We start from the raw sequence: 57,671 nt of genomic DNA, 5'->3' as shown, positions 1-57,671 counted from the left end.
ACACCATTTAAAGCTTGAGTAAATGTGTCTGCCCCCATTTGCCCAACATATACAATTGCATTGCTTGTAGCCACTGCATTTCACCTCCCGATAGTTAGGATACGTATGGGCAATATAAAAGGTGAGGAAAACCTAGGCGTGACCTCAGCGGTAAGAACCCCTTTGTTACCAATTTATTGACTCGTGTTTGACCGTACTTTTGGCCAATGCCTTTTTGGCTCTTCCTTCTATGTACACCAGATCTTCGCTTAACTGGGAATAAGCTCTTATGTACTGACCATTTTGTAACCTCATCCATTCACAACAATTCCATCTTCGTATGCTACCTTCAGCAAAATCGAGACATATAGCCGGAAAGCTGTAACATTAAACCATCATTCATCATTGGAAAATCCTTCGTTAATTTTACCAAGCCGGACATTGAATCAACTCCTATTCGTTTTCTCTCTTTTTATATATGGAACTACTGCATAAAAGGAAAGGGTCATTAAAAAGCTTTTCGACGCAGGTGATCACCCGGACTTTGGATTTAGTTGGGATAAGAAAGGATCACTTCAAAATTTGGTATTTTTTAATGGTTTTGGGCATTTTAAAAGGGAATAGAAAAGAAGAATGAGGTGAAATCGTTTATGGTATCGAAGAGGCATTTTCTGTTTAATCTGTCAATTATTATGATTCCTTGGTTATCGTTAATCTTTATGGGAAAGCGTAGTCTAAAGCGTTATTCTGTTGCAGGCGTTTTTATTGTTGTTTTTGAGATCCTAAATCATCTGTATGGCCATAAGAGAAAGTGGTGGAAATTTTACGATCGGCGAAAATCATTTCTAAAGGATGAGCTCCCCTTTAGTATTGGTCCATATATGCCGGTTTCGATGTGGCTGCTTAAATCTTCTTACGGAAACTTCAAAAAATTTGTCTTGCTCAATGTTATTTCAGATGGGTTCTTTGCCTTTCTTTTGATTGATATTCTTAAAAAATTAAAAATTGTCGCTCTCAATCGGTTAAATCATTTTCAGTTTTTTATCTACCTGCACTACAAAGCGTATTTATTATATGGCGTACAGTATTTATACGAAAAAACAAAAAGAATTAGGGAGCAAACGCTTTGAAATTGTAAAAAATAGTGTAAGGAAGAGCAGGATCAAGTTTTTTTGAAGTGAAAACGTTTTATTCGACCCCATTCAATTCATTCGTTTGTTTTTGCGTTATTTTTATCCTTTACAAGATGGTTTCTTCGGAGTAATATCATGCTCAAAGGAAGCAATTTCATATTCGCCTAATCCTGAAAGGGAACGGAGGAACCACTTTTTTGGGGTTAATTCTACTAATTCGTAGAAGGGATGTAAACTCTTTCGCCATCCTAACCCGTCAGCTAACTTCGTCGGCTAAAAGCGAAGGAGGTCAGAAGACCACCTTTTGAAAGGTGCTTTTTTTGTGTATTTTTTTACAAAAAAAGACATTTTTCATTTTGTGTGGCCTTTTTTTATTGTCAAAATTTTAAAAGGATGTCTGCTAAAGGGAAGGGGTCATTAGTGAATTAACGAAAACAAAAAATGTTGTACTCAGTTAAGATGGATTATTTGGCAAACTTATATTTATTTAATGCCAAGAATATGGGGATACATTAGGAAAGGTGAACGATCATGACATTTAAACGGTTACTATTTGGCCGTCCGTTGAAATCCGAAGAAGCAGAAGGTGAAAAAATGCCGATATGGAAGGCTCTACCGATTCTATCATCGGATGCTCTTTCATCAGTCGCTTATGGAACGGAAATGATTTTGCTTGAACTTGCAACAGTTGGAGCCTTTGCATTCTCTTTTTCCTTGCCGATTGCAGCTGCTATTATTTTGCTAATTACGATTCTCATTATTAGTTATCGGCAAGTGATCGATGCATATCCCCAGGGCGGGGGAGCCTATATGGTTGCAAAAGAAAACTTAGGGGTGATGTGGGGTCGTTTGGCAGGCGTATCGTTGTTGATCGACTACACCTTAACGGTTGCTGTTTCGGTCTCTGCGGGTGTACTTGCGATTACGTCAGCTTTTCCGGCTTTAGCCCAATGGATTGTTCCGATCGGACTTCTTTTTACTTGGTTTATGGTCTGGATGAATCTTCGCGGGACATCGGAATCGGGAAACGTATTTGCCTTGCCTACGTATTTATTTATTTTTTGTATGATTGCTCTGGTTGGAAAAGGCTTATTTGATTGGGCAACGGGTGCAGGATCGGCAGCCTACCGCGTTTCCATTCCTACTGAAATCCCAGCCAGCTTGACGTGGTTTGTTTTGTTAAAGGCCTTCTCATCAGGATGTTCAGCAGTCACCGGGATTGAAGCAATTTCCAATGCTGTACCGCATTTTCGAAATCCGGCTCAGAGAAATGCTAAAAGGACAATGCTCACATTAGGTGCGTTACTGGCAGTAATTTTTGGCGGCGTGACCATTCTTTCGCAAGCTTATTCGATTCAACCGGATCCAACAGGGACGAAGACTGTTTTATCAATGGTTGCAGCGGATGCTTTTGGCAGGGGAGTATTTTTCTATATCATTCAGTTTGCCACTATGCTGATTTTAATATTGGCGGCGAATACAAGTTTTAATGGATTTCCTATTCTGGCATCGATTATGGCACAAGATAAGAATATGCCGAGGATGTTCAGTAATCGAGGGGAAAGGTTGGCTTTTAACTATGGAATCATTACACTCGGTGTATTATCGAGTATCTTATTAATTGTATTTCGTGGCAGAACGGAAGCGTTGATTCCTTTATATGCGATCGGCGTGTTCTTGTCTTTTACGATGGCGCAAATAGGGTTGGTTTTAAAATGGAGCAGAGAAAAGTCTCAAAAATGGAAACGGAAAGCTTTCATTAATGGAGTGGGAGCAGTTGTCACATTCTTCGTTGTCATCATTTTTAGTATAACTAAATTTCAAGAAGGGGCCTGGATCGTCATTATCATCACCCCGCTCTTATTGTTGTTGATCACTCAAATTAACCATCATTATCAAAATGTGGCGAAGCAACTGAAAGTCGATTTAACAGCGCCAATTGAGACAGCGGATACCGTAATCATCATTCCCGTGGCAGGTATTCATAAAGTGGTAGTATCAACCATTGCCTTTGCAAAATCCCTTACTCCGAATGTTGTAGCGTTTTATGTGGCTTTTTCTCCAGAAGATGCGAAAAAAATGGAGGAAAAATGGGAAAAGTGGAATCCAGGAGTGCGCTTGGTAGTCGTCGTTTCGCGTTACCGTACTGTTATTAAGCCGTTAATTGAATTTATCGGACGCGCTGAAAATCGGTATGGTAAAAAAATGAAAATCACTGTGCTCTTACCTGAGTTTATAACACGAAAATGGTGGCATCGCCTTTTACACAATCAATCAGCATTTCGGATCCGTGCGATCCTTTTTGCAAGAAAAGACGTGGTTGTCGCTACCGTTCCATTTCGTTTAAATGATTAAATAAGAAAAGTCCAATGGTGAAGCCATTGGGCTTTTTGTGATGAATAAAAAAGAATAGCCAGGAAAAACTAGTAATATACATTTATTAAGGGGCGCAAAGCATGGAGCAAGTATGTTCGATTTGTGGCAGCGGTAAAGAGAATCATAAAAATGGAGAGTCATTCGTACTGATCATTTGTGACAATTGTTTAAAAAACGAAGACTTGCAGCCTCTATGGGATCACCTTTTTTTTTATTAAAATAAATGGTTTTTTCGATAACTAGAACGGATTTATTGTAGCCAACAGACAACGACCAAGAGCTCCGTTGTCTGTTGGCTATGGAGATATTTTTATAGGATAAATCCAATTTACTTCAATAAATTTTTTCCTTTTTTTACTCTTAAATAGCCATCAATACCCACAGCTTCGAAATATTTTGCCCATTTCATTAAAGCCAAGTTGGTCCAAATGTAGCCGAAGTTGTTAAAGGAGCCGGCGGCAATGAATTGTAAATTCAAGAACATTGCCACTAATGCACCCCAGAAGACTTTAAATCCAAAAATGATTACCAATCCAATTAGGAGTTCAAAAGCTACAACGAGAAAATCAGTAAAGGCAGGCATATTCAAAAAGATATTGTCGGCTATCCAGGCGAACGTCTTGTTTATGCCGAGCGGGTCAAAACGTTGGGCATTCGGACCAATGGCGGCGACCAGCCCTTGGATTTTACCCTGCGCGTTCAGCTTTCCATCACTTAACCACGCTAATTTCTCCCAGCCGGCTTCAAACCATGCCCATCCGTAAATCACCCGTGCAATCGTGAAAACGCCAACGACAATTGCCGATTTCCAATCCTTAAAGACTTTTGATAAGGCATCTGAATAAGTTTGCATAAATGATTCCTCCCAATCATTTTTTGAAGAGAAAATTCTCCCTTCAGCAAAAATATATAAACAGATGCAACAAAAAAGAAATCCAATTGTCGACTAAATTGTGAAATTTAAATGCAAAAGAAAGAAACAGATCCTTGTTTAGGAATGTGAAAAAATAGGAATTCCACCCAATGTATATGGGATAAACTTCGTATTGGATCTTAGTAGTCGTTAGTTTGGTTTGCAAAAAAGCAGAACCCTGTTTGCATGGATTCTGCTTATGAGCAATAGGTTATTTTACTGCAAAATTTCCTGGATTTTTGCCAAGATCAATTGTTCTGGGGCTGCGCCTTCCTGCTCGGCTTTACCATCGTTGATGACGGTTTTCGGCACGCCCATTACATTGTGCTTGTTGGATAAATCCGGAAATTCCATTGCTTCGATCATCTCACCTTTAATGTGAGGATTGATCATTGCCATATGGTGAGCCACGCGAACTGCGCGGGGACAATATGGTCAGGTGGGTGTGATAAAGACGGACAGTGTGACGTCCTCATTAATTTGCTTCAAGGCTTCAATCGTTTCCGGGCTTAAATCTGTATGATTGTTGGCGACGTCAACGATATCTTCAATCAACGTGCTGAATTCATACCCGGAAGGAATCCCGTAAAAATGGACACCCGTATCCTTTTCATCCTCATCGACAAAGACGATGGCAGGGTATTTATCAACCCCAAGCTCGCTTGCCTTAGCGGCATGTGTGTCTTTGTCAAATATTTGCAGATCAATCTTATCCGAGAGCGCTGCCAGTTGTTCCAAAATGTCCTGGGTTTCATCACAATATTGGCAGTTGTCTTTCGAATGAAAGAAGCGAATATGGGCGGTGCCTTCCATTTTTTCGTTGAACATCGTTTGAATCAGCTGTTTATCATTTTCATCAATCTGGGGCACGGTCTCATCTCCTTTTTGAAAAAATTATCTACATAACCGGATGCTTTATCCGATTAGTGTATTCTTTTCGAAAAAATAAACCTACGGGGGTATTTATGTATTACCCTAATTGTACTCGTTTATGCCAAGAAGATCAAATGAGGAAAATTGGCTCAAACTGCTGGAAACCTTTGTAGTTTCTCCATTCTTTTTCTATAGTATTAAATGAAAGGCAAAAATGATTGGGAGAGGTGCTGTACAATGCTGCGAGTTGCGCTGTTAAGCAGATGGCATGTTCATGCCGATGAGTATGCAGGCTATGCAAAGGAAAATTCAAATGTGAAAATTGTGAAGGTATGGGATGAGCAGGAGGAACGAGGCAGAAAATGGGCCAAGGAACTTGGAGTTGTTTTCGAAGGAAAACTGGAAAAGATAATGGCGGATCCTGCCATTGATGCAGTGATGGTTGCTTCGCCGACTTCCATGCACAAAGAGATTATTTTACGTGCTGCAGTGGCTGGCAAACATATTTTTACTGAGAAGATCCTTGCCTTTACTGTGAAGGAGTGCATGGAAATTTATGAAGCAGTTGAACGAAATAAGGTGAAGCTGATGGTCTCTTTGCCAAGGCTGATGGAACCGTATTTTTTATATGCTCACGACGCTATCCAAAATGGGCTAGTTGGCAGGGTCAATACAATCAGATGCAAGGTTGCGCATGATGGGGCGCTGCCTTCCGAAACTCACCCGAATGGCTGGCTGCCGGTATCCTTTTTTGACGAACAACTGTGCGGTGGCGGAGCATTTATCGACTTTGGGGCGCATCCGATTTATCTGACCAATCGGTTAGGCGGAGATGTCAAGCATGTTTCAGCCAATTTGAGTAAATTTGAAAATAAACTAGTGGATGATCATGCTGTTGTGATCGTTGAATATGAATCCGGTGCAATTGGGATTTTGGAAGCATCGTTTGTCACAAGAAAGAGCCCATTCATTCTCGAAGTTTTTGGCACGGAAGGCACGATTTTGGTTGAAGACAGCCATGTGAAAATCAGAAGTACGAAGTTGAATAATGGGCAATGGTTTGAACCGGAGCTGCCTGAAAAAAGGCCAATGGCATTTACTCAGTGGGTAGACTCGATTTTAAATGGAGCAGAAACTGAGATTAAAATGGAAGATGTTGTCCGATTAACGGAGCTGAATGAATTAGCAGCAAAATCGCATCAAGAGGGAAGAAGAATTTTTAGAAATGAAATGGCGGCAGTAGATAATGAGTGTTAGACTTTTGCTAAATGGGTGAGAAGCATTTTTCTAACAAAAAATGGACTATTCCTTTTACAAAAGGAGTAGTCCATCAATATCAATGATTTCAATTTTTTTATTTGGTTTTTGCTTAATATACCCTAGGTCTTCGAATTGCGCGAACTTCCGACTAATGGTTTCCGGGGTTGTTCCTAGGTATGATGCCAAGTCCTTTTTACTCATCGGCAATGTGATTTCGTTTGCCACATGTTCATCCATACACTCTGCTAAAAAGAGCGCAATCCTCGTTTCCACACTTTCAGTGGCAAATCGTGTTGTTTGCTTTTCGGATTCATCGAGCCTATTGGAAAACTCAGTTAGAATTTTTAATGAAATGGCCGGAAATTTATACAAAAGTTTTTGTAAGTCACTTCGTTTGACCATGCAAACTTGGGAATCTTCCATTGTTTGAGCAAATGCTTCATGAACGGTTTCTTTAAATAAAGCAAGTTCTCCCGTATAGGAACCCGGTGTTAAAATTCGAACCAACTGTTCTTTGCCAGATTCCGATAATCGGTAAATCCGTATTTTCCCTTTGTTCACAATATAGAGGGTCTCTGCTGTGTCCCCTGCGTGATAAAGGAATTCCCCTTTTTCGTATGTGGCTGAATAAACCATGTCCATCACTTCTAGTAACTGCTTATTTTCCAAATGATTAAAAATTGGGACGAGTGAAACACAGGATGAAGTGTGGGTATCCGAATGGTTGTGATGGCAGAGTTGACATTCCTTGTTTTCCATTCCATTCACTCCCTAAAATTGGCGCTTACTTTGTTTACCGCATGTTTGAGCAGCAGTGGGTTTGACTCTATTATACTTTTACAACTTGCAATTTGGGGTTAACATTTCGATTTTTTAACTGAAAACGACTTAATCTCATTGCGTTTAAAATAACGATTAAGACACTTGCCTCATGAATAAACATACCAGATGCTAAATGAATCGTATTATTTAATACTCCTATTAGCAGGGTGAACACAATGGCGACGGCGAAGTATGTGTTTTGTTTCATATTGCGAATCGTTGCTTTTGAAAGTGAGAATGCATGTGACAATTGACTAAGCTTATCTGCCATTAAGACGACGTCTGCTGTTTCCATGGAAATGTCTGTGCCGCCTTCACCCATTGCGAGCCCAATATCGGCAATTGCAATGGCCGGGGCATCGTTAATCCCATCACCAGCCATTGCCACGATATGACCAGTTTCTTTTAATTTTTTTACATATTGTACTTTATCCTCTGGCAATAATTCGGCATAAAATTCATCTAAGCCGAGTTTCCTGGCAACTATTTCTGCAGTGTAGCGATTATCCCCGGTGAGCATGATCATTTTTTTGACACCATTTTTCCTCAATTCAGTCAATGAGTCTCGGGCATCTTCACGAATTTGGTCAGCAATTGAAAAAATACCGGCTATTTTTCCATTGACCGCTGCAAAAATAGCCGTGTTTCCGGCCTTTTCACGCATGACTGCATAATCAGACACTTCTTGTGAAATCTCAATCTGTTCCGCTTTCATTAACTTGCGATTTCCTATAATTAATGGAGTGTTTTCCACTATTGCACTGATCCCACTTCCTTTTATAATTTTTCCGTTTTTAATTTCTCCATGAAGGTTAATCCTCCTTGCCTGTGCTTCTTTGACAATGACTTGGCCTAAAGGATGTTCTGAAATCGTTTCGGCTAGCGCAACAAGTCTGAGCAAGGTGTTTGTTTCAAAATTAGTAAAAATTTCTATATCAGTTACTTCCGGTTTTCCTTTCGTTAATGTACCGGTTTTGTCAAATACAAGTGTATCCACCTTGGAGAATCTGTCCATGGTCTCGCCGCCTTTGACAAGAACCCCATTTTTCGCACCATTTCCAATACCTGCCACGGTTGAAACTGGGGCACCGATGACTAAGGCGCCAGGGCAGGCAATAACTAAGAAGGTAATCGCAATGCGAAGATCTTTTGTCAAGAAAAAAACGAGAATCGCTAGGGTGACCACTGCCGGTGTATAAACCTTCGAAAATTGATTGAGAAATTTTTCTGTTTTTGATTTAGCTTGTTGGGCTTCTTCTACTAATTCGATGATTTTAGCAAAAATCGTGTTATCTCCAACTTTTTCTGCAATGATTTCAATATAGCCATTATCAACGAGCGCACCACTGAAAACTTTGTCATGCATTGTTTTGGAAACAGGTGTAGACTCTCCGGTAATAGCTGCTTCATTTATGGTGGCTTGCCCAGAAACAATTTTCCCATCAACGGGAATTTTTCCGCCAGAGCGGATGAGTACTAGGTCGCCTTCAATGACTTTTTCTACTGGAAGAGTGATCGTTTGTGTACCTCGGATCACAATCGCTTCTTGTGGAGCCATTTCGATTAAACTTTTTAACGATGAACGCGTTTTTTCAAGTGTTCGCATTTCTAAATAATCCCCAAACAAGAACAGAAAGGAAACAATAGCAGATTCCGTATATTCTTGAATGTAGATCGCCCCAATAATAGCGATAATGACTAATAAATCAATGCTAAATAGTTTCATTTTGATTGATTGTAAAGCCTTTATCGCAATTGGCATGCCAGCGATAATGGTTGCAAGCATAAGCGCAATTGCGTTCAATTCACTCATTCCAACTCCCTCTAAAAAAAGCCCAATTAGGATAAGAACAAACGAAATAACGATGATGGGCTGTCGAAATCGATTGAAGACAAGGATCATTTTCATTCCTCCTTAGTATCGAAAACTTAGTTTAGATTGAAAAGAAGGCTTACAACCATTCTTCAAACTATTTAAAATAGAGCTGGTTATAAGATAGGGTATCGGGGCGCTCGCTTTCTTTGCTTGCAACTGTTTGCTTGTTGCAAGCAACTATGAAACTTTTGCAGATAGAACTTCGTAGCCTAATTTTTTAATCATATTTTCTAGTTGGTTTGCTTCAATTTGTGATTCATCAAATTCTGTTTTCACCTTACTTAGATTGTATAGAACAACCGCTGTAGTTACACCCTCAGTTTTATTGAGAACTGCCTCAATTTTTTTAATACAAGATGGACATGTTAATGGTTCTAATTGAAATACTGCTTTTGCCATTTGAATAGCCTCCTTTTGGTTTATGGCTTTATTTTAAGCCATCGAATGTCAGAAAAAATTGATGAGGGTCAAGAACCGATTTTTAATCATTTTGATGATTTTTGTGAATTTTAAATTATTGTCAATTGAAAAGAGGATATGAATCAGGAGGGACAAATTACCTGGTGATTTGTCCTGATTTTATGTTATATTAATAAATAACTGTATTTAGATAGAACAAAGGGAGTGAATGAAGTGAAAAAATTTGGAATATTTAGTTTGATTTTACTTTTTACCCTTGTTATCGCTGCTTGTGGTAACAATAATGCGGCAGGCAATAAGGGTGGAACTGAAAAGGTTTATAAAGTGGGTGTTGACACCACTTACCCTCCATTTGAATTTAAAGTCGGTGACGAATACAAAGGAATCGATATTGATTTAATCAATGCCATTGCCAAAAATCAAAAATTTAAAATTCAATTAGTCCCAATGGATTTTGGCGGCATTATTCCGGCCATGCAAGCAAATCAGCTTGACGTTGCCATTGCAGGTATGAGTATTACCGATGAAAGAAAGAAAATCGTGGATTTCTCACAGCCTTATTTTGATGCCGGTTTAACGGTTGTTGTCAAAAAGGACAATACTACCATTAAATCTGTCAACGATTTGAAAGGCAAAAAAGTAGCTGTTAAAAAAGGAACAACTGGTGCCAAATATGCAACAGACAATGCGGCTAAACTAGGGATTAATGTTGTTCAATTTAATGACAGCCCAGCAATGTTCCAGGAAGTAGCCAATGGAAACGCTGATGCCTTGATTGAAGACTATCCTGTTATTTCCTATGCCATTGCCCAAAAAGACCTTGGCTTGAAAATTGTCGGTGACCGCCTAAACGGCGACAAATACGGAATTGCCGTGTTGAAAGGGCAAAATCAGGATTTATTGAAAAAAATCGATAAGGGTCTTGATGAGCTGAAAAAAGACGGAACTTATGACAAAATCATTCAAACGTATTTAGGAAAAAAATAATGGTATCAATTTGTGAAAGGCGCGCATCGTGCGCGCTTTCTTTTTGAAGGAGATGATCGTAATGAATATTATTGCTGCGGCTTTGCCGATGCTGCTTAAAGGATTACAAGTAACGGTTTATATTTTTATTATTGCGATCCTATTGGGTTTTCTAATTGGTTTAATTATGGCACTGTTTCGCTTGTCGCCTATTAAAATTCTAAACTGGATTGCCAAAGTTTACGTTGATGCGATCCGGGGAACGCCCTTTATTGTTCAATTGTTTTTCATTTATTTTGGCGTCAATTCCTTGCATCTTGTTTCTTTAGATAATATGACCGCTGGGATTATCACTGTTGCGATTAATGCCGGTGCCTATTTTGCCGAGATTATCCGCGCAGGGATTCAATCAATTGACAAGGGGCAAACAGAAGCTGCCCGCTCCATCGGTCTGACGAGCTCTCAGGCGATGCGGTATGTGATCTTGCCGCAGGCATTTAGAAGAATGCTGCCAACGATTACAAATCAATCAATTATCAGCTTAAAAGATACGTCACTTTTATCTGTTATCGGGATTGCTGATTTGACTCAGCAAGGACAAATTCAAGCTTCAGCTACGTTTGAGGCCTTCAAAATTTGGCTCGCTGTTGGTGTGATTTATTTCATCGTTATTTATTTACTGTCACTGCTTGCGAATTTTGTAGAAAGGAAGTTTGAACTTCGATGAGCATTATTAAAGTGAGAAACTTAAGAAAGTCGTATGGCGATCATGAAGTGTTAAAAGACATTAATGCTGAAATTCAGGAAAAAGAAGTCATTTGTGTCATCGGGCCTTCCGGTTCGGGTAAAAGTACATTTCTACGCTGTTTGAACCGCCTTGAAGAAATCACAGGCGGCGAAGTCATCATCAATGGCCACCATATTACCGATCCAAAGATCAATATGAATAAAGTTCGGCAAGAGGTCGGGATGGTTTTTCAACAATTCAACCTTTTCCCGCATATGACGGTTTTAGAAAATATCACATTAGGTCCAATCAAGATTCGCGGCCAAGCAAAAGACGAAGCAGAAAAAACGGCGCTTGAACTGCTTGAAAAGGTAGGATTGCGCGAACGGGCAAAAAGCTATCCGGGAGAGCTTTCCGGCGGTCAAAAACAGCGGGTTGCAATCGCAAGGGCGCTCGCCATGCGGCCAAAAATCATGCTGTTTGATGAGCCAACTTCTGCGTTGGATCCCGAAATGGTCGGCGATGTTCTGGAAGTCATGAAGCAGCTGGCAAAAGAAGGCATGACCATGGTCGTTGTCACACATGAAATGGGCTTTGCCCGGGAAGTAGGCGACCGTGTCATCTTCATGGACGGCGGCTACATCGTAGAAGAAAACAAACCAAATGAATTATTCAGCAACCCCCAGCACGAGCGAACCAAATCCTTTTTGAGCAAAGTGCTGTAAATCCAAAAAGGTGCGTTGCAAAGTTCCAAAACTCATGCAAAGTTATCCCTGCATAAAAATTGATCATTTAAAGAAAAAACCGGGTATCGCTTTTGCGATTCCTGGTTTTTTTGATAGTATTTTATTTCCTCTCCACATATTCCCGAACCATTTCAGGTGTTACAAGTTTACGACTGGGAACAATTCCTAGTTTGGCAAGTTCATTTATTTGCTTCGTCACTTCGTTAATTTTCTCGGTTGAAAAAGCTTTGCCCTCCTTGCATCGTTGAACGGCTTCTTCAATATAAAGCTCCCGCTGTTGATCAAGGGCGATAAATTCGTTTATCCGTTTATTTTGCTTATTGACATGGTTTGTGATCGCTTGATGAACACTCATTTCGTTCACTCCGATTTCTGTATCTTTTTTTATCATTGTAACAACTAAAATAGGATAAGTTAAGCCAAAATAAGAATGTACCAAAATCAGTTTGAAAAAAACTGAAAATTTAGGTCTTTGGATTTTATTTTTTCCATTTTTCGTACTATAATGTGTATTAAAGCTGTCACAAAAACGTCAAAAATTAAGAAACGAAAGGGGAACAATGGGATGATTCGTATGGCTTTGTCAGGGGTGCTTGGTTTTATTCTACTGTATATTGAATCGGTGATCGTTATGCAGCTTAAAGGAATGGGAACGATTGAATTTGGTGGAATTGCTCCATTTATTAACGTTTGGGCAATGAATTTCTTTTTTGTATTCGCAATTCTTACACAAGTTGGAAATTGGATTGAAAACAGAGTGGCATTAAAAGGAGAGAAGGATGAATTATTTTAAATAAAAAAGCGCCTCGGCTTCAAGTTCAACTTAGAGCAGAGACGCTTTTTATTTTATTTGATTATAAGCTACGCGCCTTGTTTTATTGATTCATCCTGTTTAAATACAGTTTTGCGGATATAAGGGATCACCCAGCGGTCTAAACCGAATTTTCCAGCATTGTATCCGGCAAATACGATGAACATTCCAATCAAGATGTCCCATGGGTTGGAAGAAACTGTACCAGCCATAACATAAGAGAAGTTCATTACCAGTGCGAAAAACATTGCTGCAGTCGTTAAGCATCCTAAGATAAGGCCTAATCCAACTAAAAATTCTCCCCAAGGCACAAGTACGTTAAAAATACCGGAGTTTGGAAGTGCAAAGCTTTTTAAGAAACCAACATACGTGCTATAAACAATACTGCCATCCGGGCCTTTTACCGGATTGGCAACGGCGCCTTTTAGAAAGCCTGAAGCATCGAATCCACCGGTGATTTTGTGAAATCCTGCTGTCAGCCACTCGTAGCCTAAGTACAGACGTAGAAGTGCTAAAATCCCTGAAGCGATCGTATTTTCTCTCAACCATTTAACCATGAAACTCACTCCTTTTTAAATTTTTTATAATGATATATTAAGTACACTGTCAATATAGCAAATTAATCCAATAAAAAGGGGGATTTATTCAGAGTTTCACTATTTTGTCAAAATGGTTTGAACAAAGTATGAACTGTCCACAGGCTTTCCTGATCCGCTGCGGATAAAATCTTTTTTTGATTAACACGATAAAACTGTTCATTACTATTATAGCAATTAGATTGGCCAAATGATTAAACCTAATAAAATAATTTCGTTCAAATTAGTAGATATCTCCGTATTTAGGGATACTTGTTTTTAAGTATACAGGGGGAAAAGTATGGTTTTGCTGACACACTAGATGGTAGATTTGTCCGAAAAGTGACAAATACGGATAAAAGGTGGAATTCCGCGGATACAAGTCGAAAACCCGCGGATAAAAGTAAAAAATCCGTGGATACCTGGACAAGTTTCGCGGATAAAAGCAGAATTTCCGCGGATACGAGTGGGACAGTTGCCACGCCAGCAGGTAGATTTGTCCGAAAAGTGACAAATACGGATAAAAGGTGGAATTCCGCGGATACAAGGCGAAAACCCGCGGATAAAAGTAAAAAATCCGCGGATACCTGGACAAGTTTCGCGGATAAAAGCAGAATTTCCGCGGATACGAGTGGGGCAGCTGCCACGCCAGCAGGTAGATTTGTCCGAAAAGTGACAAATACGGATAAAAGGTGGGATTCCGCGGATACAAGGCAAAAACCCGCGGATAAAAGTAAAAAGTCCGCGGATACCTGGACAAGTTTCGCGGATAAAAGCAGAATTTCCGCGGATACGAGTGGGGCAGCTGCCACGCCAGCAGGTAGATTTGTCCGAAAAGTGACAAATACGGATAAAAGGTGGGATTTCGCGGATAAAAGTCGAAAACCCGCGGATAAAAGTCGAAAACCCGCGGATAAAAGACCAAAACCCGCGGATAAAAGACCAAAATCCGTGGATATCGGAACAATTCCCGCGAACCACAATTCCCACGGACCACAGATCCACCCTTTTCAAAATCCATCACCCATACAAACAAAATACAAGACAAAAATTTACGATTATTCAAAAATCCAAAATTTAAGATTGATTCCATACAAATCAAACTGGAACGGTATCTATTTTTTTGAAATGAAAAACCTCCTTATCAAGCTTAAAATCCATACAAACCGCGGAAAACCTGTATAGTTTTTGCATATCCAATCAAATCAAATTGAAAACGTTTACACAGTGAATATTAACAACTTTCCACAATAATCGAAAATTGGGTAATAAAATGATTGTATAAATATTGAATAGACAGTATAATAATTCAATAAGAAGGATATGTGGGAGATGAAGAAAGTGAAAGCAGCGATTATTGGCGGAACGGGGTATGGATCCATTGAATTGGTACGGCTACTCCATAAACATCCGATTCTTGAAGTTGGCACAGTTGTTTCAAATTCACAGGCTGGAGAGAGTTTTAAAGATGTCTATCCCCACCTGTCCGAAATAATTGAGCAGCCGCTGGAAGCATTCGACCCGGCAGCCATTGCTGAAAAAAATGAAATCGTCTTTCTGGCGACACCATCGGGGATCAGCAAAAACCTTGTGCCGCAGCTGATTGACAAAGGGTTGAAGTGCATCGATCTTTCCGGCGACTTGAGACTCCATTCGCAAGCGGAATACGAAAAATGGTATAAACATTCACCGGCGGATTCAGCCGTTTTGGAAATGGCCACCTATGGGCTAAGTGAAATTTATCCAGATCAAATTAAGCGAGCATCATTAATTGCCAATCCGGGCTGTTACCCGACAGCTTCATTGCTCGGTTTGATTCCAGTTATAAAAACAAACTTAATTGATAACAAGTCAATCATCATTGATGCAAAATCCGGTGTATCCGGTGCAGGCAGAGGGCTCACCCTAACAAGCCATTATGCCGAAATCAATGAAAATTTGCGGGCATATAAAATGGGTGCCCATCAGCATATACCGGAAATCGAACAAATTTTACAAGACGAGAGCGGCAAGGAAATGACCGTAACGTTTACCACCCACCTTGTCCCGATGACAAGGGGAATCATGGCGACGATTTATGCCAACTTGTCGGAATCAGTATCCACGGCTGAAATGATTGCCCTATACGAAAATTTTTATAAAAATAAACCGTTTGTCCGCATTCGCAAAGAGGGCAATATGCCAGCAACGAAAGAGGTTTGGGGCAGCAATTACTGCGATATCGGCTTACATGTTGATCAAAGAACGAAGCGGCTCACGATCATTTCTGTTATTGATAACTTGGTAAAAGGGGCATCGGGTCAGGCGATTCAAAATGCGAATTTGCTGAATGGCTGGGATGAGGCAACAGGTCTTACCGATATTCCGATGTATCCATAAAAAACGAAGCAAGATTAGTCTTGCCGGTATTCCAATGTATCCATAGAAAAAAGGTTGAAAAACCGGTTCACCAAGATGAAGGAGGAAGACTGTATTGATGCCAGCCATTTCAAATAAAAAAATTGTCATTCTTGAAGATGGGAATGTTACATTGCCAAAAGGTTTTATCGCAGGGGGAATGCACTGTGGTATAAAGCAAAACAAACTTGACTTGGGCTATATTTTATCAGAAGTGCCTGCCGCTGTTGCTGGCGTCTATACGACAAATGTTTTTCAAGCCGCACCGCTTGTTGTTACCCAAGAGAGTCTCGCAAAAGAACATAAGGTACAGGCGATTCTCGTTAATTCCGGAAATGCCAATGCCTGCACAGGCGAACAAGGAATCAATGATGCGAAAACGATGCAAAGCGAATTTGCCAAAAAACTTGGCATACCGGAACATCTTGTTGCCGTCACATCGACTGGAGTGATTGGCGAACCATTACCAATCGAGAAAATCCAAGCTGGAATCGGCGAAATTCTCGAGCTTCAGCATGAGGATGTTAGCAATTTCGAACACGCCATTTTAACAACGGACACGGATGTGAAACATGTTGCCGTACAGCTAACGATTAACGGCAAAACGGTCAGCATCGGTGGGGCGGCTAAAGGTTCCGGAATGATTCATCCAACCATGGCAACAATGCTTGGCTTTGTCACAACAGATGCCCATATTGATCACGAAGACTTATCATTTGTCCTAAAAGAAACGACAAACCAAACATTTAATATGATCACCGTTGATGGGGATACAAGCACGAATGACATGGTGCTTGTGATGGCAAATGGCCTCGCTGGAAACGAAAAATTGACACAGGATCATCCGGATTGGCCGCTGTTTATGGATGGCTTCAAGCTGGTTTGTGAAGCTCTTGCGAAAAAAATCGCCCGCGATGGCGAAGGGGCAACAAAATTAATCGAAGTTCAAGTGAAGGGCGCCGCAAGCATAGAGGATGCAAGAGCACTGGGCAAGGCGATTATTTCTTCTAATCTCGTAAAAACAGCTATTTACGGAACGGATCCGAACTGGGGAAGAATTGTTTGTGCGATCGGTTATAGCGGTGTACCAGTCAATCCGAATGCTATCAGTGTCTCGATTGGTGATTTTCCAGTATTTGAAAAAGGTTTGCCTTGTTCGTTTATCGAAGAAGAGGTCAAAGCTTATTTGGAGCAGGAAGATGTTCACATTACGGTAGAAGTAAACCAAGGGAATAACGATGCCGCAGCGTGGGGCTGCGACCTAACATACGATTACGTCAAAATAAACGCGTCATACCGAACGTGAGGTGAAGAGGAATGAAGTATCTAGTCATTAAATGCGGCGGCAGTGTTTTGGAAAATTTGCCAAAATCCTTCTATCAAAATATTGTTTCGCTACAGCAATCAGGCAAATGGATGCCGATTATCGTTCACGGCGGCGGGCCGCTCATCACTTCATTGTTAAAAAAATTAGACGTCGAAACAACCTTTGTAAATGGACTGCGTGTGACAACCCACGAAGTGCTGGATGTTGTCGAAATGGTTTTAAGCGGATCGGTGAATAAACAAGTCGTTCGAAACCTAAACGAAACAGGCGGCACCGCACTTGGAATCAGCGGTGTTGACGGAGCATTGTTACAAGCAGTGCCGAGCAAAGATCACAAAACGCTTGGGTATGTAGGAGAAGTCGTTAAAGTGAACAAGGAATTGCTTGAAGGGGTCATCTTGCAAGGCTACATTCCCGTCATCTCGCCAGTCGGGGTGGATGAAAAGGGTCAAAGGTATAACATCAATGGCGATGTCGCAGCATCGGCAATTGCCAAGGCGATGGAAGCAAACCTTTGCTTTATCAGCGATATACCGGGAATTTTAATCGAAAAAAACAACAAGAAACAACGGCTTGCAAAGATTACGAAATCGAAACTCGAAGCGATGATTGCGGATCAAACGATTTGGGGTGGCATGATTCCAAAAGCAAAAGCTGCGATTGACGGCCTAGTTCATAACATCCCTGAAGTTGGAATCATCAATGGTTTTCAGGAAAATAGTTTGCTTGACTATGTAGGCGGCAAAGACATTGGGACAAAAATTGTGTTAGAAGAGGTGCTCGTAAAATGACAAATGAATCAAGTGTATCAACGATTTCACCATTGATGGCCACCTACGGCCGCTTTCCGGTAACACTTGTAAAAGGAAAAGGCAGCTATGTGTGGGATGACAAAGGCAAGCAATATTTAGATTTTACATCCGGAATCGCTACCTGCAATTTAGGCCATGTACCCGATCCGGTAAAAGAAAAACTTGAGGAACAATTGCAAAACTTATGGCATTGCTCCAATCTGTACCATATTCCAAACCAGCAGGCGTTGGCCGAGCTGCTTGTGAAAAATACCTTTGGGGATCAAGTTTTCTTTTGCAACAGCGGGGCGGAAGCAAATGAAGCAGCGATCAAACTGGCGAGAAAATACGCGCAAAAAATAAAAAACAAAGATTCATACCAAGTCATTACCTTTAAACAATCGTTCCACGGAAGAACGCTTGCCACCATGTCGGCAACAGGTCAAGAGAAAATTCAGCAAGGCTTTCTTCCATTGGTATCAGGCTTTCACTATTTGACATACAATGACCCGGCTGCACTTGAACAGTTGAAAGAGCTGAATCCGGCTGCCGTTCTCTTCGAACTGGTGCAAGGAGAAGGCGGCGTGATTCCGGCAGACCTTGAATGGGTAAAACAACTTGAGGAGATTTGCAAAGAAAACGATATATTGCTGATGATCGATGAAATCCAAACAGGCATGGGACGCACAGGAACATTGTTTGCCTACGAGCAATATGGAATTGAGCCGGATGTGATCAGTGTTGCCAAGGGACTTGGATCGGGTTTTCCGATTGGCGCCATCATTGCTAAAGAACAAGTGGCAAAAGCATTTGATCCAGGAAGCCACGGCAGCACATTTGGCGGCAACCCGCTGGCAACTGCTGCAGGCCTGGCAACGTTAAATTATCTTTTAACAAGCGGTTTGCTGGAACAAGCGAAGGAAACCGCCGCCGTTTTAGATGAAACATTAGCTGAATTAAAGAACGAATTCAACGTCATCAAAGACATCCGCGGTTTAGGACTTTTAAAGGGAATCGTCGTCGACGGCATTGCCCCGGCGATTGTTCAAAAAGCGCTTGCCGAAAACTTGCTGATTTTAACCGCAGGTCCGGATGTTGTCCGAATTTTGCCGCCGCTTACAGCATCACTTGAAGAAATCAACGAATTTACCGGTAAGCTGAAGAAGGCTTTCCAAAGTATATAGAAGAAAGGCGTGGGATGAGTGAAACAAGGATACCTTACTTTGGAAACAGGAGAAGTTTTTGAAGGAACGTTAATCGGATCATGTAATGACTCGTTTGGTGAAGTTGTTTTTAACACAAGTATGACAGGCTATCAGGAAATCATCACAGATCCATCATATGCCGGGCAAATCATTACCTTTTGCTATCCGATCATCGGCAATTACGGAGTGAATGCACTGGACGACGAGAGCATCACGCCATCACTTGCCGGTGTCGTGATCAGTGATTTATGCGAAACGCCAAGCCATTATCAATCCATTGAAAAATTCTCTGAAAAACTAAGCAAAGCCGGGGTGTCCGGGCTTGCTGGGGTGGACACCCGGCTGCTTGTGAAAACGATTCGCAGCCGCGGCACTGTAAAGGCAATCATAAGCAGTGAAAAACTGGATTCATCCGCCTTTCCTGCACCTGCCAAACAGCCGTTTTGGGTTGCTCAAGTTTCCTCCAAAAAAGCCGTTACGTACAAAAACAATGGTCCACATGTTGTCTTGATGGACTTTGGCTATAAGAAATCGATTTTAACTGCACTTTTAGAAGAAAATTGCACGGTTACCGTCGTACCATACAATACGACGTTTGAACAAGTGAAAGCATTGTCTCCTGACGGGGTGTTGTTAAGCAACGGGCCTAGTGATCCGATGGAGCTGAAATCATGGCTGCCTGAAATAAAGAAAACAACAGAACATTTTCCGACACTAGGAATTTGCCTTGGGCACCAGCTCATTGCGCTTGCCTATGGGGCGAAAACGACGAAGCTCGCCTATGGACACCGCGGCGCCAACCATCCGGTAAAGGAACTGCTGACAGGCAAAGTAAAGATTACAGCACAGAACCATAGCTATGTCGTGATGGATGAAAGCATTGACAAACAAGTATTTGAGATTACTTATCGAAACGTCAATGACCAGTCAATTGAAGGATTAAAGCATGTCCATTACCCAATCCAGACTGTCCAATTTCATCCGGAAGCCCATCCGGGGCCAAGCGATACAGCACATATTTTAACTGACTTTGTAAAACAGATTAGTTCTTTAGGAGAGACTCGCTATGCCATTCGATAAAAATTTGAAAAAAGTACTTGTCATCGGATCGGGGCCGATTGTGATCGGGCAGGCCGCCGAGTTCGATTATGCCGGAACGCAAGCATGTATTGCTTTAAAAGAAGAAGGAATCGAGGTTGTCCTCGTCAATAACAACCCGGCGACGATTATGACCGATGAAGCGATCGCTGACAAGGTCTACATGGAGCCGCTCACCGCTGAAACCATCGAAAAAATCATCGAAAAAGAAAAGCCTGATGGCATGATCGGAACATTGGGCGGGCAGACCGGACTGAATTTGGCCGTTCAACTTTTTGAAAAGCAAATTTTACAAAAGCACGGGGTGAAACTGCTCGGGACCTCGGTTGAATCCATTAAAAAAGGCGAGGACCGCGAAAAATTTCGCAGCCTGATGCTTGAAATCGGCGAACCGATTCCGGAATCGAGCATCATTCACAGCTTTGAAGAGGGCGTCCAGTTTGTTGAGAAAATCGGCTACCCTGTCATTGTCCGTCCTGCCTATACATTAGGCGGTGAAGGCGGCGGTTTTGCCCATAACGAGGAAGAACTTGAAGTCGTACTGAAAAAAGGGTTGGCTGCAAGCCCGATCCACCAGGTTCTTTTGGAACGAAGCATTAAAGGCTGGAAGGAAATCGAATACGAAGTCATGCGTGACGCGAATGATACATGCATTATCGTCTGCAATATGGAAAACATGGATCCGGTCGGCGTTCACACCGGCGATTCGATTGTCGTTGCTCCGTCGCAGACATTAACCGATGTGCAGTACCAAATGCTTCGCGACGCTTCAATTAAAGTAATCAGAGAACTTGAAATCATCGGCGGCTGCAATATTCAATTTGCGCTTCATCCTGAATCAAACCAATACTATATCATCGAAGTCAATCCGCGGGTCAGCCGTTCATCGGCCTTGGCGTCAAAAGCAACCGGCTACCCGATTGCAAGAATGGCGGCAAAATGCTCAATCGGCTATCATTTGGACGAAATTCTTAATCCGATTACCGGCAACACGTTCGCATCGTTTGAACCGGCGATTGATTATATTGTCGTGAAATTGCCGCGATTCCCGTTTGACAAATTTCCCGAAGCGAACCGCACGCTTGGTACGCAGATGAAAGCAACCGGGGAAGTGATGGCAATTGAGCGGACCTTTGAAGGAGCTTTAAACAAAGCGATCCGGTCACTTGAATTGAATACCTACAGCCTGACAGGCCATGAATTTGCCAAATTGCTTGATACGGAAGATTTGATCTTAATGCTGGAAACCGCCAATGATCAGCGCTTGTTTATGATTGCAGAAGCCTTCCGGCGCGGGATGGCCCTGGAAAAAGTAATGCAGCTGACGCAAATTGATCAGTGGTTTTTGGTGAAAATAAAAGCAGCAGTAGAACTGGAGCTTGAGCTGTCAACCTGCACATGGGAGGAAGCACCCATTACATTGTTGAAAACGGCAAAGCGCAGCAATGTATCCGATCGTTTGCTTGCCAAACTTTACGGCGTTACGGAAAAACAAATCCGCATGAAGTGGAAGGAACTGAATTGGGCTCCTGGCTATAAGATGGTTGATACATGTTCGGCTGAATTTGATGCTGCCACACCGTATTACTATTCCACTTGGCAAGGGGTTGATGAGGTGGAAGAGTCAGATCAACGAAAAATCCTTGTCATCGGTTCCGGGCCGATTCGAATCGGCCAAGGCATTGAGTTTGATTACTGTTCCGTACACGCGGCAAAAGCCATCAAGAAAATGGGCTATGAAGCGATCGTGATCAATAATAATCCGGAAACGGTCAGCACCGATGTTTCAATTGCCGATCGTCTGTACTTTGAGCCGCTGGCGGTTGAAGATGTATTAAATGTGGTTGAAAAAGAAAACGTCGAAGGTGTACTGATTCAATTTGGCGGGCAGACGGCCATCAATATTGCCCATGCATTAGAAGAAGAAGGTGTAAAGATTTTAGGTACGGCTGTCGAAAATGTCGACCGGCTTGAGGATCGGGAAGAATTTTACCAATTGCTTGAAAACTTGGCGATTCCGCATATTGAAGGTGAAATTGCTGCCCATTCCGATCAGCTGCTCGAAGCGGCCGAAAAACTTGGCTTTCCAGTATTGGTTCGTCCATCCTATGTGATTGGCGGACAGTCGATGTTTACCTTTTATTCAAAAGACGAGTTGATTCACTATGTCGAGCAGATCGAGAAAAATGCCTATGAACAAATGTGGCCGCTATTGGTTGACCGGTTTGTGCCAGGGCTTGAATGTGAAATGGATGTTGTCAGCGATGGCGAGGAAATTCTTGTACCCGGAATTTTTGAGCATATTGAACGAGCCGGTGTTCATTCCGGCGACAGCATTTCAATTTTTCCGCCGCTGACTTTAACGTCCGAGATGAAGGGAACGTTAATTGATTATGCTGGCAGAATCGCGAAAGCATTGCCGATTGTTGGGATCATGAATATTCAATTTGTCATAAATGATGGGAAAGTATATGTTCTTGAAGTGAACCCGCGCTCATCTAGAACCGTGCCAATCATCAGCAAAGTCACCAGTGTACCGCTGATCGAGTGGGCAACAAAGGTTCAATTAGGTGCCGCGGCAGCAACCCTTAGCCCTCAACAAGGACTGCTGGAAGAGCCAGGTTATTATTCAGTGAAAAAGCCAATTTTTTCTTCTGGAAAGTTAAAAGGGGTGGATCCGATTCTTGGCCCTGAAATGAAATCAACCGGTGAAGTGCTTGGCCTCGGTTCTACGTTCCAAGAGGCGCTTGATAAAACAGTACTGCTGGCGGATCAGCCTGCAAGCGAAAAGCTAATTCTATGCTCGATTTCTGATCGTGCAAAAGCCGAAAGCCTACCGATAATGGGGTCGTTGGCAAAGCAGGCGTGCAGACTTGCGGCAACCGAAGGAACGGCGCAATTTTTACAAAAGAATGGCATTGCTGTTGAGACCATCATCAAAAATGAACAGCAGCTTATAGATCTTTTCAAAAAACAAGAGGTCGGTCTTGTGATCAATATTCCAAATCAAGGGCGCGATGACCGCAAATTCGGTTTTGCGATCCGCGAACAGGCCACACGTTTTACGATTCCATCCTTTACCCATTTAGATACCGTAAAGGCGATTATTGGTCTTTGGAAGCAATCCCCTCAAAAAGCTGTGGTAAGAACGGTTGGGGAATACTATCAAATGGAAAAAAGCTTATCCTAGGGGGAGTATCCATGCAGAATACAATGAAACAAAACGGAATCGAGAATAGCGGGCTGTTGCAGGGAAAAGACTTCCTGCAGCTGGCCGATTATACGCCTGAAGAGATCTTGAGTTTGCTTGAAACGGCACAGGAATTAAAAGCAATGCAAAAGGCTGGAAAACCGCATTCGTTTTTAAGCGGAAAAGTGCTTGGAATGATTTTTGAAAAATCATCAACAAGAACACGCGTTTCCTTTGAAGTCGGAATGCTCCAGCTTGGCGGCCATGCAATTTTCTTGAGTTCAAAAGATATTCAGCTTGGCAGAGGCGAATCGATTTCCGATACGGCGAAAGTGTTGTCACGTTATGTGGATGGCATCATGATCCGCACATTTTCCCATGAATCTGTTGAAGAACTTGCAGCACACGCAACTGTTCCAGTTATCAACGGACTGACCGATTTGCAGCATCCAACACAGGTGATGGCAGATCTGTTAACAATTTTAGAACAGAAAGGAAAGCTTTCAGGACTTAAGCTTTGCTATCTGGGAGATGGAAACAACAATATGGCTCACTCGTTAATTGAGGGAGCGGCGAAAACGGGGATGCATATTGCGATCGCAAGTCCTGCAGGATATTTGCCGAACGAGGAAATTGTGGCAAAAGCAGAGATAGATGCGGAAATAACGTGCGGCTCCATCACGATTTGCCATGATCCGAAAGAAGCGGTCAGCGGCGCGGATGTGGTGGTGACTGACGTATGGGCGAGCATGGGTCAGGAACGAGAGCAGCAAAAAAGAATGGAAGACTTAAAAGCCTATCAAGTGAACGAAGCATTATGTGAAAATGCGAAAGATGATTTTATCTTCCTGCATTGCCTGCCAGCACACCGCGGCGAAGAAGTGACAGCAGAGATTATCGATGGCCCACATTCCGTCGTCTTTGATGAAGCAGAAAACCGGCTCCATGCCCAGAAAGCAATTTTGAAAATTTTACTTGAAAAAAAATACTAGCAATTTCTATGCGATTGGATGTATAATAATTCTATCAAATGAATTTTAATACAACATATTGCGAGGGGACAGTAAGATGTCAAAAGAGAAAATTGTTCTAGCCTATTCAGGCGGTTTAGATACATCCGTTTCAGTGAAATGGATTCAAGAAAAATATGGATACGATGTGATTGCGCTCGGTCTTGATGTGGGAGAAGGCAAGGATCTTGAAGCGATTAAAAATAAAGCATTGAATGTCGGTGCCATTAAAGCCTATATGATTGATGCAAAAGAAATGCTGGCAAAGGATTACTTGCTTCCGGCCTTGAAAGCAAACTGTTTGTACGAAGGGAAATATCCGCTATCTTCCGCATTATCCCGTCCGCTCATTTCTAAGCTATTGGTCGAAGTAGCCGAGAAAGAAGGCGCGGTTGCCGTTGCACACGGCTGCACTGGAAAAGGAAACGACCAAGTTCGTTTTGAGGTATCGATTCAAGCTCTGAATCCAAACTTGAAAATCGTTGCTCCAGTACGTGAATGGGGAATGACCCGTGATGAAGAAATCGCGTATGCCGAAAAAAATGGTATTCCGATTCCAATTAATTTGGAAAATCCTTTCTCGATCGATGCCAATATTTGGGGACGTGCTTGCGAAGCCGGCGTACTTGAAAATCCGTGGGCTGAAGCGCCGGAAGCTGCATTTGACTGGACAAATCCGATTGAGCAGACGCCGGATGAGGCAGAATACATTGAGATTGAATTCGAGCAGGGCGTTCCGGTTGCATTGAACGGTGAAAAACTTCCGCTTGTGCAATTAATCGAAACATTAAATATGCTTGGCGGCAAACATGGCGTCGGCCGCATTGACCATATTGAAAACCGCCTTGTTGGCATTAAATCGCGTGAAGTGTATGAAAATCCAGCAGCATTAATTTTAATTAATGCCCATAAAGAATTGGAATTCCTTACACTGCCGCGAGAAGTAACGCAATTTAAAACGCAGATTGACCAGCAAATGGCTAAAATTATTTACGAAGGTCTGTGGTACTCTCCGCTAAAAGCAGCACTGGATGCCTTTATTGAAGAAACGCAAAAAGTCGTTTCGGGAACCATTCGTGTGAAGCTTTTCAAAGGAAACCATACCGTTGTCGGCAGAAAATCCGTCCACAGCTTATACAATGAAGAGCTGGCTACGTATACGAAAGGCGATGCCTTTGATCACAATGCCGCAGTGGGCTTTATTAAGCTCTGGGGGCTGCCAACCAAAGTTTATTCCGAAGTCAACCAAAAAGAAACGGTTTTAAAATAACCGGTTCGCCAGCGATCTCAATTTTGCATATCAAAAAAAACATCGTTTAAAATAAAAGAAGGCATGCCCTCGAAATTTTTTCGAGGGCAAACTTCATATCGGTTCAGGAGGAACAGAGAATGTCAAAGTTATGGGGCGGGCGCTTTACAAAGGAAACGAACAAGCTCGTAGAAGAATTTACTGCATCGATTTCTTTTGATCAAAAATTGGCAAAAGAAGATATTGCCGGCAGCTTGGCACATGTACAAATGTTGGGGGAATGTGGCATTATCCCGTCAGAGGATGCTGGAAAAATAAAGCTTGGCCTGCTTGAGATCAAAAAAATGATTGAGAACAATGAAGTGGAATTTTTAGTTGAAGATGAAGATATCCACATGAATATAGAAAAACTGCTGATCGAAAAAGTCGGTTCGGTCGGCGGCAAGCTGCATACCGGCAGAAGCAGAAATGACCAGGTTGCAACCGATATGCATCTCTATTTGCGCACGAAAACAACTGAACTTATCACGCTGGTTGAGAGCGTGCAGCAAGCCTTGCTGGCACAAGCAAAAGTGAATGTTGAGACATTGATACCCGGGTATACTCATCTTCAGCGCGCCCAGCCTGTTTCATTCGCCCATCATCTTATGGCATACTTTTGGATGTTTGAGCGCGATAAGGAGCGACTGATTGATAGCTTAAAACGGATCAATTGGCTGCCGCTTGGCTCCGGCGCATTAGCTGGGACAACTTTTCCGATTAATCGAGAACGTGTCGCGGATATTCTCGGTTTTGAAACGATTTATCCAAACAGCATGGACGCTGTGAGCGACCGCGATTTTATTTTGGAATTTTTATCGATCGGCTCAATTATTATGACCCATATCTCCCGCCTTTCTGAAGAGTTTGTTCTGTGGTCAAGCCAGGAATTTCAATTTATTGAACTGGACGATTCTTTTTGCACCGGTTCGAGCATCATGCCGCAAAAGAAAAACCCTGACGTACCTGAACTTTTGAGGGGAAAAACCGGCAGAACGTACGGAAACTTAATGGGTCTGTTGACCGTTTTAAAAGGATTGCCGCTTGCTTATAATAAAGATTTGCAAGAAGACAAAGAAGGCATGTTTGATACAGTCGAAACGCTTGAAGGCTCATTAAAGCTTTTGGCACCGATGATCGAAACAATGAAAGTGAATACAAATGTTATGCGTAAAGCGATTAACCATGATTTTTCAAATGCAACGGATATTGCTGACTACTTGGTCCGCAAAGGCCTGCCATTTCGTGAGGCGCATGAAGTCATCGGGAAAATCGTCCTTTATGCGATCCAGCAGGAGAAATTTTTGTTGGATTTGAGCTTTGAAGAGTACCAGCAATTCAGTTCATTATTTGAGGAAGATATTTATGAGGTGCTGGCGCCGGAACATGTCGTTGCGGTCCGCAACAGCTTTGGCGGCACGGCACCTGAGCAAGTAAAAGCCCAAATCGAACTGGCTGAAGCCAAGCTCGGCAAATAAATGACGAAAATTTTTAAAAATATTGACATACCAGTCTGGTTGCGCTAATATGATTTTTATAAATTGACGATGGAAAATGAAAACAATTCTATAAATACTCTTATCCAGAGCGGCGGAGGGACTAGGCCCGATGAAGCCCGGCAACCTTCAAGGTATTCCTTGAAAAGGTGCTAATTCCTGCAGGTTTTTTCGAAACCTGAAAGATAAGAGGAGGAAAAAGCCCTCTTCTTATGAAGAGGGCTTTTTTTAGTCAAAAACAAGAAAGGGTGCGGGATGATGTCAGTTATTCGGGTTGCGATTTTAGGTTTCGGAACAGTTGGTGAGGGTGTATATAAAACAATTCAGTCACACGAGCAAGAGCTCACGGCGATTTTAGGGAAAAAAGTTGAAGTGGCAGCCGTTTTGATTCGCAATCAAAACAAGGTTCGCACTATCGGAGAAAAGGTTTTGGTTACAACCGATTTTGAAGAAATTTTGCGCTTGCCCCAGCTTGATGTTGTGATGGAAGCAATTGTAGAACAGGAGCCAAGCTTTACGTATTTAAAAAAAGCAATCGCCAGAGGCTGCCATATAATCACGGCCAATAAAGAAATGTTTGCCCACCATGGAAGAGAATTGCTTGAAATTGCCGCTCAACACAATGTATCGGTTGGGTTCGAAGCGACAGTGGCAGGCGGTATTCCCATTATTCAAACGCTTCGGCAATTGTTTCATGTCAATCAAGTTCAAAAGATTCAAGGAATTTTAAATGGTACCTCCAATTTTATTCTCACGGAAATGCGCGAGAAGAAGCAATCTTTTGCGTCGGCGTTAAAACAGGCTCAGGAAAACGGTTTTGCAGAAGCCGACCCAACAAATGATATTGAAGGAATCGATGCATTTTACAAACTGATGATTTTAAGCAAAATGGCTTTTGGCCAAGAGCCGAAATGGAATGAAGTCGAACTTCAAGGGATTGCCAAAATCACAAGCGAGTGGATTGCTTTTGCAGAGAAGCTTGGACTAAGATTTAAACATATTGCGACCGTCAGCAAGAATGGCAACCAAGTAACAGGGTCTGTAAAACCCGTTCTTGTAGCAAAAGATCATCCATTTTATTCGATCGAAGGAGTGCAAAATGCGGTCAATATTGTTTCTGATATTGTTGGAAGCATTACATTGCAAGGCCCGGGCGCCGGTATGTTTCCAACGGCAAGCGCCATGCTGGAAGACCTTATTTTTGTTTTGAAAAATAAAGCAGAAACGGTTCTTATGTCAAAGAGGGTAGAAGATGCGGCAAACAGCATCCAGCAGTCAAAAGGTGTCTGGATTGTCGATGGCGTATACAAAAAAAGAACAATCCATTCCATTCACTGGATAAGTGAACTGAAGAATGGCTGTTATTTGCTAAAAGCGGCAGCAGAAGAAATCGCTGAATTGGCAGAACAAAATAAAGGACTCATTTCCTTCCCGATTTATGGGGATGTGGAAAGGTTGAATCAGAAAGAAAGCAAATTGGCTATAACTTTATAACCGAAGTTTTCCACAGACTTATACACAGAATCCCCATACTTATCAACAATGTAATCATCAGTTTGGCAAAGGTTTAATCGAATTATCCACATTATCCAGAGGGAAAGAAGCGGAACCGGAAATTATCCACAATTTAAAAAAGAAGCAGGCTTGATCCTGCTTCTTTCTGAAAGGGTGGTTATTTCTTCTTTGCTCTAGCGCGCTGTGCAGCCGCATTTGACCGTGCTTGTGCCTCTAAATCCTCCTGATCAGCAAGTTCCCGGGAATATTCGACATCGAGTCCGTCTGATTTCAGATTCTTCGGCACTTGTGGAAGTGATGCTTTGTTTTTATCACGAGTTTTATGTTTGTTCGCACGACCCATTGCAAAAAACCCCTTTCGTTTTTTGATGGGGAATGGGATCCCCATTTATATCATCCGCAAAATGAAAAGAGTTATAAATGGTAATTAATGCTTGGATCTCCGTTCGTCAAAACCACCGGCGCGATCGGCCATTTTGAACTCTCTTTGATAGTTAACTTCCTGCATACTCGTTAACGTAAATTTCGGCTTTTCCTTCTTCTTTTTTTCCACCATCGAAAATCATTCCTTTCATCTGTACTTATCCCCATTTTTGCCTTTTTTAAAAGGAATGATACAAACGTTTATGAAAAAATGTCTCTTACTGCATCTGCGAGGTTGGGAAATTGGAATGAATAGCCGTGTTCCATCAATTGGTTTGGCAGAACTTTTTGTCCCTCCAAAACGAGCATACTCATTTCGCCAAGTAAAAGCTGGAGCGCAATGTTTGGAACAGGAAGCCAATGTGGCCGATGGAGAATTTTTGCAAGCTGCCGTGCAAATTCCTTCATTTGCACGGCATGTGGTGCTGTAAAATTAACCGGACCTGCGATTTTCCTGTTTTCAATCACAAATAAAAGAGCATTTACTACATCCTTGATATGGATCCACGACATCCATTGCCTTCCGCTTCCGATTGGACCGCCAACAAAAGCCTGATACGGAAAGACGATTTTCGGCAAAGCGCCTTCCTGCCGATCAAGGATAATACCAAACCGGCACAGTACTGTTCGTACACCGAGCTGTTCAGCTTCTATCGCTTTTTGTTCCCATTTCGTAACCGTTTTGGCAAGAAAGTCATGTCCCGGTTGCGAGGTTTCGGTGAAAATTTCCGTTTCAGAAGTACCATAATACCCGATGGCACTTGCGTTAATGAGCGCGCCCGGTTTTTTGTTCATTTTTTTAAAAACAGCAAGAAGCTCGTCAACCGCATTCAAGCGGCTATCCAGAATTTGCTTTTTTCTTTGTTCTGTCCAACGCCCTTTGCTCAATGATTCGCCGGCAAGATTGATAAAAATCTCTGTGTTCTCGAGATCCTTGAGTGGGTCGCTGGCAGGTGAAAGCCACTGAACAAATCGAACACCACTGTCCGGATTCTTTTTGCTTGAACCTCTTGTTAAAATAATGACTTCATGGTTATTTTTTACTAACGCTCCCGTTAGCGCTTTTCCAACAAATCCGCTGCCGCCCGCAATTGCGATTTTCATATCGACGCCTCCCTTTCGTTTATTTTACGATGATTTTTGAATATGTTAAAGTAATGCTGAGGTGAGAGGAATGGCGGTAATCACAAAAATCACCACCCAGCAAAAAAACAGCGATCGCTACAATGTGTTTTTAGATGAAAAGTTTGCTTTTAGTGTGGATGCGGATATTCTAATCAAATTTCAGCTTAAAAAAGGAATGGAATTGGACGCGTTTTCGCTGACGGAAATTCAATACAGTGACGATATCCGAAAAGCATACAATGCTGGGATCGCTTACTTGGCGCGAAGAATTCGGTCGGAAAAAGAAATCCGGGACTATTTGGCGAAAAAAGATGTGGAAGCCCCGATTGCGAATGAAGTTATCCATCGGCTAACATCACAGAATTATCTAAATGACGGGGAATATGCAGCTGCATATGTTCGGACTCAAATGAACACAACGGACAAAGGACCAGATGTGATCCGGATGGAATTGGCTGAAAAAGGGATTCAAAAAGAGATCATTCAAGATTGCTTGCGGGAGTTTACGGAAGAGCTACAGGTTGAAAAAGCCAAAGGACTGGCTGATAAATTTTTCAAAAAAAATGCAAAAGATTCTTTTCGGATCCTTAAGCAAAAATTGGAGGGTTTGTTGTTACGAAAAGGTTATTCTTTTGATGTGATTCAAAGGGTGAGAGCAGAATCTGCTCAAAAAGGAGTCGGTGGGGATGAACTTGAAGCAATTCGCTATCAGGGTGAGAAACTATGTCGGAAATATTCCCATTATACCGGCTATGAATATGAGCAAAAAATGAAACAGGCCCTATATCGGAAAGGATTTACAATGGACTTAATTGAAAAATTTTTGGACGAGCAGAAACAATCATAGATTATGGTTGTTTCTTTTTTTAGGACGAACCGGTCACTAGTGGCGTTAGTAATGCCCAATTCTCAGGTTAAAAGGGTCAACCGGTCGCTAGGGGCCTTCCTAATGCTTGCCCATCCCCATCTACTTCTTGCTCTCGATCATAATTGAATCTTGATCCATATGGTCGACGATGATTTGCGCAACTTCTTCTGCTGTCCGGAAGCGTGAGGGATCTTTCACATGATCCGAATAATCCCAAAACAGCGTATTCATGCCGCCCATATATGCAGCCGTAAACTTGATACTCGTGCCCTCAAATTCTTTTTGCAGACTCTCTGTAAAACCTCTAACCGCAAATTTGCTTGCCACATAGACCGATTCGTTTACTTTTGGCCGAAGCCCCGCAGTCGAGACAATATTGACAACACGGCCTTCACCCTGATGGAGCAGCAATGGTAAAACTGCTTTGGTCATCAGAATCGTGCCAAGGATATTTGTATCAAGCATTTCTTGAATTTGCTGGTCGGTCAACTGGTCGAACGGTCCAAAATGGCCGACCCCCGCATTGTTGACAAGCCCATATACTTCATAACGCTCATTCAAACCGCTGAGCTCCTCGCCAATCTCTAACGCTTTCCTAATATCCAAACTGAGAAAATCGGCACTGCCGCCGGAAAGTTCAATCAATTCTTTTACCGCTTGCAAATGGCTTTCTGATCTGCCAATTAGCAACAGATGATATCCTTTTTTTGCCAAAAGAAGAGCAAGTTCTTTCCCAAGCCCTGTTCCCGCACCAGTCACAATAAACGTCTTCATCCAATTTCTCCTCACATTTTAGAGTTAAATTCTTTCTTAATCATACAAAATTACCTATACTAAAATAAAGACATATGAAAATCCAGGGGTGGAACGAAATGCAGCCAGAAAAACGGTACAGCCAAATGACAGAACATGAATTAAAACAAGAAATAGCCGCGCTGACGGAAAAAGCAAGAAAAGCCGAACAGATGGGCATGGTCAGCGAGTTTGCCGTGCTGGAACGAAAGGCAGTGATGGCGAAAGCCTATTTATTGGATCCGGAAGCATTCAAGCCTGGCGAAATTTACGAAATTGAAGGTGACCCCGGATCCTATTTCAAAATTGATTACATCAATGGAGTATTTGCTTGGGGATATCGTCTGAATAGTGGTGAAAAAGACGAAGCATTACCTATTTCAATGTTGAAAATGGTAAAATAATAAGCCACAGAGCATGAAACAAGATGGTATTTTTTTGGGCGTTGCCTTATTGTAAAAGCAAAAAACCAGAGACCGAAATCTCTGGCTTATTTTTCCTCGCCGCCGCGCCGTCCTGAAGCCCACATGCGCTCCTGCGGATGGGTGTTCGTTGTGCCGTCGGCTCGTTTTGAAGCGTATTCTGCCTTCGCCCGAGGTTCACCCTCAAATTTATTGTTGTTTTGGTTTGGGAAATTGGTTTCTTTATTACGCAAAACGATCCCTCCAGCAGTTGCTCGAATCGTAAAAAGCCCCGACCCGTGTCAGGCTCTTTACGTATAAATAGTATTTGGCTTAAGAAAAGTAATTATGTTGTAAGAAAATAACAATGGAGTGAAACAAGTGAACGACTATCATGAACGATTAACAAAGCTTTTATTAGAAAAAAATGACTTTTTGTCAACTGCACAAGCCCGTGTATGGGTTGAATTGCTTTGGGAAGATTTTGAAGCTTCAAATGCAAAAGCTGGCGCTTATTATGGAAGCGAAATGACGCAAAGAATTGTAAAGAAATGGATTGAACAATACGGGGAAAAATTACATGAATTTACGAGAGCAAACGTGAAATACCAACAATATTTTTCCCAGGAAAAATATGTTCTCCATTAAATGAAATCAGATGGCAAAAGAAAAGCGGTGACGCAAACGTCATCGCTTTTTAACCTGGGATGATTTCCAATTTTTTTCGGAGTTTTTCTTCGCTGAAAATCCAGCCGGTATACGAGGTGAGAATATTCAACTCCATATCAAGCTGGACAACAGCAACGAATGGGTAGCGGTTATTGCTGCGATAACGAAGATCAATAAAGCGGACCTCGTAATAATCATCGTATTCATCCACTTCCCAGCGATACACCGGTGAAAACGAAAGAAATGCGGCCAAATTTTTATCTTTTTTGGCGGCTTCTAACACTGGTGTGTCCGGTACAGGTACACGGGTGAATTGATCAATGATCCGGACATTTGTATCTTCCGAACGTCCAACAAAAAATTGATGTTTGTTCATCACGGCAATCCGCCAATGGTGAAACCGCATTGTCGGCGCAATAATGATATCTGTCGCATCGGGAATCAACCTCAAGACTTCTTTGCGAACCCTGTGGTGGGCGATGCTTCGGAAAATGTAATACGCAATAATCACGGCATAAACCGCCGAAAATGTATAACCGGGATGGGCGCCGGCAACCCAAATAAATAAACCGAGCACATGGATAGCAAAAATAAACGGATCAAATGTGTTGATGATCCCAAGGGCAACCCATTTGGACGAAAACGGCCTTAAAGCCTGGGTTCCATATGCATTGAAAATATCAACAAACACATGGAGGAAAACGGCTAGAAACGTCCATAACCATAAGTGCAGCAAATTTGCATCTGGAAAAAATGGATACACTACTGCTAAAATAACGAGAGGCCATAATAAAACAGCCGGGATGGAATGAGTAATTCCGCGATGATTGCGAATGTAAACAGCATTATTCCGCAATTTTAACACAGTATCAATATCCGGTATTTGCGAACCGACAATCGTTGCAACCAAAACGCTGCTAGCAGTAGCATGACTGCCTGCAACAATGGGATCCAATGTTGCAAGCCCCCCAAGTGCAATGCCCATAACAACATGAGTTCCTGTATCCAAAAGGAAAGGACCTCCTTTAACGTAAATTTTGTCATTCGGTCATTTATCAGGCAGATGAAAATTTCATGGCCTCACTATTATATTCCCACTTTCCGTATTGTTTAACAACCTGGAGGCATATTTCTCATGAATAACAATTTAAGTACGATTGAAAAAATAAATATTCCAGCCTTTCAGAATGATTTAATCCACTGGTTTAAAGAAGAACAGCGTGATTTGCCATGGAGAAAGGATCAAGATCCCTATAAAGTATGGGTTTCGGAAATTATGCTGCAGCAAACAAGGGTGGACACGGTCATTCCATATTTTCATCGTTTTTTGGAACAATTTCCAACACTGGATGATTTGGCGGATGCCGAGGAAGATCAGGTATTAAAAGCGTGGGAAGGCCTCGGGTATTATTCAAGGGTGCGCAATTTGCATTCTGCTGTCAAGGAAGTTCAGGAAAAGTACGAAGGTATTGTCCCGAATACGCCGAAAGAAATTGCCGCTCTAAAAGGGGTCGGTCCATATACGGCAGGGGCAATTTTAAGCATTGCTTACGGCGTCCCTGAGCCGGCTGTTGATGGAAACGTCATGCGCGTGCTCTCCCGAATTCTACTCATTTGGGAAGACATCGCCAAACCGTCGTCACGAAAAATTTTTGAACAAGCTGTAAGGCAATTAATTTCCCACGAAGATCCGTCAAGCTTTAATCAGGCATTAATGGAAGTAGGCGCACTGATTTGTACGCCTACTTCGCCTTCCTGTCTTCTTTGCCCTGTACGTGAACATTGTCTCGGCTTTCATGAAGGTGCCATTGATGAACTTCCGGTCAAAGCCAAAAAAACAAAACAGCGTGAAGTTCAGCTAGCGGCTGTCGTATTAACGGATCAAACGGGAAAATTGGTCATTCATAAGCGGCCAAACAAAGGACTTTTGGCAAATTTGTGGGAATTTCCGACTGTGGAAATCAACCTTGTTGATCAAAATGAAAAAAAACAGCTTCCCGGCTTATTTTTTGATACCTATCACATCACGATCGAACCAGGAAAGCTTCTAGGCAAAATCGAACACGTTTTTTCCCATTTGATATGGAATATTCGTGTCTACACGGGCAAGCTGAATGGCGAACTGCCGGAAAAAGAGGATTGGACAAGTGTAACACTCGATCAAATGAATGCATACACGTTTCCGGTGCCATACCAAAAAATCCGCCAGCTCTATGAAATGAATTAATCAAAAGATGTTTTCGTACCGTGAGTGTAATCGGCTTCGTGATGATGAAGCCCGCCGCGACTTTCAATTTCTTCAATAATTTCGCGGTGAATCGTTTGTCCCTCGACATTCAAATAGGGGGCAATTTGTTGCAGTGAATGGTGAAAAAAAGCGAGCTCGCTGTCGTTCCATTCTGTTTTTGGAATCATGGAAAGCTCAGTCATATCGCGTCCAACGTACATGGCGGTTCATCCTCCTAATTTTTAGATGCTTTATCCTAAACCACAATCAGTGAGGGTTAAAAAAACCCCCACTGAATGAAGTTTCACCTTATTTTTTTGCAGTGAATTGAGAACTATACCCGAAACAGCTAAAATGAAAACAAGTTTGTTTAAAGAAAGGAATAGGATCGAAATGACGGAAAAAGTCGCATTGATTACGGGAAGCAGCAGAGGAATCGGCAAGGCAACAGCATTAAGACTTGCACAAGAAGGCTATCATATTGTCATCAATTATGCGCGAAGCAAATCAGCCGCTCTTGAAACCGCTGCTGAAATTGAAGCATTGGGAAGAAAAGTTTTGGTCGTGAAAGCAAATGTTGGTGATGTGAAAAAAATTAAGGAAATGTTTGTCCAAATCGAAGAGCAATTCGGCCGGCTTGATGTTTTCGTCAACAATGCGGCGTCTGGTGTTCAGCGCCCAGTAATGGAGCTGGAAGAAAATCATTGGGACTGGACGCTCAATATTAATAGCAAAGCACTGCTGTTTTGTGCCCAGGAAGCGGCGAAACTGATGGAGAAAAACGGTGGCGGTAAAATTGTCAGCATCAGTTCGTTAGGGGCAATTCGCTATTTGAAAAATTACACCGTCGTCGGCGTTTCGAAAGCGGCGCTTGAAGCGTTGACGCGGTATTTGGCGGTTGAACTGGCTTCAAAAGGCATTATCGTCAATGCTGTTTCCGGCGGTGCTGTGGATACCGAGGCACTGAAGCATTTTCCAAACAGAGAAGAGCTACTTCAAGAAGCGAAAGAAAAAACGCCTGCCGGTCGAATGGTCGAGATTGAAGACATCGTCAACTGTGTAATGTTTTTGCTTTCCGACCAGTCAAACATGATCCGCGGCCAGACGATCATTGTCGATGGCGGCATTTCACTCCTTGTTTAGTTGGCTTTTTTCTGAAAAGCGCATCTGCACAATCGGATTATTTTTCTGCAAAGTGCATCTGCCTAATAGGATTTTTTTTCCTGAAAATGTTTGGATAGCCTCCATACGGCTTGGGTAAATTAAAAGTCGTGGAGGTGATATGACAATGGCAAACTTCAACAAACAGCCTAACAAAACTTCTGCTGGAACAAACATCCAGGAAGTAAGACAGCAAAACGCTCAATCTGCTCAAGGTTCCCAAGGACAATTCGGAACTGAGTTCGCGAGCGAAACCAATGCTCAAGAAGTAAGACAACAAAACCAACAAGCCGAAGCTCGCAAAGCGAAAAATTCCGGCCAATTTGGTCAAAACAGCTAATACAAACAAGAAGGAAGGCACTCAATCACGCTGAGTGTCTTCTTTGTGTCCTTTCGACAAAACTTCCTATTTGTTTACAGAAAAAGTCAAAGGAGATTGCCCATGATTCGAGAATACATAGGAGGAAAAGTTTACAAGGCGGTGTGGAGAATGGAAGATTTTAACCGTTTGGTTTCACAGCAAATGATGACAATGGAAAAATTACTGTACCTTCAATCCGAACTTGAACGCTGTCAGATGATAGAAGAAGAATTAAAAGCATTGCAAAACGAAACACAATTGGAATGCATCCAGATGGAAATCCAGCAGATGAAAAGAGAATTATTGGACATTCAAAAAACGTTTGAACAGCAGACAGACGAAGTGATTGATTCGTATCGAAAAACGGAAATTTCAACTTGCCGGTAGCAGAGTATTCCCCAAAAAAGTGAAAAATTTTCAACGAGTCATTGAAAACAATGGCTCTTTTGTTTTAAATTCCGCGTTCAACCGTTATAATAATAGAAAACAGGAATTGTCTTTTGTTACCTTTGGTTATTTTTTTCATTATGTGTAAACAGGTTTCAAAGCGTTCGGGAAATGAAAGTAGGGGAAAAAATGGGCGTACCCATCGAAGGTGAACCAATCCAAATACATAGTTATAAACACAATGGGCACATCCACCGCGTCTGGGAAGAAACGACTGTTTTAAAAGGAACACAGAATTTAGTCATTGGCGGAAATGATCGGACAATGGTAACAGAGTCGGATGGGCGGACATGGATCACAAGGGAACCGGCAGTCTGTTACTTTCACACCCAATATTGGTTTAACGTGATCGGCATGATTCGGGAAGACGGGATTTACTATTATTGCAATCTAAGCTCGCCGTTTATTTTTGACGGAGAAGCGTTGAAATACATTGATTACGACCTTGATATTAAAGTATACCCGGATATGACCTTTAATTTATTGGATGAGGACGAGTATGAGCGCCACCGCCGGGAAATGAACTACCCGGATGTGATTGATCAGATTCTGAAACGAAATGTCGATAAATTGATTTACTGGATCCGTCAGCGGAAAGGCCCGTTTGCACCAGATTTTATTGACATTTGGTATGAGCGGTATTTAACTTACAGACGGTAGCTGATCGTTTACATTTGTTGATCATTTTTTTGACATCACTCAATTCGTTTGCATTTGTTCATCATTTGCCCTTATTGACATCACTTTGTTTATTCAGACATTCGCTGATCATTTGCGCTTGATCATAATTAGCTTATTTTGCCATCACTCAATTTAGCTTTCAACATCTAGCTGGTTTGTACACGGCGACTCCTGTTGATTTAAAGGTCAACAGGGTTTTTATTTGCTATTTTCCCGGGGAATGAATTTTGAGAGGGGGAGATTTCTTGGGCAGCATTCGCAGATATTTACAGTTTGTTAAGCCTTACCGGCTGCAAATCATTGGCACCATTATTATCGGGCTGATCAAATTCTCGATCCCGCTAATTATTCCAATGTTAATCAAATATATCCTTGATGATATTGTAGGAAACAAAGGTCTGACGCCTTATGAAAAAAACGTGAAATTGCTTACGATTATGAGTGTGATGATCGTTGTCTTTGTTGTGCTTCGGCCGCCAATTGAATACTACCGCCAATACTTTGCCCAGTGGACGGCGAGCAAAATTCTCTATGAAATTCGCGCAAAATTGTATACCCACACGCAAAAGCTAAGCTTTCGCTATTTTTCCAACACAAGGGCAGGAGAAATTATCTCGCGGATTATCAATGATGTGGAACAGACTAAGACGTTTGTGGTAACAGGATTAATGAATCTTTGGCTTGATACAGCAACAATTGTCATCGCCATTGTCGCAATGTTTTTGTTGAACGTACCTTTGACGTTTATTTCAATTGTGCTGCTTCCGCTTTATGCCCTGTCGGTAAACTATTTCTTCGGCAATTTGCGAATTTTTACAAGAGACCGCTCCCAGGCGCTGGCCGAGGTACAAAGCTATTTGCATGAACGCGTTCAAGGCATGTCGGTCATCAAAAGCTTCGCCATTGAAAAACATGAACAAAAACAATTTAACAAAGTGAATCAAAATTTTTTGGACAAAGCACTGAAGCATACAAGCTGGAATGCAAAGGCATTTGCTGTCGTCAATACGATTACCGATATTGCGCCATTAATCGTCATTGGCTATTCCGCCTACTTAGTCATTGAGGGGAAGCTCTCAATCGGAACAATGGTTGCCTTTTTTGCCTACATTGATAAGCTCTATAATCCATTAAGAAGGCTTGTCAACTCCTCAACAACACTGACACAGTCCTTTGCCTCGATGGACCGGGTGTTTGAATTTATGGATGAAAAATACGATATCGTGGATACTCCAGATGCCGTTGATTGCCATGATGTAAAAGGCGATATTTCTTTTAAAAATGTTTCCTTTGCCTATGAAAATGAGGGCGAAATGATTTTGGAGAATATTTCTTTGAAAGTCAAAAAGGGAGAAACAATTGCGCTTGTCGGCATGAGCGGCGGCGGTAAATCCACGCTCGTCAGCTTGATTCCGCGTTTTTACGATGTTACCGAAGGACAAATTACCTTGGATGGAGTGGATATTCGCCAGTTTAAACTGCATAGTTTGCGGGATAAAATCGGTGTGGTTTTTCAGGACAATGTTTTGTTTAGCGAATCCGTCAAAGAAAATATTTTACTTGGAAACCCGACTGCTACGGATGAAGAAGTGTTTGCGGCAGCAAAGGCAGCAAGCGCGCATGAATTTATTTTAAACTTGTCGGATGGGTATGACACAAAAGTTGGCGAAAGGGGCGTAAAGCTTTCTGGCGGTCAAAAACAGCGAATCGCCATCGCCAGGGTGTTTTTGAAAAATCCGCCCATCTTAATTCTCGATGAAGCAACCTCTGCCCTTGATTTGGAAAGCGAGCATTCAATCCAGGAATCGCTTGAACAATTGGCCAAAGACCGAACGACGTTTATCGTCGCCCACCGTCTCTCCACAATAACCCATGCCGACCGGATTATCCTGATCGAGCATGGCCGCATTGTCGAACAGGGCGCTCATGATGAATTAATGGCCCAGCGCGGTCATTATTACAATTTATTTCAAATCCAGCAACTGGAGCAGGAAGATGTAACCTCTCATAGCTGACAAACCATTGTGTCAAAATAATTAAAATCAAAAGCCAACTTTTCTAGGACCAGGTCGACTGGCACTTGGAAGTGGGCTTTTTTTGATAAAAAAACTCAGTCCAAGACGCGCGAGAGGGGAAAAAGGAGAGGGACGCGAGCGGGGGTGTCATAACGCGTGAGTGGAGAAAAAGGGAGTGTTCGCGTTATGAGCGGAGTGCTCAACGCTCGAAAAAGGAAAAAAACCCGCGTCCCGGTCACTGAGCGGGATGCTCAACGCCCGAAAAAGGGAAAAAACCCGCATGGCGGTCACTGAGCGGGATGCTCAACGCCCGAAAAAGGAAAAAACCCGCATGGCGGTCACTGAGCGGAGTGCTCAACGCTCGAAAAAGGAAAAAAACCCGCGTGGCGGTCACTGAGCGGGATGCTCAACGCTCGAAAAAGGAAAAAAACCCGCGTGGCGGTCACTGAGCGGGATGCTCAACGCCCGAAAAAGGGAAAAAACCCGCATGGCGGTCACTGAGCGGGATGCTCAACGTCTGAAAAAGGAAAAAAACCCGCATGGCGGTCACTGAGCGGAGTGCTCAACGTCTGAAAAAGGAAAAAAACCCGCATGGCGGTCACTGAGCGGGATGCTCAACGCCTGAAAAAGGAAAAAAACCCGCATGGCGGTCACTGAGCGGAGTGCTCAACGCCCGAAAAAGGGAAAAAACCCGCATGGCGGTCACTGAGCGGGATGCTCAACGCCCGAAAAAGGGAAAAAACCCGCATGGCGGTCACTGAGCGAGGCGCTCAACGACCGAAAAAGGGAAAAACCTCGCGCACCGGTCACTGAGCGGGATGCTCAACGCCTGAAAAAGGAAAAAAAACCGCATGGCGGTCACTGAGCGGAGTGCTCAACGCCCGAAAAAGGGAAAAAACCCGCGCACCGATCAATAAGAACAGCTCATAATAAAATGAAACAGAAGAAAAAATCATTTTTTTGGAACTAAAACCCATTCAAAGATGAGAAACGATTACTAGCGCATACCCATATTCCGATCAACCACACCCCAAAAAAACCAATTAAAATCCATTACGAAAAATTCGGAATTTTGTTACTTTAATTTTATCTGTAAACGCTTCCAATTACTTAATAACAGGGTATATACTCGCCAATCCTGCATTATCAGTGGCTGAACTTCCCTTGAATCATGGGGTATTCTTTGTTACCGTTAATATAGAAGTTGTTGAAACTGAATTCACAGCCAACTTTCCACTGACGATCTGTATTCTTTCTTACCGTTAATACAGAGGTTGTTGAAACAGTAAAACAGCAACGAGTTTGAAATTTAAGTAAAAAGGAGAGATTTGGTGCAGGTAGAGATTTTTATATCGTTAGGAATTTATTTAGTAGCCATGTTACTCGTTGGTTTTTACTCTTACAGAAAAACATCTGATTTGAATGACTATATGTTAGGCGGCCGTGGACTTGGTCCAGCAGTCACAGCATTGTCTGCCGGGGCATCCGATATGAGCGGCTGGATGCTGATGGGCTTGCCGGGCGCCATGTTTGCAACAGGGATCTCCAGTCTATGGTTATCCATTGGCTTAATGGCAGGTGCTTATCTCAATTACCTCATTTTGGCTCCTCGTCTTCGAACATACACAGAAGTTGCCAATGATTCAATCACCATTCCAGACTTTCTTGAAAATCGATTTAAAGACCAATCGAAAATCATTCGCTCTGTTTCAGCCTTGGTTATCTTTATATTTTTCACCCTTTACACTTCTTCAGGAATGGTCGCCGGCGGACGGTTATTTGAAAGTTCTTTCGGTGCCGATTACAAAGTGGGTCTATTTTTAACAGCGGGGGTAGTCGTTGCGTATACGCTATTTGGTGGATTCTTAGCCGTGAGTCTGACAGATTTCCTCCAAGGTGTCATTATGTTTACAGCCCTCGTTCTTGTTCCGGTTGTTGCATTTACTGATGTCGGCGGCGTTAATCAGGCATTCAGCGAAATCAGGCAGGTAGATCCATCACTGCTTAACTTTTTTAAAGGAACCTCTGTTTTGGGAATTATTTCTCTTCTAGCTTGGGGACTTGGATACTTTGGCCAGCCGCATATAATCGTTCGTTTTATGGCGATCGACAATGTAAAACAATTAAAATCAGCGCGCCGAATTGGTATGGGTTGGATGGGCGTCTCAATCATTGGCGCAATGTTTACCGGACTTGTTGGTGTTGCCTATCTTTCATCCCATGGAAAAACAATCGATGATCCTGAAACCATTTTTATCTATTTTTCAAACGTACTGTTTCATCCTTATATCACAGGATTTTTACTCGCTGCCATCTTAGCAGCGATTATGAGTACGATTTCCTCACAGCTGTTGGTTACGTCAAGTTCATTAACAGAGGATTTTTATAAAACGTTTATGCGCAGAAATGCAAACAATAAGGAACTTGTGTTAATTGGACGGTTAGCTGTATTAACTGTAGCCATTATTGGAACATTGTTGTCCTTGTATCCAAATGATACCATTCTCGGGCTTGTCGGTTATGCATGGGCTGGTTTTGGTTCTGCATTTGGACCTGTTATTCTATTAAGCTTGCATTGGAAGCGAATGACCAAATGGGGAGCATTGGCCGGAATGATTGTTGGAGCCGCAACAGTCTTGATTTGGGCAAATATTCCTGGACTCAGCGATTGGCTCTATGAAATGATCCCAGGATTTTTCCTAAGTCTAGTTGCAGTGATTCTTGTAAGTTTACTTACGAAAAAACCTGAACGAAACGTACAGGACGAATTTGCAGAAATGGAAGAAGCACTTCTTGAAGGTGCATGATCATAAGTACGGACAAAAAGACAAATTTCCATATTGTATGGAGATTTGTCTTTTTTACTGTAAAAAAGGAACCTTTTTATACTCTAATTAATTTATACCGTAACCTTTTGCGGAAAATCGCAGTTTGATTTACGGTGAAGCCTAGTAGAAATTATGGGAGAATGATAGTGTAAGGAAAAAAGTGGAGAGGAGGGGGAAATGAAGAGAAAAGCAATTACATTTGCATTATTAGGATTATTATCAATAGGTTCCATAGGACCAATTACAGCAAAAACTATGGAAAGCTGGGATTATGGATATAAGTTATAAAGGAAGATATACATTAAAAAATTTTAAACCCCATTCAATTTTATGAGAAGGCAAAAGGCAGCTTTACATATCATAGTGATGTCCTTCATGATGATAAAGTTACAATTGATAATAACATTAGTAGGGATAAAATATAGGGTAGAAAAAGCAGCTGAGTAAATCAGCTGCTTTTCCTATAGAATTAAATCCGAATCCTTATGGTACTAATCAAAGTCTATTCCTCCATCAAAACTTCATTACCATGAAACGAATGGAAGCTCATGATGAGTGTATCCAGATGCTCGACCTGTTCGCCGTAATCGATGATGGAGGCGATGATTTGCATCGTGTGGTACAGGTGGGTGCTATCCGCCTCTGAGTATTCCTTTTGATAGGCCAGAAAGAAATCGTAGAGCTCTTTTTTGTTTAAGCACGTGCTGCCAGCTTCCACAATTGAATGGGAGGGGACTTTGCCAATGAATTGCAGCATGAGCTGTTCATGGTGGTAAATCAGGCAATCGAGCTGCTCTTGAATGGCTGTCTGAAACGCTTCCGGCAAATGGAGCAGCTCATTATCAAAGCGATGGAGCCGTCTCAATGTATCGAGCCCTTTTCGGTTAGCAGAAATCATCTGCCGGTAGATGACGAGTTTGCGCGCTTTTTCCGCTTTTCCTTTTTTAAAATAACTGCGTTCTTCCTTGTACATCGTATAGTATTCATTCACCTTCAGCGCGCTGGTTTTTAATTTTTCAATATCGCTTTTTAATAGCTGGTGGTCAAACGCATGTCTGGTGCTCATGCGAATCCAGCGGATGATTTCCTCTGTTGTATTGGAAATTTGAAAGTAAAGCCGCTTTTCATACTTCGGCGGCATAAACACAAGATTCACGGCGAAGGCAGCAAAAACGCCGATCATAATCGTTAAAAAACGGATCAGTGCAAATTGCAGAAAATTTCCTCCCGGCGTTTCCATGATTGCAAGCAAGGTCACAAGCGAGAGGCCGATTGTATTTTCAATTTTTAACTTTAAATTAATCAAAATGGTAATAATAGCGGCCAAGCCAATGACAATAAAATGATTGCCAAGCACAAGGACAAACAGGATGGCGAGCAATGCCCCGATAATATTTCCTTGAATTTGTTCGACAATCGTTAAATAGGTTCGATAAATCGTTGGCTGTACAGCAAAGATAGCTGCTATCGCCGCAAATACTGGCGAGGGCGAATCTAGTAACTGGCCTAAATAAAGGGATAACACAATTGCAATTCCCGTTTTCAAAATGCGGGCGCCTAACTTCATGCGATCATAATTCCTTTCAAAAAAAGACTTTTAATCCTATTAAACGCTTTTTACCAATCGTAAACAAATGATCGACCGCAAAGCGAGTGAAGGAAAGCCAATCCGGCCGATTAAGTTTCTCCGCTAAACAATAATGTACTATACCATTGAAATGACTGGCGAATCAAGGATTATATATACTAAGTTATGAAGAAATTTAGAACAGGAAAAAGCTTAAATGAAAACTCGCCGATCGGCGAGTCCCTAAGGACGAAGACAGAGGCGTAGTTGAATTTATCCCGCTCGTTTGTGCCACATCCTTGGCACTCGCCTGACTAGGACTTCCTCGAAAAAGCTGTCGCTTTTCCTTCGTGCGATGATTAAGCTGCTGAAGAATTCCTTATCCTGCCCGCCGTCACGCTCAAAACGGCACGTCCTGTGCCTTTCGCCTGACTAGGGCATCCTTGCCCGTCGTGCGTTCAGAATTGATGGATATAAATTCTGATTAGCCAAAAAAAACGTCCGTGCTGCTGCACGAACGTTTTTTCAATTTCAATCACTCAGTTGATACAGACGGATCTGCTTGCTCTTTAACAGGAAGAATCTGCACAAAGTGTTCTTCTGGATTTTGCAATAGTGTCTGAAGCTGATTGGCTTCAGCTGTTTGCCCGTCTTTTTGAAGCAAGTCAATGTACTGGCTTAAAAGCTCCTGCACATCTTGTTTGCCTTTGGCATTTAGATCTGAAACAAAGACTTTTGCTCCTTTGGCAATCCGGCGCTGGATTGCTTCTTTTGTCAGCCCCATTTCTGGCTGATGGCGAAGGTAGACGACACCGCCAGTCATTCCGGCACAAATCCATGGACCTGGATCTCCTAGGACAAGACCACGACCATTGGTCATATATTCAAAGGCAAAACCTTTAATATTGGCATTGGCACCAATATTGCCATTTTCTTTTGCCGGGATAGGCTTTTTAACTTGACCGCCGATGATGATGTCTGCACCAGATAGGCGGATTCCTGCACGTGCATCGGCATTCCCTTGGGCAATAAGCAAACCTTTTTGCGCCCCGTAACCAAATCCTTTGCCAACGGAACCATTGTAATAGTTTCCGTCTTTTCCTTTTGATTTCAGGATGCGAATGCTGCCGCCGAATGATGTTTTTCCGACACCGTCCTGGCCGCCGCCGCTAACGGTAATCTTAATTCCTTCGCTGTTATAAGCGCCCAAGCCGTTTCCTGGGATGGAACCGTCCTTATAATCAAGGCGAACAGTCGGAAGCTGGCGATAGGAACCATCTAAGCGGCCGCGAACACGGTGGCAGGATACACGGCTCCCCAATACGCGTTGTTCGGAAGTTACGCTGACAAATTCACGTGAAGAATGGAGCTCGTCAACGCTAGCGTCAAGGTACTCAGCACCAACTGCGACTTGCATTTTCACTTCTTCAACTGCTTTTGTTGGTTCAAGATGTTCGACTTTACCCATTTCAAGCGGCTTCAGCAAATAAGAAAGATCAAGCTGATTTTTGCCTTTGGCTTGTTCCAATAAATCGGAACGGCCGACAGCGTCCTGCAAGTTTTTAATTCCAGCCGAAGCAGCCAGTGCTTTTAATTCCTGTCCGAATGCGGTAAAAAGATTCATAATCCCTTGGATAGCTAGATCAAATTGTCTTGGCACAAAGCGGCGAAGACCGTGTTCTTTTGCCTGTGCTTCGGTTTCAATTTGCGTTGCAATGCCTACATGGCATGTATCCAAATGGCAGCCACGGCAAGTTGTACAGCCGATGGCAAGCATCGACAATGTTCCGAAGCCGACACGGTTTGCACCCAGCAGCATCACTTTTAACACGTCTTGGGCACTCTTCATGCCACCGTCTGCCCAAATTTCAACTTGATCGCGGAGCCCGCTTTCAAGCAAGGCATTATGGGCAGCTTTTACGCCGATTTCAACCGGCAGTCCGACGTGTTGAAGGGCATGGATTCTTGCTGCACCAGTACCTCCGTCAAAACCGCTCAAGGTGATAATATCGGCGCCGGCTTTGGCAATTCCGACCGCAATCGTACCGATATTCGGAACAACCGGTACTTTCACCGCAATTTTTGCCTGGTCGTTCGCTGTTTTCAACTCAAGAATCATTTGCGCGAGATCCTCGATCGAATAAATATCATGGTTGTTTGATGGCGAAATCAAATCGGAACCAAGCGTGGCATTCCGTGCTGCTGCCACTTTTGCCGTCACTTTTGAGCCAGGCAGGTGTCCGCCTTCACCAGGCTTTGCGCCCTGGCCAATTTTGATTTCTAATAGATTTGATGAGTTCAATAGCTCAGCGTTGACCCCAAAACGGCCGGACGCGATTTGCTGTCCGCGGGTTCTTGGATATTTTCCGAGCATATCCTTAATTTCGCCGCCCTCACCGTTTAAACTTACCATGTTCAGACGATCCGCACCTTCTGCATACGCACGGAAGGCGATCTCATTCTGGGAGCCAAATGACATGGAAGAAATCACAAATGGCAGATCGTGTTCGCCGACTCGGATATTTACTTCTTCAGGCGACAATGGCTTTTCGCTCCGTTTCAAGCTTGCCAAATGGCGAATTGTTGTCGGGTTTTCCTCTTCCTGCTCAGTGATTTTATCGCGGTAGACGCTATAGTCTCCGGATGCAGCCACTTCACTGATTGCTTTCCAGATCCGCGGGAAGAGATGGAACGTTTTGCCAACGCGTTCTTTTTCGTTATGGTAATCTTCCGCACGGGCAAACGCATCTTTTTCCAACGCTGTAAAATCGTACTCCAATTCATTTGAACCGAAGAAATTAACGATGTTTAAAACAGAAGCAATTTCCTCGTGCAAACCGATGGAGGAGAACAGCCGGCTATACCCGCGCAGCTCATGAATGCCGATCGTGGAAACAACCTTTTCAAGTCCTTTCGTTAAGGCAGAGTACAGATTTAACACTGGCTTTTCAGTTTCACCCATTACGGTCATAAACATGTAATATGGGCTGATCAGATCTGCTCCGAGGCCAATGGCTGTAATGATATCATGCAGGGAGCGGATCGCCGCAGAGCGCAACACAATCGAGCAATCGCGTCGCAGTTCTGCTTTTACGAGCGCCTGGTCGATAGCTGATGTTGCCAAATGCGGGTCAATCCAATAGGCATCATCTTGATGCGCATTTGCATCATCAAGAATGAGCAAGGTTTTTCCGTCTGTAACAGCTTGAACGGCTTCATCAGCCAATCGCTTCAAGGCGGCTACCATTTTCTCTTCCTTTTTAAAGGTAGTCGAAAGGAAGGCTGTTAATTTCTGGTCTTGATAGAACTGAACCACTTGGTCAAAGCTCGGCTGGTTCACGTTTTCTGAACAGCTATAGCCCACTTTACCTTCCATTAGAAGCGGAGTGACAAGCTCAAGAATGGCACTTGTTTCTTTTTTCGCGACTAATGACGGTCGTTTTCCGATAATGACACGCGTGGAAAAATGTTCGGTTTCACGGTCGCGGTCAATCGCCGGGTTTGTTACAACCGCAACGCTTTCTTTAATAAAGTCAGCAATGTTTTTTCGTTCAGGGTTTAAGGCAGCGAGCGGAGCATCATGGCCAAGGGAGCGAATCGGCTCGACACCTTTTTCAGCCATCTGCTCGATCAGCTGGATATGATCCCGTTCCCAGCCAAATGCCTTGTACTGGCCGTTATGAATTTTATCCGGATAATTCATTGTAATGGTTTTGGCTAATGGCGGATGCTGCAGGCGTTTCCGTGAATCTACAACATTGAGACGTTCGGAGAATCGCTTATACACTTCCTCTTGGTATTTCGCATGCTCGTAAACTTCCAGGTTTTCGCCATTCCATTTAAAACCGACTTTTTCCCCGGGAGCGAGCGGTTTCGGGTCATTGATATACTCTGTAGACGGAATAATGCCAGGCTCTGAAGAGAATAGGAAAGATGTTTCAATTTCCAGCATCCAAAGCGGACGAAGACCAAGCGCATCAACGCTAAAAACCGCTTCATCGCCAAAGCGCGAGATAATCCCGGCAGGTCCTTGGGCAAAATGCCCCCATGCTTCTCTTAAATACGTATATAAATCTTGAAGATGCTCCGGATAGGCTTTAATTTCATTGACGATTGGCGGGAACAACAGATCCATTACTTCGAATAAAGAATAGCCATCCCGTGAGATGAAAGTTTCCATTGTTCTGCTTAAGTCTTGGGAATCACTGCCGCCGTTGACAAGCGGGATCCCAATCATCCTAGCTTCATCGCGAAGTTTGGCAATTGTATTGATTTCGCCATTGTGTCCAAGAACGCTGAAAGGCTGCACTCTGAAAAAGCTTGACAGCGTGTTGGTTGAATAACGGTTGTGGCCTAATGTAATCGTTGAGGCAACGAGTGGGTTTGCCAAATCTTGGTAATAGCGTGGAAGGATGTCGCCAGCGCCCATTACTTTATAAACGACATGGTTTTGGCTTAATGAAGCCACGTGAACATCTTCATTTTGCTCAAAATCAACCAGTGTTTCAAAGAGCTGCTTTGTCAGCTCCTGGCCTTTTTTCACTGCAACGCCGGCAAATTGCCAGAAAACAGGATTTTCGCTTGCAGCAATTGGCCCTAAAGCATGGAAATGGGTGACCTTGTTTGATTCAAAAACAACCGTTACTTGATCTGCGGCCAATTTGTTCAGCAATTGCTCCTTCAGTGAGGACCAGTCGGCTTTGCGGCTAATAAAAACATGGCCGACGAAAAACTCTTCTTTGTCAACAAATGTTTCATCTGCACCAGCAAGGCTGAGCTTTTCTTTCCATAGAGCCCGCGGGATATCGATGTGAATGCCGACGCCATCTCCTTCGCCATTGATAAAACCGGCGCGGTGATTCATTCCAACTAGTGCATCTATACAGTCAAAGATATTCTTTCTTGTTGGCTGTTTGGTTTTTTCAAGGCAAGCGACGATCCCACAGGCATCGTGCTCGTCATTATGGAAATGTTTAAATAAGGAAGGGTTCCAGGCTTTTTTCATTGGGATTGGCTTCAAAAGAGTGCTCCTCTAAAGCCGCTTCACCTCCTAAACAATAATAATAGTAAAATTGCATTTGGGATTTTTAACATAAATGTGGCATAAAACGAATGTAAACATATCTTACAACAATAATAAGTTAATAGTATCATATAAATTTTCAGAAATCAAATAAATATACAATACTTTGGATATGAAAGCGGCTTTAAAAACGTGCTTGTTTTGCTGATTTATTTCTGTGTAACCGTTTTCAAAAACGATAAACCAAAAAAGGAGAAATTTTTCAATTTCTCCAATGCATAAAAAATGAATATTTATTCGTTTTTAAGTGAGGAAAATGCACGGTTGACTGCCTGGATTGTTGTTTCAATATCCTCCGCTGTATGGGCAATCGTCACAAACCATGCTTCATACTTTGAGGGTGCCAGATTGATGCCCTGATGGAGCAGGAGCTTGAAAAATTTAGCAAACATTTGCCCATCGGTACTTTCCGCTTGTTCGTAGTTCTCGACTTTTTCCGCTGTAAAATAAACCGTCAGTGCACCTTTGAGTCGGTTGATGGAAATCGGTACATCGTATTTTTCGGCGGCTTCCAGGATTCCATGTTCAAGCATTAGTCCCAGCCGATCAAGATGTTCATAAACCCCGTCTTCCTTTAAAACTTCAAGACAGGCAATTCCGGAAAGCATTGATGCAGGATTTCCGGCCATTGTTCCTGCTTGGTAAGCCGGCCCAAGTGGAGCGACCGTTTCCATGATTTCTTTGCTTCCGCCATAGGCACCGATTGGCAGGCCACCGCCGATGATTTTTCCCATTGCCGTTAAATCAGGCTTGACGCCAAGCAAATCTTGGGCACCACCGTACATAAACCGGAACGCGGTAATCACTTCGTCATAAATAACAAGTGCGCCGGCAGCATGGGTCAGATCATTGACTTGTTGCAAGAAACCAGGTTTCGGCTCCACAATCCCGAAGTTTCCGACAATTGGCTCAACCAAAACAGCAGCAACCTGATCGCCCCATTTTTCCAATGTTTCCTTAAAGGGTTCGATGTCATTAAAGGGCACCGTGATCACTTCTTGGGCGATGCTTTTTGGCACGCCGGCCGAATCGGGTGTACCGAGGGTAGATGGTCCAGATCCGGCAGCGACTAGGACAAGGTCAGAATGACCATGGTAACAGCCGGCAAATTTGATAATCTTATCCCGGCCGGTGTATGCGCGGGCGACACGAATCGTTGTCATTACAGCTTCTGTTCCCGAATTGACAAAGCGAACCTTTTCAAGGGAAGGGATGGCTTCTTTTAGCATTTTTGCGAGTTTAATTTCATGCGGTGTAGGTGTGCCATACAAAACGCCGGTTTCAGCCGCGGTTTTAATCGCTTCGGTTATATGCGGATGGGCATGACCGGTGATGATTGGACCGTATGCCGCCAAATAATCAATGTACTTGTTGCCGTCGACATCCCAAAAATAAGCTCCTTTGGCGTGCTCCATTACAACGGGGGAACCGCCGCCAACCGCTTTGTACGATCGGGACGGGCTGTTGACACCTCCGACAATATGTTCCAGTGCTTCCTTATGTAATCGTTCTGAATTGGTAAATTGCATCGTATTCCTCCTTGTTTTGATCCTTTCCTATTTTAGCACTTTTTCAGTCATATTGACTAAAAAGGATGGTGTGGGATAGTTGTGTTCAGTGCGGCATTTCGCTAAACTATTTCTTTAGGCAATGCTTCGGGAGGAAAAAAATCATGAAAAATGCGATAGAAGTTAACAATTTGCGGAAAGAATTTAAAGCATACTCCAGCCGAACCGGTTTAAAAGGAGCGTTTCGCGATTTATTTACACGCAATTATAAAATTGTTCCGGCTGTGAATGATATTCGTTTTTCCGTAAAGCAAGGGGAAATGGTCGGTTATATTGGCGAAAATGGCGCCGGGAAATCGACAACGATTAAAATGCTGACAGGGATTTTGACACCGACTTCGGGTGACATTAGCGTGAACGGGATGAATCCGCATAAAGAGCGGGAACGGTTTGTGCAAACGATTGGCGTTGTTTTTGGCCAGCGTTCGCAGCTGTGGTGGGATATCGCCGTTCAGGAGTCGTTCCGCCTGTTGAAAAAAGTCTACAAAGTGTCGGATGCACAGTATAACGACCATATGAACCACGTTATTCAAACGCTCGACATCGAACCACTTCTCGATAAGCCGGTGCGAAAATTGTCGCTTGGCCAAAGGATGCGCTGTGAACTTGCGGCCGCATTGATCCACAATCCGCCGCTATTGTTTTTGGATGAGCCGACGATCGGCTTGGATGTGTTAGTCAAATTAAAGATTCGCGAGTTTTTAAAGGAAATCAATCAGAAATACAACACAACAATTTTGCTCACGACCCATGACCTTTCAGACATTGAAGCATTGTGCGAGCGGGTAATCATGCTCGATGAAGGGAAAATCATTTATGACGGTGCTTTGAAAAACTTAAAGGATACATGGGGTGACGGAAAAACGCTGCAATTCCAGTTTATCGATTCAGTCGATTTCGCTGCCTTGAAGACTGTAACCAGTGACATGCCGGTTAAGTGGGAAAGGGATGAGGAAGAACAAATTTTTACGGCACTGATCGATGATAACGATGAGCTGATTTCGCAGTTGATTGCAAAGATTGTCGCTGCTTTTAAAATTCGGGACATAAAAATCAATGAAACATCGACGGAAGAAATCATCCGCAATATTTATGAAAAAGGATCTGTGTAAGAAGGGGGGGCCAAGAGATGGATAAATATTTTGAAATGATCCGAATTCGTTTTTTAATGATGCTTGCCTACCGGACGAACTATTATACAGGCATTTTGATTTACAGTATCAACATCGGCGCCTATTATTTTTTGTGGTCGGCGATATACGGCGGGAAGGGCTCCATACAAGGTCTTTCGATTGCGCAAATGACAACCTATGTCGCTGTTTCCTGGATGGCGCGGGCGTTTTATTTTAATAATCTGGACAGGGAAATGGCGCTTGAAATTATGGAAGGAAAAGTCGCAGTCGAACTGATTCGCCCATATAGCTATCTTGGAATGAAAACGATGCAAGGGCTTGGGGAAGGGATTTTCCGGCTGTTTTTCTTTTCTGTTCCAGGCCTCATCATTGTCGCGCTTATTTTTCCGGTAAAATTCACATGGGATCCTGCAGTTTGGGGCTTATTTGGCTTTTCGATCGTGCTGAGCTTTTTGATCAATACCCAGCTCAATCTGTTAACCGGAATTACGACTTTCTTCTTATATAATAATTCGGGCTTGATTCGCGCAAAGCGAGTAGTCATTGATTTGTTTTCCGGATTGCTTTTGCCGATCAGCTTTTTTCCAGGCTGGGCGCAATCGATCATGAATTTTCTCCCGTTTCAAGGTATCAGCTACATACCGAGTATGATTTTTACAAATGGCTTTTCACATCAACAGGCGATCGCCGCTATCTGGCAGCAATTTGTTTGGGTTCTCGTGTTGATTTTGCCAATTCAATTGTTATGGATGATGGCGAAAAAACAGATGATTATTCAGGGGGGCTGATTCGTGTTCTATCTTACACTGTTTTTCCAATATATCTCCCAATATTTGAAAACAAGATTTCAGTACCGGGCTGATCTGTTTGTTGAGTTTTTCTCAGATTTATTGTCCCAGGCGGTTAATTTTATTTTTATCTTGGTCGTTTTTGGTCATACAAGCCTGCTCCATGGCTGGAATCGGGATGAAATCATTTTTATTTATGGTTTTTTCCTGGTTCCGTATGCTGTGTTTTCATCCTTTTTTAATATTTGGGATTTTAATGATCGATATATTGTTAAGGGGGAACTTGATCGGATTTTGACAAGGCCGATCCACAGCCTTTTTCAAATTATCCTTGAACGGATGGAGCTGGAATCGCTGCTTGGCGCAGTTACAGGCCTTGCTGTCATGTTTTATTCCGGCAGCCGGCTTGGTCTTGAGATCAAGTGGTATGATCCGCTTTTGTTTGTTGTTTTTGTCGGCGGCGGCGCCTTAGTGTATGGCGGTGTCTTTGTCCTGATTGCCTGTATCAGCTTTTGGGCCGATGCCCGGACGTCGATTATGCCGATGATGTACAACATCAGCAACTACGGCCGCTATCCGGTTGATATTTATAATCGGATGATCCGCTTTGTCCTTACATGGATTTTGCCATTCGCTTTTGTTGGGGTCTACCCGGCTGCTTATTTCCTTGGAAAAAAAGACTGGTTTGGGTATGCGTTCTTGACCCCGGTGATCGGTATTGTGTTTTTCGTTGTTTCGGTTATGGTTTGGAACGAGGGCGTGAAAAGATACCGCGGTGCCGGAAATTGAACGTTCTCTTCACGAGGATTTAAAAAAATGACGGAAACCAGGCGGTGTATGCCTGGTTTTTTGATATTTTCCTGTACAAGCCGGCATAGAAATAAAGTAATCGGGTCTGGATAAAAGAGGTGAGCGGCTGTTGTTCTATTTTTTGATTGCGTTGATTGGCCTGTCCATTTTCATGAGCTTACGGACACTTTTTTTGCCATATAAAATAAAAGGGAAATTTGTGTCGCTTGAAAATTTTCTTTATCTCGGGTTTATCTATATTACCATTTTGCTTGGATTTGGCTTGCTTTATTTGCTTTTTTCGGTTCATGGAAACCCTATGCTAGTTGAAGTCGGCCCTTCAAGAAGCCAAAATGTATTTGAAACGAGCTTTTATTTTAGCGCAATGACGCTCTTTTCTGTCGGCAATGGAGATGTCGTACCCCAGGGAATCGGCCGGGTGATAGCGATCATTGAAGCGTTAATTGGCTACACACTTCCAGCGGCTTTTGTGGCCCATGCGGTAATTGACAGGGATTCATGAAAAATACGGCATCATCAAGCAGCATTTCGAAATTGTGCAACGGCAAGTTTGAAAGCTGGCAGCGAAATAGTTGTGTTGTTGCTCCTGTTTGGATAGTCTATAAGTAAAGACGATTGGGAAACAGGAGTGATTTGAATGTCAATTGAAGCAGGGATGTCAGCACCAGATTTTTCTTTACCGGCAAATAACGGTGAAACAGTTACATTATCCGATTATCGCGGGAAATATGTTGTTCTTTATTTTTATCCAAAAGATATGACGCCGGGATGTACGACAGAGGCGTGTGATTTCCGTGATCAGCATCAAGAGTTTCGTGAACTCGATGCGGTTGTTCTGGGTGTCAGTCCGGATCCACTTGACCGCCATGAGAAATTTGTTGAAAAGTACGGTTTGCCATTTTTGCTGCTGGCAGATACGGAACATGAAGTTGCTGAAGCATACGGCGTTTGGCAATTGAAGAAGAACTTTGGAAAAGAGTACATGGGAATTGAACGGACAACCTTTGTGATTGACAAAGAAGGAACGATTGCAAAGGTGTGGCGCAAGGTAAAAGTCAAAGGCCATGTAGACGAAGCGTTCCATTTTATTCGAGAGCAGGTAAAGTAATCCTTCTCCCTACTCAATAAAGCCTATTTTAGCTGAAAAAGGCATTTGTCCAATGCAATAAAGCCAGAAATGAATATCATTTTATTAGGGCATACCTCCTCAGATAGAATTTTTCGGGTCCATTGCGGGCCCGCTTTTTTTTTTTTGCTAATTTATCTGTTGATGCTTTATTGTGAAAATGACGCCTTTAGTTAAGAGCATTACGATTAACCGATTCACAGGTTTTTCAGCGCAAAACGATCACTAGAGGCTTCCTTAATGCCCGATTCTCCTATTTTTTATCGATCACGTGATCTAAAAAAATTCTATTCTTATTTGAGAAATGATATCATAAAAGAAAAATTATTGGACAAGAAGCAGACAAAAACTACTTCTGTTTTTTGCGTCAACACATAAGTAATAATAAAAGAAGCTTGCGCAAGTTAAATAGTGTAGATAGGGTGAAAATGATGAAAATTTATACAAAAACGGGTGACAAAGGAACAACATCGCTTATTTATGGATCCAGAGTGGCGAAAAACGATATTCGAGTCGAAGCGTACGGGACATGTGATGAAGCCAATTCGGCAATTGGTATGGCGCTAAGCCACTTGTTGAGGGAAAATTTTCAAGGGAAAGAAAAGATCGAGGCTGCATACCATAAAATACAAACAACCCTTTTCCATGTTGGGGCAGAACTTGCCACCCCAAAAGGGAAAGAAGTAAAATGGACTGTTCAACCGACAGACATCGTGCAGTTGGAAAGTTGGATTGACGAGTTGGACGCTGAACTGGCCCCTTTAACGAATTTTGTCCTTCCTGGCGGCCATCCAGGGGGAGCTGCCTTTCATGTGGCTCGAACGGTAGTCCGTCGTGCTGAACGGCTGGCGGTTACATTGGCTGATGAAGTGAACCAAGACGTGCTGGCCTATTTAAATCGTCTGTCTGATTTATTGTTTGTGACTGCAAGGTATGTGAATAAGCAGCTTGGTTTTGCAGAACGGACATTGCATCAATGAAATCTGTAGCAGCAGAAGCGAGGATTCGTTTGTGCTTAAATACGTGAACTACCAAAATATTTACTATTACGTACATTGCAATATTGACAAAAGCATCAATTGATTAGTAAACTATTTATAACAATTACAATGTAATAATTTTTTTTATGAAAAAGAGGTGCATGGCGGGTGACCCACAATCATTTGAAAGAAGCGCTGGAAACCTTAAAGGAAACAGGAGTCCGCATTACTCCGCAACGTCATGCGATACTTGAATATTTAATAAACTCGATGTCGCATCCAACGGCAGATGAAATTTACAAATCGTTGGAAGGGAAATTTCCAAACATGAGCGTGGCAACAGTTTACAATAATTTACGGGTATTTCGTGAGGTTGGTTTAGTCAAAGAGCTGACCTATGGTGATGCTTCCAGCCGTTTTGATTTTGTGACGACCGAACATTACCATGTGATATGTGAGAAATGTGGCAAGATTGTTGATTTTCATTATCCGGGTCTGGACGAAGTGGAGCAACTGGCTTCACATGTTACGGGTTTTAAAGTCGGACATCATCGCATGGAGATTTATGGTGTTTGTCCGGATTGCAATGCGAAAGATGTTCATTAATAATCACAAGAACATTTTTACTTTGTCTAAAAAAAGAGCTGTCTCATTTTAGGGACAGCTCTTTTCGTTATTTTTTTTCTGTGTGTTTGATTGCACTGGCATCTTTCCGGTTGTATTTTTCATTAAATTCTTTTCCCTCAAGTTGACGATCCAACGTTAAAGGCTCCCGGCAGTACATACACAGATCAACACGTCCAAGCATTTTAGTAGGTCTTCCGCAGTTGGGGCACACGACTTGAATCGTTCTTGTCGAAAGCATCCCGATCCAAAAATAAACAATAGTGCTCGCGATAATAAAAAGCAGTCCCAAAATCATGAATACTGTCATGACAATCGGCTGGTTATGAAAATAAATGCCGCCGTACATAACGATAAAGCCGATGAAAATTAAACTCAAGGCGAACGTGCGAATTTTATTTATCTTACTCGAATACTTTGCCATCCCAACCCCTCCTAGGAAAACTATACCATATTTAAACAAAGCGAAAAATGAATTGTGAAGGTTTTTGTGATTTTGTTTTGGCCAAAGAAGGAGATTTTTGCTCATTGTCGAAAATATACGCTATCGAAAAAATTGGAGGCAAGAAAATGGAAGATATTCTTCGACCCATCTATCAAGAGCGGGCGAGCCAATCAAACACTCTCGGGGTGCTGATGGTTGAGAAAAAACAATTGTCAGCTGATTTGACGGATTCATTTGATGTCATTTTATTAATTATTGTGAAAGAGGCAGAACAGCCACTGTTTATCAAACATTATACTTTTAAGGAAAAAAAAGCAGCAATGCATGTGATAGATGAAACCTTGTTAAAAGAGTGGATCTTATTAGGAAGCAATCGCAAAATCTTTGAATGGTTATTTCATTCGCAAATTCTGTTTGATCGCAATGACTATCTCTTCAACTTAAAGAAAGAGTTGCGGGAATTTCCTTTTTACGGTCGAAAGGTCAAGATGGGTGTTGAATTTGCAAAATTAATTCGCCGATTTGTGAATGGGAAAGCAATGTTTGAGAGCGGACACTATCTTGATGCTTACAACCATGTCGTTCACTCCTTGCACCATCTTGCAAGACTGGCGGTCATTGAAAGCGGACTTCATCCTGAACTGACCGTATGGAATCAAGTAAAACAAATAGAGCCGGAAATTTATAAGTTATATGAAGAATTGGTAAAGAGTGAAGAAACGCTGGAAAAAAGACTGGAGCTGTTATTCCTAGCT

The 57,671-nt window shown here is 42.5% G+C and carries 54 protein-coding genes, 1 pseudogene and 2 riboswitches (2 of these 57 only partly in view); of the genes and pseudogenes, 35 read left to right on the top strand and 20 right to left on the bottom strand.

Features of this window, described 5'->3' with window-relative positions; translation table 11 throughout:
* On the bottom strand, nucleotides 1–74 hold the 5' portion of the coding sequence (locus ACQYAD_RS01490) for a hypothetical protein (protein WP_430234825.1). The gene continues 289 nt to the left of window position 1, outside the view; the window shows 74 of its 363 coding nt (coding positions 1–74); its start codon is at nucleotides 72–74; its stop codon lies beyond the left edge, outside the window.
* A gap of 555 nt (nucleotides 75–629) precedes the next feature.
* Between ACQYAD_RS01490 and ACQYAD_RS01485 the strand changes: the two genes are divergently transcribed.
* Nucleotides 630–1,109, top strand: coding sequence for a hypothetical protein (locus ACQYAD_RS01485; RefSeq protein ID WP_430234823.1), 480 nt, complete (start codon nucleotides 630–632; stop codon nucleotides 1,107–1,109).
* A 154-nt stretch (nucleotides 1,110–1,263) separates the two neighbouring features.
* A riboswitch (cyclic di-AMP (ydaO/yuaA leader) is annotated at nucleotides 1,264–1,402 on the top strand.
* A 241-nt stretch (nucleotides 1,403–1,643) separates the two neighbouring features.
* A complete protein-coding gene (locus tag ACQYAD_RS01480; protein ID WP_430234821.1) occupies nucleotides 1,644–3,467 on the top strand; it encodes an APC family permease in 1,824 nt (607 codons plus the stop codon).
* 349 nt (nucleotides 3,468–3,816) lie between these two features.
* Here the strand turns inward: ACQYAD_RS01480 and ACQYAD_RS01475 are convergent, their stop codons facing one another.
* The 3 genes and pseudogenes from ACQYAD_RS01475 to ACQYAD_RS01465 all read right to left on the bottom strand — a co-directional run bounded on the left by ACQYAD_RS01475 (nucleotide 3,817) and on the right by ACQYAD_RS01465 (nucleotide 5,271).
* Nucleotides 3,817–4,341 carry a DoxX family membrane protein gene (locus ACQYAD_RS01475; protein ID WP_430234819.1) on the bottom strand — a complete coding sequence of 175 codons (525 nt, stop codon included), beginning with the start codon at nucleotides 4,339–4,341 and terminating at the stop codon, nucleotides 3,817–3,819.
* Between the two features lie 276 nt (nucleotides 4,342–4,617).
* Nucleotides 4,618–4,824, bottom strand: a pseudogene (locus tag ACQYAD_RS01470) (thioredoxin family protein); the annotation flags it as partial.
* A 12-nt stretch (nucleotides 4,825–4,836) separates the two neighbouring features.
* Nucleotides 4,837–5,271, bottom strand: coding sequence for a hypothetical protein (locus tag ACQYAD_RS01465; RefSeq protein WP_430234817.1), 435 nt, complete (start codon nucleotides 5,269–5,271; stop codon nucleotides 4,837–4,839).
* Between the two features lie 240 nt (nucleotides 5,272–5,511).
* Here ACQYAD_RS01465 and ACQYAD_RS01460 point away from each other — a divergent pair, with 240 nt between their 5' ends.
* Nucleotides 5,512–6,531, top strand: coding sequence for a Gfo/Idh/MocA family protein (locus ACQYAD_RS01460; RefSeq protein WP_430234815.1), 1,020 nt, complete (start codon nucleotides 5,512–5,514; stop codon nucleotides 6,529–6,531).
* Between the two features lie 54 nt (nucleotides 6,532–6,585).
* Here ACQYAD_RS01460 and ACQYAD_RS01455 read toward each other — a convergent pair whose 3' ends face one another.
* From ACQYAD_RS01455 to ACQYAD_RS01445, 3 genes are all read right to left on the bottom strand, one after another.
* A complete protein-coding gene (locus ACQYAD_RS01455) occupies nucleotides 6,586–7,293 on the bottom strand; it encodes a Crp/Fnr family transcriptional regulator (RefSeq protein WP_430234813.1) in 708 nt (235 codons plus the stop codon).
* A 70-nt stretch (nucleotides 7,294–7,363) separates the two neighbouring features.
* A complete protein-coding gene (locus tag ACQYAD_RS01450; protein WP_430234811.1) occupies nucleotides 7,364–9,259 on the bottom strand; it encodes a heavy metal translocating P-type ATPase in 1,896 nt (631 codons plus the stop codon).
* A 150-nt stretch (nucleotides 9,260–9,409) separates the two neighbouring features.
* A complete protein-coding gene (locus ACQYAD_RS01445; RefSeq protein WP_430234809.1) occupies nucleotides 9,410–9,631 on the bottom strand; it encodes a heavy-metal-associated domain-containing protein in 222 nt (73 codons plus the stop codon).
* 234 nt (nucleotides 9,632–9,865) lie between these two features.
* Between ACQYAD_RS01445 and ACQYAD_RS01440 the strand changes: the two genes are divergently transcribed.
* From ACQYAD_RS01440 to ACQYAD_RS01430, 3 genes are all read left to right on the top strand, one after another.
* Nucleotides 9,866–10,639, top strand: a complete 774-nt coding sequence (locus ACQYAD_RS01440) for a transporter substrate-binding domain-containing protein (RefSeq protein ID WP_430234807.1) — start codon at nucleotides 9,866–9,868, stop codon at nucleotides 10,637–10,639.
* A 61-nt stretch (nucleotides 10,640–10,700) separates the two neighbouring features.
* Nucleotides 10,701–11,345, top strand: coding sequence for an amino acid ABC transporter permease (locus tag ACQYAD_RS01435; RefSeq protein WP_430234805.1), 645 nt, complete (start codon nucleotides 10,701–10,703; stop codon nucleotides 11,343–11,345).
* Nucleotides 11,342–12,070 (top strand): amino acid ABC transporter ATP-binding protein, encoded by a 729-nt coding sequence (locus ACQYAD_RS01430; protein WP_430234803.1) that lies wholly within the window; start codon nucleotides 11,342–11,344, stop codon nucleotides 12,068–12,070. The genes ACQYAD_RS01435 and ACQYAD_RS01430 overlap by 4 nt, the downstream gene beginning before the upstream one ends.
* Before the next feature lie 121 nt (nucleotides 12,071–12,191).
* Here ACQYAD_RS01430 and ACQYAD_RS01425 read toward each other — a convergent pair whose 3' ends face one another.
* A complete protein-coding gene (locus ACQYAD_RS01425) occupies nucleotides 12,192–12,446 on the bottom strand; it encodes a YpbS family protein (RefSeq protein WP_430234801.1) in 255 nt (84 codons plus the stop codon).
* Nucleotides 12,447–12,656: 210 nt separating this feature from the next.
* Here ACQYAD_RS01425 and ACQYAD_RS01420 point away from each other — a divergent pair, with 210 nt between their 5' ends.
* Nucleotides 12,657–12,884 carry a hypothetical protein gene (locus ACQYAD_RS01420; protein ID WP_430234799.1) on the top strand — a complete coding sequence of 76 codons (228 nt, stop codon included), beginning with the start codon at nucleotides 12,657–12,659 and terminating at the stop codon, nucleotides 12,882–12,884.
* Between the two features lie 68 nt (nucleotides 12,885–12,952).
* Here ACQYAD_RS01420 and ACQYAD_RS01415 read toward each other — a convergent pair whose 3' ends face one another.
* Nucleotides 12,953–13,459 carry a DoxX family protein gene (locus tag ACQYAD_RS01415; RefSeq protein ID WP_430234797.1) on the bottom strand — a complete coding sequence of 169 codons (507 nt, stop codon included), beginning with the start codon at nucleotides 13,457–13,459 and terminating at the stop codon, nucleotides 12,953–12,955.
* Between the two features lie 1,350 nt (nucleotides 13,460–14,809).
* On the opposite strand from ACQYAD_RS01415, the gene argC reads away from it, so the two are divergent.
* The 10 genes from argC to ACQYAD_RS01365 all read left to right on the top strand — a co-directional run bounded on the left by argC (nucleotide 14,810) and on the right by ACQYAD_RS01365 (nucleotide 28,773).
* Nucleotides 14,810–15,856 (top strand): N-acetyl-gamma-glutamyl-phosphate reductase, encoded by a 1,047-nt coding sequence (gene argC, locus ACQYAD_RS01410; RefSeq protein WP_430234795.1) that lies wholly within the window; start codon nucleotides 14,810–14,812, stop codon nucleotides 15,854–15,856.
* A gap of 97 nt (nucleotides 15,857–15,953) precedes the next feature.
* A complete protein-coding gene (argJ, locus tag ACQYAD_RS01405) occupies nucleotides 15,954–17,180 on the top strand; it encodes a bifunctional ornithine acetyltransferase/N-acetylglutamate synthase (protein WP_430235181.1) in 1,227 nt (408 codons plus the stop codon).
* Between the two features lie 11 nt (nucleotides 17,181–17,191).
* On the top strand, nucleotides 17,192–17,992 hold the full coding sequence (gene argB, locus ACQYAD_RS01400) for an acetylglutamate kinase (protein WP_430234793.1): 801 nt from the start codon (nucleotides 17,192–17,194) through the stop codon (nucleotides 17,990–17,992).
* Complete coding sequence (locus ACQYAD_RS01395; RefSeq protein WP_430234791.1) at nucleotides 17,989–19,176, top strand: acetylornithine transaminase; 1,188 nt, start codon at nucleotides 17,989–17,991, stop codon at nucleotides 19,174–19,176. Before argB ends, ACQYAD_RS01395 begins: the two co-directional genes overlap by 4 nt.
* A gap of 18 nt (nucleotides 19,177–19,194) precedes the next feature.
* Nucleotides 19,195–20,277, top strand: a complete 1,083-nt coding sequence (locus tag ACQYAD_RS01390) for a carbamoyl phosphate synthase small subunit (protein WP_430234789.1) — start codon at nucleotides 19,195–19,197, stop codon at nucleotides 20,275–20,277.
* Nucleotides 20,264–23,485: a carbamoyl-phosphate synthase (glutamine-hydrolyzing) large subunit gene (carB, locus tag ACQYAD_RS01385; protein ID WP_430234787.1), complete on the top strand. Its 3,222-nt coding sequence runs from the start codon at nucleotides 20,264–20,266 to the stop codon at nucleotides 23,483–23,485. Before ACQYAD_RS01390 ends, carB begins: the two co-directional genes overlap by 14 nt.
* 11 nt (nucleotides 23,486–23,496) lie before the next feature.
* Nucleotides 23,497–24,477 carry an ornithine carbamoyltransferase gene (gene argF / locus ACQYAD_RS01380; protein ID WP_430234785.1) on the top strand — a complete coding sequence of 327 codons (981 nt, stop codon included), beginning with the start codon at nucleotides 23,497–23,499 and terminating at the stop codon, nucleotides 24,475–24,477.
* A 76-nt stretch (nucleotides 24,478–24,553) separates the two neighbouring features.
* On the top strand, nucleotides 24,554–25,765 hold the full coding sequence (locus ACQYAD_RS01375; RefSeq protein WP_430234783.1) for an argininosuccinate synthase: 1,212 nt from the start codon (nucleotides 24,554–24,556) through the stop codon (nucleotides 25,763–25,765).
* Nucleotides 25,766–25,884: 119 nt separating this feature from the next.
* The gene (argH, locus tag ACQYAD_RS01370) at nucleotides 25,885–27,261 is read left to right on the top strand and encodes an argininosuccinate lyase (RefSeq protein WP_430234781.1); all 1,377 of its coding nucleotides are present in this window, start codon (nucleotides 25,885–25,887) and stop codon (nucleotides 27,259–27,261) included.
* A gap of 97 nt (nucleotides 27,262–27,358) precedes the next feature.
* A riboswitch (SAM riboswitch) is annotated at nucleotides 27,359–27,471 on the top strand.
* Nucleotides 27,472–27,537: 66 nt separating this feature from the next.
* Complete coding sequence (locus tag ACQYAD_RS01365; protein ID WP_430234779.1) at nucleotides 27,538–28,773, top strand: homoserine dehydrogenase; 1,236 nt, start codon at nucleotides 27,538–27,540, stop codon at nucleotides 28,771–28,773.
* A gap of 178 nt (nucleotides 28,774–28,951) precedes the next feature.
* On the opposite strand, the gene ACQYAD_RS01360 is transcribed toward ACQYAD_RS01365, so the two are convergent.
* From ACQYAD_RS01360 to ACQYAD_RS01350, 3 genes are all read right to left on the bottom strand, one after another.
* On the bottom strand, nucleotides 28,952–29,137 hold the full coding sequence (locus tag ACQYAD_RS01360) for a YfhD family protein (RefSeq protein ID WP_430234777.1): 186 nt from the start codon (nucleotides 29,135–29,137) through the stop codon (nucleotides 28,952–28,954).
* A gap of 84 nt (nucleotides 29,138–29,221) precedes the next feature.
* Nucleotides 29,222–29,350: a YfhE family protein gene (locus ACQYAD_RS01355; RefSeq protein ID WP_430234774.1), complete on the bottom strand. Its 129-nt coding sequence runs from the start codon at nucleotides 29,348–29,350 to the stop codon at nucleotides 29,222–29,224.
* Between the two features lie 68 nt (nucleotides 29,351–29,418).
* Nucleotides 29,419–30,321: a TIGR01777 family oxidoreductase gene (locus ACQYAD_RS01350; RefSeq protein ID WP_430234772.1), complete on the bottom strand. Its 903-nt coding sequence runs from the start codon at nucleotides 30,319–30,321 to the stop codon at nucleotides 29,419–29,421.
* A 70-nt stretch (nucleotides 30,322–30,391) separates the two neighbouring features.
* Here ACQYAD_RS01350 and recX point away from each other — a divergent pair, with 70 nt between their 5' ends.
* The gene (gene recX / locus ACQYAD_RS01345; protein WP_430234770.1) at nucleotides 30,392–31,189 is read left to right on the top strand and encodes a recombination regulator RecX; all 798 of its coding nucleotides are present in this window, start codon (nucleotides 30,392–30,394) and stop codon (nucleotides 31,187–31,189) included.
* Nucleotides 31,190–31,309: 120 nt separating this feature from the next.
* On the opposite strand, the gene ACQYAD_RS01340 is transcribed toward recX, so the two are convergent.
* On the bottom strand, nucleotides 31,310–31,984 hold the full coding sequence (locus tag ACQYAD_RS01340; RefSeq protein WP_430234768.1) for an SDR family NAD(P)-dependent oxidoreductase: 675 nt from the start codon (nucleotides 31,982–31,984) through the stop codon (nucleotides 31,310–31,312).
* A 98-nt stretch (nucleotides 31,985–32,082) separates the two neighbouring features.
* On the opposite strand from ACQYAD_RS01340, the gene ACQYAD_RS01335 reads away from it, so the two are divergent.
* Complete coding sequence (locus ACQYAD_RS01335; RefSeq protein WP_430234766.1) at nucleotides 32,083–32,406, top strand: YfhH family protein; 324 nt, start codon at nucleotides 32,083–32,085, stop codon at nucleotides 32,404–32,406.
* Between the two features lie 86 nt (nucleotides 32,407–32,492).
* Here ACQYAD_RS01335 and ACQYAD_RS01330 read toward each other — a convergent pair whose 3' ends face one another.
* Complete coding sequence (locus ACQYAD_RS01330; protein ID WP_430234764.1) at nucleotides 32,493–32,657, bottom strand: small, acid-soluble spore protein K; 165 nt, start codon at nucleotides 32,655–32,657, stop codon at nucleotides 32,493–32,495.
* A gap of 127 nt (nucleotides 32,658–32,784) precedes the next feature.
* Here ACQYAD_RS01330 and ACQYAD_RS01325 point away from each other — a divergent pair, with 127 nt between their 5' ends.
* Nucleotides 32,785–33,051 (top strand): YfhJ family protein, encoded by a 267-nt coding sequence (locus ACQYAD_RS01325; RefSeq protein WP_430234762.1) that lies wholly within the window; start codon nucleotides 32,785–32,787, stop codon nucleotides 33,049–33,051.
* Between the two features lie 49 nt (nucleotides 33,052–33,100).
* Here the strand turns inward: ACQYAD_RS01325 and ACQYAD_RS01320 are convergent, their stop codons facing one another.
* Complete coding sequence (locus ACQYAD_RS01320) at nucleotides 33,101–34,081, bottom strand: metal-dependent hydrolase (protein WP_430234760.1); 981 nt, start codon at nucleotides 34,079–34,081, stop codon at nucleotides 33,101–33,103.
* A 126-nt stretch (nucleotides 34,082–34,207) separates the two neighbouring features.
* Between ACQYAD_RS01320 and mutY the strand changes: the two genes are divergently transcribed.
* Nucleotides 34,208–35,299 (top strand): A/G-specific adenine glycosylase, encoded by a 1,092-nt coding sequence (mutY, locus tag ACQYAD_RS01315; protein WP_430234758.1) that lies wholly within the window; start codon nucleotides 34,208–34,210, stop codon nucleotides 35,297–35,299.
* Here the strand turns inward: mutY and ACQYAD_RS01310 are convergent.
* A complete protein-coding gene (locus ACQYAD_RS01310) occupies nucleotides 35,296–35,520 on the bottom strand; it encodes a hypothetical protein (protein ID WP_430234756.1) in 225 nt (74 codons plus the stop codon). The two genes, mutY and ACQYAD_RS01310, sit on opposite strands and share 4 nt — an antisense overlap.
* A 172-nt stretch (nucleotides 35,521–35,692) precedes the next feature.
* Between ACQYAD_RS01310 and fabL the strand changes: the two genes are divergently transcribed.
* The 6 genes from fabL (at nucleotide 35,693) to putP (ending at nucleotide 42,771) form a co-directional block, all read left to right on the top strand.
* A complete protein-coding gene (gene fabL, locus ACQYAD_RS01305; protein WP_430234754.1) occupies nucleotides 35,693–36,442 on the top strand; it encodes an enoyl-[acyl-carrier-protein] reductase FabL in 750 nt (249 codons plus the stop codon).
* Nucleotides 36,443–36,587: 145 nt separating this feature from the next.
* Nucleotides 36,588–36,800, top strand: a complete 213-nt coding sequence (locus ACQYAD_RS01300) for a gamma-type small acid-soluble spore protein (RefSeq protein WP_430234752.1) — start codon at nucleotides 36,588–36,590, stop codon at nucleotides 36,798–36,800.
* A gap of 150 nt (nucleotides 36,801–36,950) precedes the next feature.
* Entirely contained in the window at nucleotides 36,951–37,208 is a 258-nt protein-coding gene (locus ACQYAD_RS01295) for a YgaB family protein (RefSeq protein WP_430235179.1), read from the top strand.
* A gap of 189 nt (nucleotides 37,209–37,397) precedes the next feature.
* Entirely contained in the window at nucleotides 37,398–37,928 is a 531-nt protein-coding gene (ntdP, locus tag ACQYAD_RS01290) for a nucleoside tri-diphosphate phosphatase (RefSeq protein WP_430235177.1), read from the top strand.
* A gap of 266 nt (nucleotides 37,929–38,194) precedes the next feature.
* Complete coding sequence (locus ACQYAD_RS01285; RefSeq protein WP_430234750.1) at nucleotides 38,195–39,964, top strand: ABC transporter ATP-binding protein; 1,770 nt, start codon at nucleotides 38,195–38,197, stop codon at nucleotides 39,962–39,964.
* 1,331 nt (nucleotides 39,965–41,295) lie between these two features.
* A complete protein-coding gene (gene putP, locus ACQYAD_RS01280) occupies nucleotides 41,296–42,771 on the top strand; it encodes a sodium/proline symporter PutP (protein ID WP_430234748.1) in 1,476 nt (491 codons plus the stop codon).
* A 523-nt stretch (nucleotides 42,772–43,294) separates the two neighbouring features.
* Here the strand turns inward: putP and ACQYAD_RS01275 are convergent.
* The 3 genes from ACQYAD_RS01275 to ACQYAD_RS01265 form a co-directional block, all read right to left on the bottom strand.
* Entirely contained in the window at nucleotides 43,295–44,359 is a 1,065-nt protein-coding gene (locus ACQYAD_RS01275; RefSeq protein ID WP_430234746.1) for an FUSC family protein, read from the bottom strand.
* A gap of 535 nt (nucleotides 44,360–44,894) precedes the next feature.
* Nucleotides 44,895–49,364, bottom strand: coding sequence for a glutamate synthase-related protein (locus ACQYAD_RS01270; protein ID WP_430235175.1), 4,470 nt, complete (start codon nucleotides 49,362–49,364; stop codon nucleotides 44,895–44,897).
* A gap of 311 nt (nucleotides 49,365–49,675) precedes the next feature.
* Nucleotides 49,676–50,971: a glutamate-1-semialdehyde 2,1-aminomutase gene (locus ACQYAD_RS01265; protein WP_430234744.1), complete on the bottom strand. Its 1,296-nt coding sequence runs from the start codon at nucleotides 50,969–50,971 to the stop codon at nucleotides 49,676–49,678.
* A 143-nt stretch (nucleotides 50,972–51,114) separates the two neighbouring features.
* On the opposite strand from ACQYAD_RS01265, the gene ACQYAD_RS01260 reads away from it, so the two are divergent.
* The 7 genes from ACQYAD_RS01260 (at nucleotide 51,115) to perR (ending at nucleotide 56,453) form a co-directional block, all read left to right on the top strand.
* On the top strand, nucleotides 51,115–52,122 hold the full coding sequence (locus ACQYAD_RS01260; protein WP_430234742.1) for an ABC transporter ATP-binding protein: 1,008 nt from the start codon (nucleotides 51,115–51,117) through the stop codon (nucleotides 52,120–52,122).
* 17 nt (nucleotides 52,123–52,139) lie between these two features.
* Complete coding sequence (locus tag ACQYAD_RS01255) at nucleotides 52,140–52,931, top strand: ABC transporter permease (RefSeq protein ID WP_430234740.1); 792 nt, start codon at nucleotides 52,140–52,142, stop codon at nucleotides 52,929–52,931.
* Between the two features lie 3 nt (nucleotides 52,932–52,934).
* Nucleotides 52,935–53,720 (top strand): ABC transporter permease, encoded by a 786-nt coding sequence (locus ACQYAD_RS01250; RefSeq protein WP_430234738.1) that lies wholly within the window; start codon nucleotides 52,935–52,937, stop codon nucleotides 53,718–53,720.
* Between the two features lie 127 nt (nucleotides 53,721–53,847).
* Nucleotides 53,848–54,243, top strand: a complete 396-nt coding sequence (locus tag ACQYAD_RS01245) for an ion channel (protein ID WP_430235173.1) — start codon at nucleotides 53,848–53,850, stop codon at nucleotides 54,241–54,243.
* 135 nt (nucleotides 54,244–54,378) lie between these two features.
* Entirely contained in the window at nucleotides 54,379–54,849 is a 471-nt protein-coding gene (gene bcp / locus ACQYAD_RS01240; protein ID WP_430234736.1) for a thioredoxin-dependent thiol peroxidase, read from the top strand.
* A gap of 449 nt (nucleotides 54,850–55,298) precedes the next feature.
* A complete protein-coding gene (locus ACQYAD_RS01235; protein ID WP_430234734.1) occupies nucleotides 55,299–55,847 on the top strand; it encodes a cob(I)yrinic acid a,c-diamide adenosyltransferase in 549 nt (182 codons plus the stop codon).
* Nucleotides 55,848–56,015: 168 nt separating this feature from the next.
* The gene (gene perR, locus ACQYAD_RS01230) at nucleotides 56,016–56,453 is read left to right on the top strand and encodes a peroxide-responsive transcriptional repressor PerR (RefSeq protein WP_430234732.1); all 438 of its coding nucleotides are present in this window, start codon (nucleotides 56,016–56,018) and stop codon (nucleotides 56,451–56,453) included.
* 67 nt (nucleotides 56,454–56,520) lie between these two features.
* Here perR and ACQYAD_RS01225 read toward each other — a convergent pair whose 3' ends face one another.
* The gene (locus tag ACQYAD_RS01225) at nucleotides 56,521–56,895 is read right to left on the bottom strand and encodes a YgzB family protein (protein WP_430234730.1); all 375 of its coding nucleotides are present in this window, start codon (nucleotides 56,893–56,895) and stop codon (nucleotides 56,521–56,523) included.
* A gap of 146 nt (nucleotides 56,896–57,041) precedes the next feature.
* Here ACQYAD_RS01225 and ACQYAD_RS01220 point away from each other — a divergent pair, with 146 nt between their 5' ends.
* On the top strand, nucleotides 57,042–57,671 hold the 5' portion of the coding sequence (locus tag ACQYAD_RS01220; protein ID WP_430234728.1) for a nucleotidyltransferase-like protein. 246 nt of this gene lie beyond the right edge of the window; 630 of the gene's 876 nt are visible here — the first part of the coding sequence; the start codon lies at nucleotides 57,042–57,044; its stop codon lies beyond the right edge, outside the window.

The organism is Neobacillus sp. SM06 (assembly GCF_050496765.1).
Lineage (GTDB): Bacteria > Bacillota > Bacilli > Bacillales > Cytobacillaceae > JAEVLT01.
The sequence above is the reverse complement of the archived record's forward strand: the minus strand, read 5'-3'. Positions and strand labels throughout refer to the sequence as shown.

Coding starts and splice junctions, on each gene's coding strand:
- ACQYAD_RS01485 (WP_430234823.1), top strand. CDS start 630: ATGGTATCGAAGAGGCATTTTCTGTTTAATCTGTCAATTATTATGATT.
- ACQYAD_RS01480 (WP_430234821.1), top strand. CDS start 1,644: ATGACATTTAAACGGTTACTATTTGGCCGTCCGTTGAAATCCGAAGAA.
- ACQYAD_RS01475 (WP_430234819.1), bottom strand. CDS start 4,341: ATGCAAACTTATTCAGATGCCTTATCAAAAGTCTTTAAGGATTGGAAA.
- ACQYAD_RS01460 (WP_430234815.1), top strand. CDS start 5,512: ATGCTGCGAGTTGCGCTGTTAAGCAGATGGCATGTTCATGCCGATGAG.
- ACQYAD_RS01455 (WP_430234813.1), bottom strand. CDS start 7,293: ATGGAAAACAAGGAATGTCAACTCTGCCATCACAACCATTCGGATACC.
- ACQYAD_RS01450 (WP_430234811.1), bottom strand. CDS start 9,259: ATGATCCTTGTCTTCAATCGATTTCGACAGCCCATCATCGTTATTTCG.
- ACQYAD_RS01445 (WP_430234809.1), bottom strand. CDS start 9,631: ATGGCAAAAGCAGTATTTCAATTAGAACCATTAACATGTCCATCTTGT.
- ACQYAD_RS01435 (WP_430234805.1), top strand. CDS start 10,701: ATGAATATTATTGCTGCGGCTTTGCCGATGCTGCTTAAAGGATTACAA.
- ACQYAD_RS01430 (WP_430234803.1), top strand. CDS start 11,342: ATGAGCATTATTAAAGTGAGAAACTTAAGAAAGTCGTATGGCGATCAT.
- ACQYAD_RS01425 (WP_430234801.1), bottom strand. CDS start 12,446: ATGAGTGTTCATCAAGCGATCACAAACCATGTCAATAAGCAAAATAAA.
- ACQYAD_RS01420 (WP_430234799.1), top strand. CDS start 12,657: ATGATTCGTATGGCTTTGTCAGGGGTGCTTGGTTTTATTCTACTGTAT.
- ACQYAD_RS01415 (WP_430234797.1), bottom strand. CDS start 13,459: ATGGTTAAATGGTTGAGAGAAAATACGATCGCTTCAGGGATTTTAGCA.
- argC (WP_430234795.1), top strand. CDS start 14,810: ATGAAGAAAGTGAAAGCAGCGATTATTGGCGGAACGGGGTATGGATCC.
- argJ (WP_430235181.1), top strand. CDS start 15,954: ATGCCAGCCATTTCAAATAAAAAAATTGTCATTCTTGAAGATGGGAAT.
- argB (WP_430234793.1), top strand. CDS start 17,192: ATGAAGTATCTAGTCATTAAATGCGGCGGCAGTGTTTTGGAAAATTTG.
- ACQYAD_RS01395 (WP_430234791.1), top strand. CDS start 17,989: ATGACAAATGAATCAAGTGTATCAACGATTTCACCATTGATGGCCACC.
- carB (WP_430234787.1), top strand. CDS start 20,264: ATGCCATTCGATAAAAATTTGAAAAAAGTACTTGTCATCGGATCGGGG.
- argF (WP_430234785.1), top strand. CDS start 23,497: ATGCAGAATACAATGAAACAAAACGGAATCGAGAATAGCGGGCTGTTG.
- ACQYAD_RS01375 (WP_430234783.1), top strand. CDS start 24,554: ATGTCAAAAGAGAAAATTGTTCTAGCCTATTCAGGCGGTTTAGATACA.
- argH (WP_430234781.1), top strand. CDS start 25,885: ATGTCAAAGTTATGGGGCGGGCGCTTTACAAAGGAAACGAACAAGCTC.
- ACQYAD_RS01365 (WP_430234779.1), top strand. CDS start 27,538: ATGTCAGTTATTCGGGTTGCGATTTTAGGTTTCGGAACAGTTGGTGAG.
- ACQYAD_RS01360 (WP_430234777.1), bottom strand. CDS start 29,137: ATGGGTCGTGCGAACAAACATAAAACTCGTGATAAAAACAAAGCATCA.
- ACQYAD_RS01355 (WP_430234774.1), bottom strand. CDS start 29,350: ATGGTGGAAAAAAAGAAGAAGGAAAAGCCGAAATTTACGTTAACGAGT.
- ACQYAD_RS01350 (WP_430234772.1), bottom strand. CDS start 30,321: ATGAAAATCGCAATTGCGGGCGGCAGCGGATTTGTTGGAAAAGCGCTA.
- recX (WP_430234770.1), top strand. CDS start 30,392: ATGGCGGTAATCACAAAAATCACCACCCAGCAAAAAAACAGCGATCGC.
- ACQYAD_RS01340 (WP_430234768.1), bottom strand. CDS start 31,984: ATGAAGACGTTTATTGTGACTGGTGCGGGAACAGGGCTTGGGAAAGAA.
- ACQYAD_RS01335 (WP_430234766.1), top strand. CDS start 32,083: ATGCAGCCAGAAAAACGGTACAGCCAAATGACAGAACATGAATTAAAA.
- mutY (WP_430234758.1), top strand. CDS start 34,208: ATGAATAACAATTTAAGTACGATTGAAAAAATAAATATTCCAGCCTTT.
- ACQYAD_RS01310 (WP_430234756.1), bottom strand. CDS start 35,520: ATGTACGTTGGACGCGATATGACTGAGCTTTCCATGATTCCAAAAACA.
- fabL (WP_430234754.1), top strand. CDS start 35,693: ATGACGGAAAAAGTCGCATTGATTACGGGAAGCAGCAGAGGAATCGGC.
- ACQYAD_RS01300 (WP_430234752.1), top strand. CDS start 36,588: ATGGCAAACTTCAACAAACAGCCTAACAAAACTTCTGCTGGAACAAAC.
- ACQYAD_RS01295 (WP_430235179.1), top strand. CDS start 36,951: ATGGAAGATTTTAACCGTTTGGTTTCACAGCAAATGATGACAATGGAA.
- ntdP (WP_430235177.1), top strand. CDS start 37,398: ATGGGCGTACCCATCGAAGGTGAACCAATCCAAATACATAGTTATAAA.
- ACQYAD_RS01275 (WP_430234746.1), bottom strand. CDS start 44,359: ATGAAGTTAGGCGCCCGCATTTTGAAAACGGGAATTGCAATTGTGTTA.
- ACQYAD_RS01270 (WP_430235175.1), bottom strand. CDS start 49,364: ATGAAAAAAGCCTGGAACCCTTCCTTATTTAAACATTTCCATAATGAC.
- ACQYAD_RS01265 (WP_430234744.1), bottom strand. CDS start 50,971: ATGCAATTTACCAATTCAGAACGATTACATAAGGAAGCACTGGAACAT.
- ACQYAD_RS01260 (WP_430234742.1), top strand. CDS start 51,115: ATGAAAAATGCGATAGAAGTTAACAATTTGCGGAAAGAATTTAAAGCA.
- ACQYAD_RS01255 (WP_430234740.1), top strand. CDS start 52,140: ATGGATAAATATTTTGAAATGATCCGAATTCGTTTTTTAATGATGCTT.
- bcp (WP_430234736.1), top strand. CDS start 54,379: ATGTCAATTGAAGCAGGGATGTCAGCACCAGATTTTTCTTTACCGGCA.
- ACQYAD_RS01235 (WP_430234734.1), top strand. CDS start 55,299: ATGAAAATTTATACAAAAACGGGTGACAAAGGAACAACATCGCTTATT.
- ACQYAD_RS01225 (WP_430234730.1), bottom strand. CDS start 56,895: ATGGCAAAGTATTCGAGTAAGATAAATAAAATTCGCACGTTCGCCTTG.